This is a genomic window from Oceanicella sp. SM1341 (genome assembly GCF_003448965.1).
Taxonomy (GTDB): Bacteria; Pseudomonadota; Alphaproteobacteria; order Rhodobacterales; family Rhodobacteraceae; genus Paroceanicella.
On record NZ_QRGC01000013.1, the window covers coordinates 1 to 56,328 of the forward strand.

Annotated in this window: 49 protein-coding genes and 1 tRNA gene (1 of these 50 only partly in view); 28 read left to right on the top strand and 22 right to left on the bottom strand. The window is 71.5% G+C overall.

What is annotated here, in order from left to right; all coding sequences use genetic code 11:
• Positions 1-131: 131 nt before the first annotated feature.
• From D3P35_RS13100 to D3P35_RS13120, 5 genes are all read right to left on the bottom strand, one after another.
• Positions 132-2,054, bottom strand: coding sequence for a choice-of-anchor I family protein (locus tag D3P35_RS13100; RefSeq protein WP_118135189.1), 1,923 nt, complete (start codon positions 2,052-2,054; stop codon positions 132-134).
• 738 nt (positions 2,055-2,792) lie between these two features.
• Entirely contained in the window at positions 2,793-3,869 is a 1,077-nt protein-coding gene (locus tag D3P35_RS13105) for a 5-(carboxyamino)imidazole ribonucleotide synthase (RefSeq protein ID WP_118135190.1), read from the bottom strand.
• A gap of 31 nt (positions 3,870-3,900) precedes the next feature.
• Positions 3,901-4,407 (bottom strand): 5-(carboxyamino)imidazole ribonucleotide mutase, encoded by a 507-nt coding sequence (gene purE, locus D3P35_RS13110; RefSeq protein ID WP_118135191.1) that lies wholly within the window; start codon positions 4,405-4,407, stop codon positions 3,901-3,903.
• Between the two features lie 176 nt (positions 4,408-4,583).
• Entirely contained in the window at positions 4,584-5,465 is an 882-nt protein-coding gene (locus tag D3P35_RS13115; protein WP_118135192.1) for a metalloregulator ArsR/SmtB family transcription factor, read from the bottom strand.
• Between the two features lie 221 nt (positions 5,466-5,686).
• Positions 5,687-5,908: a YdcH family protein gene (locus D3P35_RS13120; RefSeq protein ID WP_118135193.1), complete on the bottom strand. Its 222-nt coding sequence runs from the start codon at positions 5,906-5,908 to the stop codon at positions 5,687-5,689.
• Between the two features lie 110 nt (positions 5,909-6,018).
• Here D3P35_RS13120 and D3P35_RS13125 point away from each other — a divergent pair, with 110 nt between their 5' ends.
• From D3P35_RS13125 to D3P35_RS13135, 3 genes are all read left to right on the top strand, one after another.
• Positions 6,019-6,831: a S49 family peptidase gene (locus D3P35_RS13125; protein WP_232830498.1), complete on the top strand. Its 813-nt coding sequence runs from the start codon at positions 6,019-6,021 to the stop codon at positions 6,829-6,831.
• Between the two features lies 1 nt (position 6,832).
• Positions 6,833-7,015 (top strand): hypothetical protein, encoded by a 183-nt coding sequence (locus D3P35_RS13130; RefSeq protein WP_118135195.1) that lies wholly within the window; start codon positions 6,833-6,835, stop codon positions 7,013-7,015.
• A gap of 90 nt (positions 7,016-7,105) precedes the next feature.
• Positions 7,106-8,038, top strand: a complete 933-nt coding sequence (locus D3P35_RS13135) for a calcium/sodium antiporter (protein ID WP_198670613.1) — start codon at positions 7,106-7,108, stop codon at positions 8,036-8,038.
• A gap of 279 nt (positions 8,039-8,317) precedes the next feature.
• On the opposite strand, the gene D3P35_RS13140 is transcribed toward D3P35_RS13135, so the two are convergent.
• Positions 8,318-9,508, bottom strand: a complete 1,191-nt coding sequence (locus tag D3P35_RS13140; RefSeq protein ID WP_118135196.1) for a CaiB/BaiF CoA-transferase family protein — start codon at positions 9,506-9,508, stop codon at positions 8,318-8,320.
• Between the two features lie 210 nt (positions 9,509-9,718).
• Here D3P35_RS13140 and D3P35_RS13145 point away from each other — a divergent pair, with 210 nt between their 5' ends.
• The 5 genes from D3P35_RS13145 (at position 9,719) to moaE (ending at position 14,090) form a co-directional block, all read left to right on the top strand.
• A complete protein-coding gene (locus tag D3P35_RS13145) occupies positions 9,719-10,501 on the top strand; it encodes an SDR family oxidoreductase (RefSeq protein WP_118135197.1) in 783 nt (260 codons plus the stop codon).
• A 314-nt stretch (positions 10,502-10,815) separates the two neighbouring features.
• A complete protein-coding gene (gene uvrC / locus D3P35_RS13150; protein ID WP_118135198.1) occupies positions 10,816-12,720 on the top strand; it encodes an excinuclease ABC subunit UvrC in 1,905 nt (634 codons plus the stop codon).
• A gap of 91 nt (positions 12,721-12,811) precedes the next feature.
• Entirely contained in the window at positions 12,812-13,390 is a 579-nt protein-coding gene (gene pgsA, locus D3P35_RS13155; protein ID WP_232830499.1) for a CDP-diacylglycerol--glycerol-3-phosphate 3-phosphatidyltransferase, read from the top strand.
• On the top strand, positions 13,390-13,635 hold the full coding sequence (gene moaD / locus D3P35_RS13160; protein ID WP_118135199.1) for a molybdopterin converting factor subunit 1: 246 nt from the start codon (positions 13,390-13,392) through the stop codon (positions 13,633-13,635). Before pgsA ends, moaD begins: the two co-directional genes overlap by 1 nt.
• Positions 13,636-13,637: 2 nt before the next feature.
• Positions 13,638-14,090, top strand: coding sequence for a molybdopterin synthase catalytic subunit MoaE (moaE, locus tag D3P35_RS13165; RefSeq protein WP_118135200.1), 453 nt, complete (start codon positions 13,638-13,640; stop codon positions 14,088-14,090).
• 100 nt (positions 14,091-14,190) lie between these two features.
• Here the strand turns inward: moaE and D3P35_RS13170 are convergent, their stop codons facing one another.
• From D3P35_RS13170 to D3P35_RS13185, 4 genes are all read right to left on the bottom strand, one after another.
• On the bottom strand, positions 14,191-16,161 hold the full coding sequence (locus D3P35_RS13170; RefSeq protein WP_118135201.1) for a von Willebrand factor type A domain-containing protein: 1,971 nt from the start codon (positions 16,159-16,161) through the stop codon (positions 14,191-14,193).
• Positions 16,158-16,697, bottom strand: coding sequence for an RNA polymerase sigma factor (locus tag D3P35_RS13175; protein ID WP_118135202.1), 540 nt, complete (start codon positions 16,695-16,697; stop codon positions 16,158-16,160). The genes D3P35_RS13170 and D3P35_RS13175 overlap by 4 nt, the downstream gene beginning before the upstream one ends.
• Before the next feature lie 388 nt (positions 16,698-17,085).
• Complete coding sequence (locus D3P35_RS13180; protein ID WP_118135203.1) at positions 17,086-17,808, bottom strand: response regulator transcription factor; 723 nt, start codon at positions 17,806-17,808, stop codon at positions 17,086-17,088.
• On the bottom strand, positions 17,805-19,709 hold the full coding sequence (locus tag D3P35_RS13185) for a PAS-domain containing protein (RefSeq protein ID WP_255418357.1): 1,905 nt from the start codon (positions 19,707-19,709) through the stop codon (positions 17,805-17,807). Before D3P35_RS13185 ends, D3P35_RS13180 begins: the two co-directional genes overlap by 4 nt.
• Before the next feature lie 225 nt (positions 19,710-19,934).
• On the opposite strand from D3P35_RS13185, the gene D3P35_RS13190 reads away from it, so the two are divergent.
• The 9 genes from D3P35_RS13190 to D3P35_RS13230 all read left to right on the top strand — a co-directional run bounded on the left by D3P35_RS13190 (position 19,935) and on the right by D3P35_RS13230 (position 30,693).
• Positions 19,935-21,908, top strand: coding sequence for an AMP-binding protein (locus D3P35_RS13190; protein WP_370031244.1), 1,974 nt, complete (start codon positions 19,935-19,937; stop codon positions 21,906-21,908).
• Entirely contained in the window at positions 21,905-22,693 is a 789-nt protein-coding gene (locus D3P35_RS13195) for an ABC transporter ATP-binding protein (RefSeq protein ID WP_118135205.1), read from the top strand. Before D3P35_RS13190 ends, D3P35_RS13195 begins: the two co-directional genes overlap by 4 nt.
• Positions 22,694-22,852: 159 nt before the next feature.
• The gene (locus D3P35_RS13200) at positions 22,853-23,878 is read left to right on the top strand and encodes a branched-chain amino acid ABC transporter permease (protein WP_118135206.1); all 1,026 of its coding nucleotides are present in this window, start codon (positions 22,853-22,855) and stop codon (positions 23,876-23,878) included.
• Between the two features lie 3 nt (positions 23,879-23,881).
• On the top strand, positions 23,882-24,958 hold the full coding sequence (locus D3P35_RS13205) for a branched-chain amino acid ABC transporter permease (RefSeq protein WP_118135207.1): 1,077 nt from the start codon (positions 23,882-23,884) through the stop codon (positions 24,956-24,958).
• Between the two features lie 71 nt (positions 24,959-25,029).
• Positions 25,030-26,316 (top strand): ABC transporter substrate-binding protein, encoded by a 1,287-nt coding sequence (locus tag D3P35_RS13210; protein ID WP_118135208.1) that lies wholly within the window; start codon positions 25,030-25,032, stop codon positions 26,314-26,316.
• A gap of 57 nt (positions 26,317-26,373) precedes the next feature.
• Positions 26,374-27,219, top strand: coding sequence for an ABC transporter ATP-binding protein (locus D3P35_RS13215; RefSeq protein WP_118135209.1), 846 nt, complete (start codon positions 26,374-26,376; stop codon positions 27,217-27,219).
• A gap of 19 nt (positions 27,220-27,238) precedes the next feature.
• Positions 27,239-28,462 carry a phenylacetate--CoA ligase family protein gene (locus D3P35_RS13220; RefSeq protein WP_118135210.1) on the top strand — a complete coding sequence of 408 codons (1,224 nt, stop codon included), beginning with the start codon at positions 27,239-27,241 and terminating at the stop codon, positions 28,460-28,462.
• A gap of 185 nt (positions 28,463-28,647) precedes the next feature.
• The gene (locus tag D3P35_RS13225; RefSeq protein WP_118135211.1) at positions 28,648-30,213 is read left to right on the top strand and encodes a peptidoglycan-binding protein; all 1,566 of its coding nucleotides are present in this window, start codon (positions 28,648-28,650) and stop codon (positions 30,211-30,213) included.
• Positions 30,214-30,390: 177 nt separating this feature from the next.
• Positions 30,391-30,693 carry a hypothetical protein gene (locus D3P35_RS13230; protein WP_157982141.1) on the top strand — a complete coding sequence of 101 codons (303 nt, stop codon included), beginning with the start codon at positions 30,391-30,393 and terminating at the stop codon, positions 30,691-30,693.
• 95 nt (positions 30,694-30,788) lie between these two features.
• Here D3P35_RS13230 and ykgO read toward each other — a convergent pair whose 3' ends face one another.
• A complete protein-coding gene (ykgO, locus tag D3P35_RS13235) occupies positions 30,789-30,914 on the bottom strand; it encodes a type B 50S ribosomal protein L36 (RefSeq protein WP_072746485.1) in 126 nt (41 codons plus the stop codon).
• A gap of 96 nt (positions 30,915-31,010) precedes the next feature.
• A tRNA-Val gene (locus tag D3P35_RS13240) sits at positions 31,011-31,085 on the bottom strand.
• 151 nt (positions 31,086-31,236) lie between these two features.
• Between D3P35_RS13240 and D3P35_RS13245 the strand changes: the two genes are divergently transcribed.
• The 3 genes from D3P35_RS13245 (at position 31,237) to D3P35_RS13255 (ending at position 33,282) form a co-directional block, all read left to right on the top strand.
• Positions 31,237-32,097 carry an N-formylglutamate amidohydrolase gene (locus D3P35_RS13245; protein ID WP_118135213.1) on the top strand — a complete coding sequence of 287 codons (861 nt, stop codon included), beginning with the start codon at positions 31,237-31,239 and terminating at the stop codon, positions 32,095-32,097.
• A 61-nt stretch (positions 32,098-32,158) separates the two neighbouring features.
• On the top strand, positions 32,159-32,596 hold the full coding sequence (locus D3P35_RS13250) for an antitoxin Xre/MbcA/ParS toxin-binding domain-containing protein (RefSeq protein WP_118135214.1): 438 nt from the start codon (positions 32,159-32,161) through the stop codon (positions 32,594-32,596).
• Positions 32,593-33,282, top strand: a complete 690-nt coding sequence (locus D3P35_RS13255) for an RES family NAD+ phosphorylase (RefSeq protein WP_198670614.1) — start codon at positions 32,593-32,595, stop codon at positions 33,280-33,282. Before D3P35_RS13250 ends, D3P35_RS13255 begins: the two co-directional genes overlap by 4 nt.
• Positions 33,283-33,636: 354 nt before the next feature.
• Here the strand turns inward: D3P35_RS13255 and D3P35_RS13260 are convergent, their stop codons facing one another.
• From D3P35_RS13260 to D3P35_RS13270, 3 genes are all read right to left on the bottom strand, one after another.
• Positions 33,637-34,887, bottom strand: a complete 1,251-nt coding sequence (locus tag D3P35_RS13260) for a DNA polymerase IV (RefSeq protein ID WP_118135215.1) — start codon at positions 34,885-34,887, stop codon at positions 33,637-33,639.
• 63 nt (positions 34,888-34,950) lie between these two features.
• Positions 34,951-36,813 (bottom strand): ABC transporter ATP-binding protein, encoded by a 1,863-nt coding sequence (locus D3P35_RS13265; protein ID WP_232830501.1) that lies wholly within the window; start codon positions 36,811-36,813, stop codon positions 34,951-34,953.
• Between the two features lie 148 nt (positions 36,814-36,961).
• Complete coding sequence (locus tag D3P35_RS13270) at positions 36,962-38,818, bottom strand: ABC transporter ATP-binding protein (RefSeq protein WP_118135217.1); 1,857 nt, start codon at positions 38,816-38,818, stop codon at positions 36,962-36,964.
• A gap of 376 nt (positions 38,819-39,194) precedes the next feature.
• Here D3P35_RS13270 and hemF point away from each other — a divergent pair, with 376 nt between their 5' ends.
• Positions 39,195-40,085 carry an oxygen-dependent coproporphyrinogen oxidase gene (hemF, locus tag D3P35_RS13275; protein ID WP_118135218.1) on the top strand — a complete coding sequence of 297 codons (891 nt, stop codon included), beginning with the start codon at positions 39,195-39,197 and terminating at the stop codon, positions 40,083-40,085.
• A gap of 241 nt (positions 40,086-40,326) precedes the next feature.
• Here hemF and D3P35_RS13280 read toward each other — a convergent pair whose 3' ends face one another.
• From D3P35_RS13280 to D3P35_RS13305, 6 genes are all read right to left on the bottom strand, one after another.
• Positions 40,327-40,611, bottom strand: coding sequence for a 4a-hydroxytetrahydrobiopterin dehydratase (locus D3P35_RS13280; protein WP_118135219.1), 285 nt, complete (start codon positions 40,609-40,611; stop codon positions 40,327-40,329).
• Positions 40,604-41,794, bottom strand: a complete 1,191-nt coding sequence (locus D3P35_RS13285) for a GNAT family N-acetyltransferase (RefSeq protein ID WP_118135220.1) — start codon at positions 41,792-41,794, stop codon at positions 40,604-40,606. The genes D3P35_RS13280 and D3P35_RS13285 overlap by 8 nt, the downstream gene beginning before the upstream one ends.
• Positions 41,795-41,797: 3 nt before the next feature.
• On the bottom strand, positions 41,798-42,586 hold the full coding sequence (locus D3P35_RS13290; protein WP_118135221.1) for a glycerophosphodiester phosphodiesterase family protein: 789 nt from the start codon (positions 42,584-42,586) through the stop codon (positions 41,798-41,800).
• A gap of 144 nt (positions 42,587-42,730) precedes the next feature.
• Positions 42,731-43,192 carry a RidA family protein gene (locus tag D3P35_RS13295; protein ID WP_118135222.1) on the bottom strand — a complete coding sequence of 154 codons (462 nt, stop codon included), beginning with the start codon at positions 43,190-43,192 and terminating at the stop codon, positions 42,731-42,733.
• A gap of 90 nt (positions 43,193-43,282) precedes the next feature.
• On the bottom strand, positions 43,283-44,728 hold the full coding sequence (locus D3P35_RS13300; protein ID WP_232830502.1) for an HlyD family type I secretion periplasmic adaptor subunit: 1,446 nt from the start codon (positions 44,726-44,728) through the stop codon (positions 43,283-43,285).
• Positions 44,725-46,491 carry a type I secretion system permease/ATPase gene (locus D3P35_RS13305; RefSeq protein WP_118135223.1) on the bottom strand — a complete coding sequence of 589 codons (1,767 nt, stop codon included), beginning with the start codon at positions 46,489-46,491 and terminating at the stop codon, positions 44,725-44,727. Before D3P35_RS13305 ends, D3P35_RS13300 begins: the two co-directional genes overlap by 4 nt.
• A gap of 329 nt (positions 46,492-46,820) precedes the next feature.
• Between D3P35_RS13305 and D3P35_RS13310 the strand changes: the two genes are divergently transcribed.
• Together D3P35_RS13310 and D3P35_RS13315 are read left to right on the top strand one after the other, a co-directional pair.
• Positions 46,821-47,585 (top strand): VacJ family lipoprotein, encoded by a 765-nt coding sequence (locus D3P35_RS13310; protein ID WP_118135224.1) that lies wholly within the window; start codon positions 46,821-46,823, stop codon positions 47,583-47,585.
• Between the two features lie 43 nt (positions 47,586-47,628).
• Complete coding sequence (locus D3P35_RS13315) at positions 47,629-48,261, top strand: phospholipid-binding protein MlaC (protein WP_157982142.1); 633 nt, start codon at positions 47,629-47,631, stop codon at positions 48,259-48,261.
• Between the two features lie 47 nt (positions 48,262-48,308).
• Here the strand turns inward: D3P35_RS13315 and D3P35_RS13320 are convergent, their stop codons facing one another.
• Positions 48,309-49,493, bottom strand: coding sequence for a TIGR03862 family flavoprotein (locus D3P35_RS13320; RefSeq protein ID WP_118135226.1), 1,185 nt, complete (start codon positions 49,491-49,493; stop codon positions 48,309-48,311).
• A gap of 166 nt (positions 49,494-49,659) precedes the next feature.
• Between D3P35_RS13320 and D3P35_RS13325 the strand changes: the two genes are divergently transcribed.
• The 5 genes from D3P35_RS13325 to D3P35_RS13345 form a co-directional block, all read left to right on the top strand.
• Entirely contained in the window at positions 49,660-51,237 is a 1,578-nt protein-coding gene (locus D3P35_RS13325) for a DUF2125 domain-containing protein (RefSeq protein WP_118135227.1), read from the top strand.
• Entirely contained in the window at positions 51,234-52,496 is a 1,263-nt protein-coding gene (locus tag D3P35_RS13330) for a glycerate kinase (protein ID WP_118135228.1), read from the top strand. Before D3P35_RS13325 ends, D3P35_RS13330 begins: the two co-directional genes overlap by 4 nt.
• A gap of 129 nt (positions 52,497-52,625) precedes the next feature.
• The gene (locus D3P35_RS13335; RefSeq protein WP_198670615.1) at positions 52,626-54,053 is read left to right on the top strand and encodes a cytochrome P450; all 1,428 of its coding nucleotides are present in this window, start codon (positions 52,626-52,628) and stop codon (positions 54,051-54,053) included.
• Complete coding sequence (locus D3P35_RS13340) at positions 54,050-55,057, top strand: lysophospholipid acyltransferase family protein (RefSeq protein ID WP_118135229.1); 1,008 nt, start codon at positions 54,050-54,052, stop codon at positions 55,055-55,057. Before D3P35_RS13335 ends, D3P35_RS13340 begins: the two co-directional genes overlap by 4 nt.
• Before the next feature lie 170 nt (positions 55,058-55,227).
• On the top strand, positions 55,228-56,328 hold the 5' portion of the coding sequence (locus tag D3P35_RS13345; protein WP_118135230.1) for an FAD-binding oxidoreductase. It continues 141 nt past the right edge of the window; 1,101 of the gene's 1,242 nt are visible here — the first part of the coding sequence; it begins with the start codon at positions 55,228-55,230; its stop codon lies beyond the right edge, outside the window.

Consider the following 56,328-nt stretch of genomic DNA (forward strand, 5'->3'; position numbering starts at 1 on the left):
CTGCAGCTCGAGCCGCCGCTGCGCGCCGCGCTGGAGGCGCGTGCCGCCGCCGCGGGCCTGGGCCCGGAGGCGGCGGCGCTGGCGCTTGCGGCGCGCGGGCTGGAGCCGCGCGCCGGGGCCGGGGAGGCCGATCAGAACAGGAAGTGATCCTCGGTGAGCTCGAAGCCCGCCGCGTGGTTCACCACGATCCTGTCGCCCTCCTCGCCGTAGCGGACCACGGTGCGCTCCTCTGTGCGCTCGCGGATGGTGAGATCGTCGAAGGCAAGGCCGGTGGCCGAGAGGTCGAGCCTGTCCTCGCCCTCGAACTTCCAGATCTTGTCGAGCCCGTCGCCCTGCATGAAGGCGAAGGTGTCCGCGCCCTCGCCGCCGCGCATGCGGTCGTCGCCGGTGCCGCCGATCAGCAGGTCGTCGCCGCCGTTGCCGCGCAGGATGTCGTCGCCCGCGCCGCCGGTGAGGGTGTTGTCCTGCCAGTTGCCGCGCAGCACGTCGTCGACCAGCGAGCCGGTCATCGTGCCCGCGTCGCGCCCGATCCGCCCGTCGACGCCCGAGGCGAGGTCGATGAGCGTGGTGGTGCCCGACACTTCGTAGGCGATGGCGAGCTGCGCCGAGCCGCTCACGCTCTGCGCGGCCGGGATGAACTTTATCACCTCGGGCGAGATGTCGCCCGCCACCGCGCTCTCGATGTAGGCGGCGAAGGCGGGGGCGGCGGGGTCGTCGATGTTGACCACCATGATGCCGCTGTCGCGCTCCAGCCCGATGAAGGCGAAGCGGTGGCCGTCGACCTCGCCCACGGCGATGGCCTCGGGCTCCGGGCCCTTGGCGTCGGAGCGGTTGTCGTCGACGGTGCCGGGGTCGCCGTTGGGGAAGTCGTCGTTGTTGAAGGCGTTGGGCACGCGCAGGCGGGCGATCACGGTCTCGAACATGTCGCCGGAGTCGAACACCTCCGTGCCGTCGGCGGCGAAGATGCTGAAGGAGCGCGAGCCGTAGGAATAGAGCGCGTCGTAATCGCCGTCGCCATCCGTGTCGCCGTCGATGGTCGAGACGGAGAGCCGGCCGATGCCCTCGTCGGTCTGCAGGGCGTCGGCATCGGGGAAGGCGGTCTCGTCGAGGTCGAGGTCCTCGATGCGCGCGTTCTCGCCCCGGTCGTCGCCCTCGTTGGCGGTGATGTAGTAGGTCTGGCCGCCGTCCTCGAAGCTGGCGATGGCATCGGCCATGCGCAGGCCGTGGACCGGGTGGGGGGCGATGTCGATGGCGTCGTCCTTGTCGGATGCGTCGAAGCCGTTGCCCTCCAGAGAATGGTCCGTGGTGCCGAGGCTGCGGATGTCGGACCAGCTGCGGCTCTCCAGGTCGAACACCGCGACCGCGTTCGCCTCCTGCAGCGTCACGAAGAGCTGTGTGCCATCGGGCGAGACGGCGATGTATTCCGGTTCGAGGTCGCCGGAGGCCGAGGCGCCGGGGAAGATGCGGATGCCCGCCTCGCGCAGTGCGTCCTCCATGCCGTCGAAGCCCGAGAAGTCATAGGTTGCGGCGGTGGGGGTGGCGCCGAGGTCGACCACGGTGATCGAGCCCTTCGCGGGGGTGGCGTAATCCTCGGTGAAATCGCCGTCCTCGTCGGTGCGGGTCTCGGCCTCGTTGGCGACGTAGACCTGGGTGCCGTCGGCGGAGAAGGTCACCATGTCGGGGTGGTTGCCGGTCTCGACCAGCACCGGGGCGGCGGCGGGGTCTGCCGCGTCGAACAGGGCGAGCAGGCCGGCCCGCGCCTCGATGGTGCCGCCGGTCTCGATGTCGGTGGTGTCGATGGCCACGGCGATGGTGCCATGGCTCACGGCGACCGAGTTCACGCCCGTGTAGTTCGCGACGCCGGTGAGGTCGATGGAGCGCTCCAGCGTCATGGTGGCGGCGTCGATCACGTCGATGCGGCCGGCGGCACCGTTGTTCACGTAGAGCAGACCGTCCTCGTAGGCCACCACCTCGGAACCGGCTTCGCCGAAGCCGCTCGCATAGGTGCCGGCGCGGGTGATGCCGCTGGCGGCGGCGCTGTCGTTGTAGGCCATGTGGTGTGTCTCCCCATTCTCGGTGCGCAAGCGCGGTCGGCCCCTGCCTTAGGCAAGGCGCCTGACGGCGCGGCGACAGTGGTGTGACGGAATGATGACGGGATGCCGCTGGAGCGCCCCCGTGCGCGCGTCGCCCGGGCGGCAGGGGAGGTGCCGGGACTGCTGCTCCGGCGGGCCGGCGCGCGGGGGCGCAAGGCGCTGCCGGCGGGGTGGCCTGCGGTGGCGAGGCCGGGGGAGCCGGAGGCGGAGCCCTCCCGCCCTGCGTCGACCCGCCCTGCGGGCGCGTCTCCTGCGGTTTGGGCCGGGCCGCGCTGTCGCGCGGCGGGCGGGCGGAGAAGGGCGCGGTGGGGCTTCGGTGTCGGCGGTGGCGGGCCCCGCGGGAGCGGTGAGCGCTCCGGGAGGGTTCCGGGGCCCGGGAGGCGGCCGCGAAAGGCGCGCCCGGTCCGGTCGCGTCCTCGCCGGGACGCGCGGCGGCCGGGGCCGGGACACCGGGTGCGCAGCACCCGGCCGGGCCCAAAGCGCAGGACACCGACAGGTGGCCGGAGCACGGGAGGGCTCCGTCGCTGTCGCCCGCGCCTCGGCCGGGGGCGAGTGCGGAGGCGGGGGCGGATGTCTGGTCCCGGAGGGGGCGCCGGTGGCCGGTGGCCCCCGGCCGGCCGGGAGCCGCGAGTCGCGGACCGCGGCAGGCGGAAGGCGATTTCGGGGTGCTCCACCTGCCGGAGGGGCGCCCCGCGGGGGTCAGCTCTTCGGGGAGATGCGGGTGAAATGGCCCATCTTGCGGCCCGCGCGGGCCTCGGCCTTGCCGTAGAGGTGCAGGCCGGTGCCGGGCTCGGCGGCGTAGCGGGCCCAGTCGCCGGCCTCGTCGCCGATCAGGTTGGTCATCACCGCGTCGGAGTGCCGCGCGCCGTCGCCCAGCGGCCAGCCGGCCACGGCGCGGATGTGCTGGGCGAACTGGTCGATCACGCAGGCCTCGATGGTCCAGTGGCCCGAATTGTGCACCCGCGGCGCGATCTCGTTCACGATCAGCCCGGAGGAGGGGGTGACGAACAGCTCCACCCCCATCACGCCCACGTAGTCGAGCGCGTTGAGGATGCGGCCGGCGAGCAGCACCGCGTCGGTGGTGCGGGCGTGGCCGAGGGTGGCGGGCAGGGTGGTGGTGTGCAGGATGCCGTCGCGGTGCACGTTCTCGCCGGGGTCGTAGCAGGTGACCGCGCCGTCGAGCGCGCGGGCGCCGATCACCGAGATCTCGCGCTCGAAGGCGACGAAGCCTTCGAGGATGCCCGGCTCGCCGGCCAGCGCCTCGAAGGCGGCCGGGGCCTCCTCGGGCGCCATGATGCGCACCTGGCCCTTGCCGTCATAGCCCATGCGGCGGGTCTTGAGGATGGCGGGGGTGCCGAGCTCGGCCAGTGCGGCCTCCAGGTCCTCCAGCGTGTCGACCGCGCGGTAGGGCGCGGTGGCGAGGCCGAGGCCGGAGAGGAAATCCTTCTCCGTCAGCCGGTCCTGCGACATCTCGAGCGCGCGGGCGCCGGGGCGCACCGGGCGCAGGGCCTCCAGCACGGCCACGGCCTCGAGCGGGATGTTCTCGAACTCGAAGGTCACCACGTCGACGCTCTCGGCGAAGAGGCGCAGGGCCTCCGCGTCGTCGTAGGAGGCGGTGGTGACGGCATGGGCCACGTCGCCGGCCGGCGGGTTGGCCAGGGGGTCGTAGATGTGGCAGCGCAGGCCCAGCCGGGCCGCGGCGATGGAGAGCATGCGGCCGAGCTGCCCGCCGCCGAGGATGCCGATGGTTGCGCCGGGGTGCAGGGCTTGGGTCACGTCAAGGGTCTCCGCTGGAAGGGGGATGCGCTCAGGCCTTGGGGGCCGGGGCCTCGTCGACCGGGGCCTCGGCCACGGCCTCGGACTGGGCGGCGCGCCAGGCGTCGAGCTTCCCGGCCAGGGCCGCGTCGGTGGTGGCGAGCTGGGCGAGGGCGAAGAGCGCGGCGTTCGCGGCCCCCGCAGCGCCGATGGCGAGGGTGCCCACCGGCACGCCCTTGGGCATCTGCACGATGGACAGCAGGCTGTCGAGCCCGGAGAGCGCGCGGGACTGCACGGGCACGCCGAGCACCGGAATGCGGGTCTTGGCGGCGAGCATGCCGGGCAGGTGGGCCGCCCCGCCGGCGCCGGCGATGATGGCGCGCAGGCCGCGCTCCGCCGCCGTCTCCGCATAGGCGAACAGCCGGTCGGGCGTGCGGTGGGCCGAGACGATGCGCACCTCGTGCGCCACGCCGAACTCCTCCAGCAGCACCGCCGCGTTGCGCATGGTTTCCCAGTCGGACTGGCTGCCCATCACGATACCGACGAGGGGAGAGGCCATGCGATGCTCCTTCGTGTGCCTGAGGTGGCGCACCATATGGCGGTGCCGCGGAGGGTTCAAGCACCCAGGGCCTACCGGCAGGGCAGAGCGGGGCAGGGCAGAGCGGGGCAGGGCGCACCGGCAGAGCGGGGCAGGGCAGGGCGCGAGCGGCGGCAGGGCCCCGGGGCCGGGCGGGCTCAGGCCTCGCGCTGCGCGCCGGCACCGGCCTCGGTGCCGGCGGCGGAGCCGAGATGCCCCGCAAGCGCGCCCAGCAGCCGCGCCCAGCCCTCCTGCAGGCGGGCCGCGCGCTCGGGCTGGCCCATCTCCAGCGCGTGGGTCACCACGATCACGCAGCCGCCCGCCTCGGGGTAGAGCTCGATCTGCACGCGCTCGGCCTCGTCGCCCTCCGGCCCGTCGGCATAGGTGAAATCGAGGAACTCGCCGCGCGAGAGCTCGAGGAACGTGCCGCGACGGTAATGGCTGCCGGACGGTCCGCCGCGCATGAGGCGGAAATGCCCGCCCGGGCGGGGGTCGATCTCCACGAACCGCTCCGTGTCCGCGCCGGGGGCGAGGTCGTAGGCATCGAACACCCAGGCGGGAGCGGTCTCCGCGTCGACCAGCGCGGCGAAGACGGCGCGCGGCGAATGCGGCAGCATGCGCGCCGCTGTGATGCGTTCCTGTGCGGCCACGGGGCTTCCTCTGTGACGTTCGGGCCGGCCCCGGGCGCTGCGGGGCGCGGCGGGGATGCGCGCTGCCTCGGCCGGCGGCCTGGCGATGTTGTCGGGTCCGGCGGGGGCGGCCGGTTCACCCTCGGCCGCGCTCGCGAGCCAGGCCAGGGCCGGCCCCGCGGCGCCCGGCACCGCGTGGCAGACATGGGTGCGCCCGCGCACCTCGCGCCGGATCAGCCCGGCGGTCTCGAGAACCTTGACATGCTTGGAGACCGCCGCGAGCGTCATCGAGAAGGGCTGGGCCAGGTCTCCGATCCGGGCCGGCTGGCGCGACACGCGCAGCAGGATCGCGCGTCGCGTGGGGTCCGCGAGCGCACCGAATATCGTGTCTAGGGTCCTGTCTCCGGGCATGAGGCGGATATGTCTCGCGGGCGCGGGAAGTCAACGGGACGCCGCTCCCGGCCCGCCGCCCGCCGATCACGCGCGCTCACTGCCACGTGTGCGCATTGCCGCGTGTGCGCATTGCCGCGCGTGGGGCGTGCCGCCGGCCGCGTTCGCGCGGGCCGCTGCTCCGGGGGAGCTGCCCGGGTCTGCCGGAGAGCGGGCGGGCGCGGCGCGGGCATGCGGGCGGATCAGGCGATGATGTCGGGCGTCAGCACGTCCTCGATGCGCGAGATCTCGTCCTTCAGGCTGAGCTTGCGCTTCTTGAGCCTGCGGATGGTGAGCATGTCGGCGCGGGCCTCCATGTCGAGCGCGGCGATCGCCTGGTCGAGGTCGCGGTGCTCGCGGCGAAGCATGTCGAGCCGGATGCGAAGGATGTCCTCGCGGCTCATCTGTGGAGGTGTGCTGTTCATCTCACCGTTCGGGAGGGTTGGGCCGACAGCGCCAACATATCGCACTCGGGCGCGCTCCGAAAGGGCCGGGCCTGCTTGAAGGCACGGATTCCACGGGCTAGATATCTGCGATGAAACTCGCTTCCCGACTTCGAGAGATGTTCCCCCGGCGCCCGACGGTGGCGGTGATCCGGCTCTACGGGGCGATCGGCGTGTCCGGCCGCTTCGGCGCCGCCCTCTCCGACCACGCGCTGGCCTCCACCATCGAGCGGGCGTTTCGCCGCGGCAAGCCGGTGGCGGTGGCGCTGGCGATCAACTCGCCCGGCGGTTCGCCCACGCAATCCGCCCTCATCGCGGCGCGCATCCGGCGGCTGGCGGCGGAGAAGAACCTGCCGGTCTTCGCCTTCTGCGAGGACGTGGCGGCCTCGGGCGGCTACTGGCTTGCCACCGCGGCGGACGAGATCTGGGCCGACGACAACTCGGTGATCGGCTCGATCGGGGTGATCTCGGCCGGCTTCGGCCTGCAGGATCTCATCGCCCGCCACGGGGTGGAACGCCGGGTGCACACCGCGGGGCAGAGCAAGTCGATGCTCGACCCGTTCCGCCCCGAGAAGCCCGAGGACGTGGCCCGGCTCACCCGGGTGCTGGAGCGCATCCACGCCAATTTCCGCGCGCAGGTCTCCTCGCGGCGCGGCGGCAGGCTGCCGGAGGGCGAGGACCTGTTCACCGGCGACATCTGGATCGGCGCCGAGGCGCAGGAGAAGGGGCTGATCGACGGTGTCGGCCATCTCGTGCCGGTGATGAAGGCGAAATACGGCCCGAAGACCCGCTTCCAGGTCTGCGTGCCGAAACGCTCGCTCTTCCAGCGCATCGGCGCGCCGGGCGCGGCCAGCGTGGTCGACGCCATCGAGGACCGCGGCCTCTGGGCCCGGTTCGGGCTCTGACATGCTGGCGAAGATCGCCCTCATCCTGCTCGTGGTGCTCGCGGTCATCGCCTTCGCCGGGAAATGGGCGGAGAAGCTGCTGCCGCGGCGCAAGGGGCCGGAGGTTCGCGCCGCGCACAAGTGCCCGCGCTGCGGTGCCTGGCAGGTGGAGGGACAGCCCTGCATCTGCGAAGAAAAATCCTGACGGCCCCTTTCACGGGCTGGGTGCCACGCATACATGGAGCAGCCGACTGCCCCTGTGCGGGGGCCTGAAATAAGCGGAGCTGCCGTACATATGGATATCGTCTGGGTCCTCGCCGGCCTCGTCCTTCTCGTGGTCGGGGGTGACGTTCTTGTCAAAGGTGCAGTCGGGCTCAGCCTGAAACTCGGTATCCCGGCGCTCATCGTCTCGCTCACGATCGTTGCCTTCGGCACCTCGGCCCCGGAGCTTCTCATCTCGGTGAAATCGGCGCTCGAGGGCCTGCCGGGCCTCGCGATCGGCAATGTCGTGGGCTCCAACATCGCCAACGTGCTGCTGGTGCTGGGCATCCCCGCGCTGATCGCCCCCATCGCCACGCGCGACTGCGAGAGCGGGCGCTCCTTCGTCATCATGATGGCGGTGATGGTGCTGTTCACCGTGCTGTGCTTCCTCGCGCCGCTGGTGTGGTGGCACGGGCTGGTGCTGCTGGGCGTGCTCGCGCTGGTGATCGGCGAGAACATGTGGTCGGCGAAGAAATCGCGCGACGCGGACATGGCGGAGGAACTCGACGAGGTCGACCCCCACCTGCCGGGCTGGAAGCTGGGGCTGCTGATCGTGGCGGGCATCGTGGCCCTGCCCATCGGGGCGAGCCTGCTCATCGAGGGCGCGAAGGGCATCGCCACCGCCGCCGGCATCTCGGACGCGGCCATCGGGCTCACCCTCGTCGCCGTGGGCACCTCGCTGCCCGAGCTCGCCACCTCGGTGATGGCCGCCATCCGCCGACAGGCGGACGTGGCGATGGGCAACGTGATCGGCTCCAACATCTTCAACATCGGCGCCATCATGGGGGTCACCAGCTTCTTCGGGCCGGTGGCGGTCGACCAGTCCTTCCTCGACTACGACCTCTGGGTGATGCTGGCCGTGGGCCTGCTGCTCGCGCCCTTCATCTGCAAGATCCCGGTGCTGGGGCGCGTCTCCGGCGCTCTCTTCGTGCTGCTCTATGCCGGATACACCTGGACGGTGCTCTGAGCCGCGCTCGCGCGGCGACCCGGGTTCTGCGGCCGCGCTCGCGCGGCGACACAAAACCCCCCGCCGCGCCCGGGCGGCGACCCGAATCCCCCCGCCGCGCTTGCGCGGTGTCTCGCCTCCGCCAGCCGCGAGTGCTCGGCCGCCTCTGGTCCCGCGGGGCCTGCCTGCGCGGTGCATCTCGCCTTCCCGGCCGGGTGTGCGGGCCGGCGCCCGGCCCCCCGACCGCGCTTGCCGGGGAGCCGATCCCGTCGCGGGCCGGTGGCGCCCTCCGCCCGGGGGTCAGACCGGCGCGGCGAAGGCGGCGCCGGCGGTGAGCAGCGCCTCGATCTCCTCGCCCGAGTAGCCGCTCTCGGCCAGCACCGCGCGGGTGTCCTGGCCGAAGACCGGCGGGCGGCGCGCGCCGGGCTCGGCCGGGGTGCGCGACATGCGGATCGGGTTGCCCAGGGTGCGGAACCCGTCGATCTCCACCACCATGTCGCGGTGCTTCGTGTGCGGGTGGTCGAGCACGCCGGGCACGTCCATCACCGGGCCGGCCGGCACGCCGGCGCCCATCAGCGCCTTCGCCAGCTCCTCGCCGTCCCATTCCGCCATGCGCGGGCGCAGCAGGGCGGCGAGCTCGGCCCGCAGCCCGTTGCGCTTCGGCCCGGTCTCGAAACGCGGGTCGGTGGCAAGCTCCGGGCAGCCCAGCACGTCGCACAGCCGGCGGTACTGGCCGTCGTTCGCCGCGGCCACGAAGATGTCCACCGTGCGGGTGGGGAAGGTCTCGTAGGGCGAGATGTTGGGATGCGCGTTGCCCACCGGGCGCGGCACGGCGCCGCCCATCATGTAGTTCGCGCCGTAGGGGAACAGGATGGAGACCGCCGCATCGTAGAGCGTCATGTCGAGGAACTGGCCGCGGCCGGAGACATCGCGCTCGCGCAGCGCCATCAGGATGCCGATGGCCGAGGACATGCCCACCGAGATGTCGACCAGCGGGATGCCGAGCCGCGTGGGCTCGCCGCTTTCCGGCCCGTTCACGCTCATCAGCCCGGCCTGCGCCTGCACCACCGCGTCGTAGCCCGGCAGGCCGCCCAGCGGGCCGTCGGCGCCGAAGCCGGTCACCCGGCATTGCACCAGGCGGGGGAATTCCTCCTGCAGCGCGTCGGGCCCGAGCCCCCAGGCCTCCATGCTGCCGGCCTTGAAATTGTCGATCACCACGTCGGCGCGGGCCAGCAGCCGGCGCAGCACGGCGCGGCCCTCCTCGCGGCGCAGGTCGAGGGCGATGCCGCGCTTGTTGCGGTTCACGCCCATGAAATAGGAGGCGGCGCCGGAGGCGGGGTCGAAGGGCGGACCCCAGTGCCGCGTGTCGTCGCCCTGCGGCGGCTCCACCTTGATCACCTCGGCGCCGTGGTCGGCCAGCCACTGGGTGCAGAACGGCCCGGCGAGAATCCGGGTGAGATCGATGACGCGAAGTCCGGTGAGCGCTGGCATGTCTGGTGGTCTCCTCCCATATTCCACCATGTCTAGAGGAGAGGCGGAATCCGGGCAACGGGCGCGGCGGCGCGCTCACGCAGGCGTGGGGCGCGCGTGCCGCCGGGGCAGGCTGGCCTGCCGCCGGAGCCGCCGCTAGTATCGCGCCGCGCCGCCGGGCCGCCCGCAAGGGGCGGGCAGCGGCAGGACGGGCAGGGGAAGGAATTGCACATGACACCAGGGATCGCCCTGATCACCGGCGCGGGAAAGCGGGTGGGCCGCGCGATGGCGCTGCATCTCGCCGGCCGCGGCTGGGACATCGCGGTACACTACATGAACTCGGCGGAGGAGGCGGAGGACGTGGCCGCGCAGGCGCGCGCCCTCGGCGTGCGCGCGGAGGTCTTCGGCGCCGACCTCACCGATGCCGCGCAGACCGACGCGCTGGTGCCGCGGGTGACAGCGAAGCTCGGCCAGGTGACCCTGCTGGTGAACAACGCCTCCATATTCGAATACGATACGGTCGCGAGCGCCACGCGCGAGGGCTGGCACCGCCACGCGAGCTCGAATCTCGAGGCGCCATTCTTCCTCACCCAGGCGGTCGCGGCGCAGGCGCCGGAGGCCGGGCGCGACGAAAACGGCGAGCCGGTGGCTCGCACGCTGGTTGTAAACCTGCTCGATCAGCGGATCCGCAAGCTCACCCCGGAATTCATGACCTATACCCTCGCGAAGATGGGGCTCTGGGCCTTCACCCGCACCGCGGCCCAGGGGCTCGCGCCGGGCATCCGGGTAATGGGCATCGGGCCGGGCCCCACCCTGCAGGGCGGCCGCCAGTCGGCGGAGCATTTTGCCGCACAGCGCGCCGCCACCCCCCTCGGTCGCGGCACCTCGCCGGCCGAGATCTGCGGCGCGCTGGACTTCATCATTGCCTCGCCGGGGCTCACGGGACAGGTGATCTGCCTCGATGGCGGGCAACATCTGGCCTGGGCGACACCGGATGTGCTCGGGGTGGAGTGAGCGGGTGAGGGAAGGGGCACGCACCGTTCCGGCCGGCCCGGAGCCGGCGAGTTTTCCACTTGACGGGGTAGCGTCACGAACCCGTTATGATTCTGTTAGGAAGGTCAGCATTTTACGGCGATGGAGAAAATTTGCGTTTTGCGTCAATGACTTGAAAAGTTGCCCAAATATTAATCAGGCCGGAGAAACAGGTGTGTTTTCAAAGGGATTGCAGAGTTCCGGCGAATTGCGCACAGACTTATCCACAGGAATCGTGGATTCTATTCCTGTTGCTTTCGGGGGGCGGACAAGGCAGGGCAGGGGCGGGAATCGCAATGACTGACCAGCACCGCGACGAGACGGCCCCGGGCTTCGAGGAAGCCGCCCCCCGGGAGGGGGCCACGGGGCACGACGTCATCCACGGATACCTCCGCACGCTGCCCGATAGGCCCGGCGTCTACCGCATGCTCGACGCGAAGGGCGAGGTGCTCTACGTGGGCAAGGCGCGCAGCCTGAAGAAGCGCGTGTCGTCCTACGCGCGGCCCACCGGGCATTCGGGGCGCATCATGCGGATGATCTCGGCCACCGCCTCGATGATGTTCCTGACCACGCAGACCGAGACCGAAGCGCTGCTGCTGGAGCAGAATCTCATCAAGCAGCTGAAGCCGCGGTACAACGTGCTGTTGCGGGACGACAAGAGCTTCCCGAACATCCTGGTGCGCACCGACCACGCCTTTCCGCAGATCTCCAAGCACCGGGGAATGCGCCGCGCGAAGGGGAACTATTACGGACCGTTCGCCTCCGCCGGCTCGGTGAACCGCACGCTGAACCAGCTGCAGAAGGCCTTCCTGCTGCGCACCTGCACCGATGCCAGCTTCGAGAGCCGCACCCGGCCCTGCCTGCTCTACCAGATCAAGCGCTGCTCCGGCCCCTGCGTGGGGCTGGTGGACGAGACGCAGTACGCGGCCCTGGTGCGCGACGCGGAGGATTTCCTCGCCGGGCGCTCGAGCAAGGTGCAGACCGAGCTCGCCGGCCAGATGCAGGCGGCGAGTGCGGCGATGGAATTCGAGCGCGCCGCCGCCCTGCGCGACCGGATCCGCGCCCTCACGCAGGTGCAGTCTGCCCAGGGCATCAACCCCCAGGGCGTGAGCGAGGCCGACGTGGTCGCCCTCCACCAGGAGGGGGGGCAGGCCTGCGTTCAGGTGTTCTTCATCCGCGCCAATCAGAACTGGGGCAACCGGGCCTATTTCCCGCGTGCCGGCGGCGGGGCGGAGGGGCCCGAGATCATGGAGGCCTTCCTTACGCAGTTCTATGCCAACAAGACCCCGGCGCGGATGATCCTGCTCTCCGAGCCGGTGGACAACCCCGACCTGGTGAGCGCGGCGCTGAGCGAGGCCCGGGGGCGCAAGGTGACCATCGGCGTGCCCGAGCGCGGCGAGAAGCGCCTGCTGGTGGAGAACGCCCTGCGCAACGCGCGCGAGGAGCTCGCCCGCCGCACGGCGGAAAGTGCGAGCCAGGCGCGGCTGCTCGAGGGGCTGGCCGAGGCCTTCGGGCTCGACAGCACGCCCGAGCGCGTCGAGGTCTACGACAACAGCCACATCATGGGCACCAACGCGGTGGGCGCGATGATCGTGGCCGGGCCCGAGGGCTTCGAGAAATCCCGCTACCGCAAGTTCAACATCCGCTCGAAGGAACTCACCCCGGGCGACGATTTCGGCATGATGAAGGAAGTGCTGGAGCGCCGCTTCGCCCGGCTGATGAAGGAGGACCCGGACCGCCAGAGCGGCATATGGCCCGACCTCGTCATCATCGACGGCGGCGCGGGGCAGGTGAAGGCCGCCCTCTCGGCGCTGGAGGAGATCGGGGTGGAGGACGTGGCGCTGGTGGGTGTCGCCAAGGGTGTCGACCGCGACGCGGGCAAGGAGGAATTCCACCTGCCGGGCAAGCCCGCCTTCGCGCTGCCCTTCCGCTCGCCGGTGCTCTACTTCCTGCAGCGGCTGCGCGACGAGGCGCACCGTTTCGCCATCGGCACCCACCGGGCGAAGCGCGCCAAGGCGGTGAGCGCCACGCCGCTCGACGAGATCGCGGGTGTGGGGGCGGCGCGCAAGCGGGCGCTGCTGGCGCATTTCGGCTCGGCCAAGGCGGTGTCGCGCGCGGGGCTGCAGGATCTCAAGGCGGTGGACGGCGTGTCCGACGCGCTGGCCGAGAGCATCTATGCGCACTTTCACGGCGACGGATGACGCGCTAGGTAGGGGCAACGGTCCGGGCTCGGACCCCCGGAGCCCCGGGGGCCGCTCGCCCGGCCCGGTCCGGCTGCGCCGGACGGAACGGATGGAGAAGGCAGTGCACTGGACGGTTCCGAACCTGCTCACCCTGGGGCGCGTGCTCGCCGCCCCGCTGGTGGCGATGTCCTTCGTGGTGTTCGACAGGCCCACGGCAGACCGGGTGGCGCTGGTGCTGTTCGTGCTCGCCTCGCTGACGGATTTCCTCGACGGCTGGCTGGCCCGGCGCTGGAACCAGGTGAGCGACCTCGGCCGCATGCTCGACCCCGTGGCCGACAAGGCGATGGTGGTGATTGCGCTCGCGACCCTCATCGGGCTCACCGGGCTCGACTGGCTGGTGCTGCTGCCTGCGGTGTTCATCCTGCTGCGGGAGGTGCTGGTCTCGGGCCTGAGGGAGTTCCTCGGCGCGGTGAAGCTGCACGTCACACCGCTCGCCAAGTGGAAGACGGCGGTGCAGATGTGCGCCATCGCGCTGCTGTTCCTGGCCGGGGGGCTCACCGGCGCCTTCGCCGACACGCTCTACGGCATCGGGATCGTCGGCCTCTGGCTGGCCTCGGTGCTGACCGTGGCGACGGGGATCGACTATTTCGCGAGGGCCATGGGCTACCTGGCCGGAAAGGGAGCGTGATGCGGGTTCTGTATTTCGCCTGGGTGCGCGAGCGCATCGGGCTGCCGCGCGAGGAGGTGGAGACCTCGGCGCAGACGGTGGCCGAGCTGGTGGCCGAGCTGCGCGGGCGCGAGGAGCGCTACGCCCTCGCCTTCTCCGACCTCTCGGCGCTGCGCGTGGCGGTGGACCAGGAGGTGGTCGGTTTCGACGCCTCCCTCACCGCCGCCCGCGAGGTGGCCTTCTTCCCGCCGATGACCGGGGGCTGAGCATGTCCGTGCGCGTGCAGGAAGACGATTTCGACATCGGCGCGGAGATCGACGCGCTCTGCGAAGGCCGCGTGGACATCGGCGCCGTGGTGAGCTTCACCGGGCTGGTGCGCGACATGGGCGGGGGGGCGCAGCTCTCCTCCATGGCGCTGGAGCATTACCCGGGCATGACCGAGCGGGCGCTGGAGACGATCGAGGCCGAGGCGCGGGCGCGCTGGCCGCTGCAGGGCGTCACCATCATCCACCGCTACGGCGAGCTGGCGCCGGGCGCACGCATCGTGCTGGTGCTCACCGCCTCGCCGCACCGCGCGGCGGCCTTCGAGGCGGCGGAATTCCTGATGGACTACCTCAAGACCCGCGCACCCTTCTGGAAGAAGGAAACCACCGAGCACGGCGGCCACTGGGTCGACGCGCGCGAGGCCGACGATCTCGCCGAGGAGCGCTGGCGCCAGTAGACCGGGCGGGGGGCGACGGCCGTCGGGCGCGCCGGGCGGTGGCGCGCGCCACGCCCCCGTGCTGCTTGCGGTCCGCAACTGCCCCGGCCCGGGGCCGGCCTCACTGCGGCGCGCCGGAAAGCGCCGCGGCGGTGTCGATCAGGGCGGCAAGGTCGGCGCGCCGGCCGCTGGGGTCGGGGCCGGCGGCGGCGCGGGCCAGGGCGGCTGCCTCGGCGAAGCCCCAGGCGCCGAGGTCGTGCCTGCCTTCCAGCAGCAGGCCGAAGCCCGCGACGGCGGCGGCGAAACGGGTCTCGCGCAGCGCGATCGCGTCGCCGCTCCCGGCCGCGGCCGGCACATCCAGGCTCATGAGCCGGCTCTCGCTCTCGCCGGCGGGGCTGTAGCGCAGGCGCACCATCGCGACATCGCCGGCACCCGCATCCGCCCCCGCGCCCCTGCCGGACCCCGCGGTGGCGGGGGTGATCTCGTAGAGCGCCGTCACCGTGTGCCCGGGGTCGACGGAGACGCCGCCGCCCGCCTGTTCCAGCAGGCCCGAGCCGCGGGAATCGCTGCCGCGCCCGTCGCCGCCGAGATAGCGGTAGCGCGCCACGGTGGCGGGGTTGAACTCGACCTGCACCCGGGCATCGCGCGCCGCCGTGACACCGTCGGCAAGCGAGCTCGCGAGGGCGCGGCGCGCCGCGGCGGGACTGTCGACCAGCGCCACCACGCCCTCGCCCGCCGCGGCGTCGGGCAGGGGCGTGTCGCCCAGCCCGAGCAGCGAGACCGGGATGCCGCGCGCGCTCTGCGGCAGGCGGGGCAGGGCCACGTCGCTGGCCAGGATCACCCGTGCCTCGGTGCCGGGGTGGTCGGCCCGCAGCCGGTCGGCAAGTGCGAGCCCGGCGGAGAGGCCTTCCTGGGCCGAGGGGCCGGGCCGCGGCTCGGCCAGGGTGGCGAGAACGCGGCCGCGCTCCGCCGCCGAGACCGCGGGCAGCAGGGTTTCGCCGGAAGGCCCGAGCACCGCCACACTGTCCTGTGCGCCCAGGCCGCGCATCGCCTCGTCGAGCCCGGCGCGCAGCAGGGCGAGATCCTCCTCCGAGCCGAGGTCGGCCACCAGCACCAGCACCAGCGGCGGGCGGCCGGGCAGGGGCACGGCGGTGCCGCGGATGCCGATGCGCAACAGGCGCGTCTCCGGGTTCCACGGGGTCGGGATCATGCTCGCCGACAGGCGCAGCGGCGCCTCCGCGTCGGGGCCCGGGGCGGGCCAGTCATAGGCGAAGGCGTTCACCAGCGCCTCGGCCGGCACGGCACCGGGGGCGGGGAAGACACCGCGCGCCAGCGTGTCGCGCAGCCGCGAGAGCGCGCCGTCCTGCGGGGCGAGGGTGAAGCCGGACACCCGGCGCTCGGCCGTCTGGCGCTGGCCCGAGCCCGGCGGCAGCGGGGCGAGCGGGGCCGGCGGCGCCGAGGGGGCGCCGGCCAGCGGCAGGGCGGATTTCTGCCGGGGCGTGAGGGTGCTGTCACCGCCGCTGAGCGCGAGGCGCATCTCCGCGGGCACCTCGGGCGGCGGCAGGATGGGCGCCACGCAGATCACCACCACCGCGGCGAGCGCCGCACCGATGAGGAAGGCGGGCGACCGCCGGCCACGCGGCCAGGACAGCCGCCGCCGGGCCGAGGCGAGCCGGCCATGGCGCACGGGCGGCGGCACCTCGCCCCCGCGCCCCGGAGCCACGGCCCGGGCACGCGCGCCGCGCCGCCGGCCGGCGGCGCCTTCCGCGGTGCCTGCCTGGTCGGCGGGGTCCGGAGCCGCCGCGCCGCCGGAGCCCGCCGCGCGCCGCGATGGCGACGGATCGGGCAGGGCGGCCTCGCCCCGCTGCGCGCCCGAGGCCTGCCGGTCGGACGCGGGGGCGCGGGCCGGGTCTCCGCCGCTCTGCGCCTCCGCCGCGGCGGCCGGGGGCCGGGCACCGCTGTCGGGCGCGATGCCGGAAAGGGCCTCGGCGATGGCGCGGGCCCGGCGTCCGGGCTCCGGAGCGGGCGGGGCCGCGGCGAGGGCGGCGCGCAGGCGGGCCAGCGGATCTGCCGGCGGGTCGGGACGGGTCACGCTGTCTCCTCCTCGCGGGCCAGGTCGCGCAGCAGCCGGCGGACCTCGGACAGGCGCCAGCTCACCGTGCCCTCGGACAGGCCGAGGGCGGCGGCGGCCTCGGCATGGGTCATGTCCTCGCCCAGCACCAGCGCCACGGTTTCGCGCAGGGCGGGGCTGAGCGCGGACATCGCGGCCTCCAGCCAGCGGGCTTCCTCGGCACGGCCTTCGGCCTCGGCGCGGGCGAGATGCTCGGCCTCTCCCCAGCCCGCCGAGGCCTTTGCCCGGGTGGCGGCGCGGCGCATGTGGTCGCGCGCCGCGTTGAGCACGACGCGGTGCAGCCAGGTGGTGAAACGCGCCTCGGCCCGGTAGCCGACCAGCCGCCGGGGCAGGGCGAGACAGATCTCCTGCACGAGGTCCTCCGCATCCGCGCGATTGCCGAGGATGCGGTAGCCCAGCCGGAACATGCGGTCGTAGTGCCGCTCCAGCAGCGCGCCGAGGGCGGCTGCATCCCCCTCTCGGGCGGCGGTGGCAAGCGTGTCGTCGTCCGGGTCCATACGCATCCTGACAGTTAGGACGCGGCCGGACGGCCCATCCTTGGCAAGCGCCCGGAAGAATCTGCCCCTCTGGCGCGGGCCGGGCACCCGCGGGGGCTGAGCACGCCCGGCGGGCGCGCCGCCAGGCTGTGCGCGCCGGATGCGCGCGAGGCCGAAGCCCGCGCCCGGGCGCCCGCGGACGAGCCGGCCAGACCGGAACCCGCTCGCGGCACGGGCCGGCGCCGGCCGCCCGGCGGGCCGCATTGCCGGGCGCCTGCCCGGCGGGCCGAAATGCCGGGCGCCTGCCCGGCGGGCCGCGTTGCCGGAGCCTTGCCCGGCGGCCCGCTATGCGTGGTGGCGGACAGGCCGTCCGCAATGCGGGGTGGCGGACAGATAGTCCGCCCGGCGCTCAACTCCAGTCGACGTCGCCGATGAAGATGTAGCCCGCGCCGTATATCGTCTTGATGAATGCGGGGTTGCGCGGGTCTTCGCGCAGCTTCACCCGCAGGCGGCTGATGCGCACGTCCATCGCCCGGTCGAAGCCGGAGCCCGCCCCGCCGCCGAGCCGGTCCTGCATCTGCTCGCGGCTCAGCAGCCGGTTGGGCTGCTCGAGGAACAGGCGCAGCAGGGCGCCCTCGGCGCGCGAGAGCGGGGCCTCCTCGCCGTCCGGGGCGGTGAGCACGTGGCGGTCGAAATCGGCCCGCCAGCCCGCGAAGCCGGCGCGCGCCTGCGGCGGGCCGGCCCGGGCGCGGCCGCGACGCAGCAACACCCGCACGCGGGTCACCACCTCCGCCGGGTCGAAGGGCTTGGTGATGTAGTCGTCCGCCCCGAGCTCGAGCCCGGTGATGCGGTCCTGCACCCGGGCGCGGCCGGAGACGATGATGATCGCCGCCCCGGTCTCGCGCGCGAGGCGCCAGACGAGCGCGAGCCCGTCCTGGTCGGGCAGGCCGAGGTCGACGAGGCAGACATCGGGGGTCATCCGCCGCAGGCCGGTCTCGAACTCCGCCACCCGGCCGAAGGCGGCGGTGCGGAAGCCCGCCTCCTCCAGCGCCGAGGCGAGCAGCACCCGGATCTCCGGCTCGTCGTCGAGCAGGGCGATCAGGGGGGCACAGGAGGCGGCCGGCGCGCTCATGGCAGGCTCGCGAGGCAGGCGGCGAGCTCGGCCCGCGCGAAGGGCTTGGGCAGCAGCGGTGCGCGGGCCGCGGCCTCCTGCCGGCGCGGGTCGTCCGGCGGCAGGCCGGTCATCAGCACGAGGCGCGGGCCGCCGGGGGGCAGGGTGCGGGCGAGGTCGAGCCCGGTGAGGCCGGGGCCCAGCACGAGGTCGGAGAGCACGAGGCCGATGCCCTCGACCGAGGCGAGCAGGCGGGCGGCCTCCTCGCCGGTGCCGGCCTCGATCACGCTGTGGCCGAGGGCGACGAGATCCTCGCGCAGCCCGTCGCGGATGTCGGGGTCGTCCTCGGCGAGCAGCACGAGACCGGGGGGCAGGGCGGCGGGCCGGCGGGCGGGCAGCGAGACCGACACCCGCGCCCCGCCGCCGGGCGCGTTGCCCAGCCGCAGCCGGCCGCCGGAGGCCCGGGCGAAGTCATACACCATCGCGAGGCCGAGGCCCGAGCCCGGCGCGCCGCGCTTGGTGGTGAAGAAGGGCTGGGTGGCGCGGGTGAGCGCCTCCTCGGAAAAGCCCGGCCCGCTGTCCTCCACCGTGATCTCCAGCCGCTCGGGGGTGAGGCGGGCGGCGAGGGTGATGCGCCCGGGGCGGCCGGCCAGCGCGTCGCGCGCGTTGAGGATGAGGTTGAGCACCGCGTCCTGCAGGAAGCCCGCGTCGACCAGCACCTGCTCGCCCGGTGTCGCGTCGAGCGTGAGGGTGACGTCATCGGGCAGCGAGGGGCGGGCGAGCGGCAGGAGGCCGGCGAGCAGCACCGCGGGGTCGGTCACCCTCGGGGCGAGGCTGCGCGCGCCGGAGATGCTGCCCAGCCGCTCGATCAGCGCGCCGCCGCGCTCGGCCGCGGCACGGGTCGCGGCCACCGCCTCGCGCGCCTTCGGCGGCAGCTCCATCCCCTCCAGCCGCGATTGCAGGCCGAGGATGACGGTGAGGATGTTGGAGAAATCATGCGCGAGGCCGGAGGTGAGCTGGGCGGCAAGCTCGCGCTTCGCGGCATGGGTGAGGGCCTGGCGGGCGCGGGCCTCCTCGGTCACGTCGACCGAGAGGATGTAGACGCCCTGCACCCGGCCCTCCTCATCGAGATCGGGGGTGAAGGCGGCGCGCAGCCAGCGCGGCCCGTCGGAGAGCGAGAACTGGAAGGCGCGGCTCTCACCCGCGAGGGCGCGGTGCAGCTCGGGGCGGATGATGTTGTAGGCCTCCGGCCCCAGCGCCTCCGAGATGCTGCGCCCCACCACCGGCCCCTTCGCGGAGGGGATCACCAGCGGCAGCTGGTCGTTCGACCAGGTGTAGGTCTCCGTGCGGTCGAGATGGGCGATATGCGCCGGGGTCATCCGGGTGATGAGGCGGATGCGCGCCTCGCTCTCGGCCAGGGCCGCCTTGGCCTCGCGCAGGTCGGCGATGGTGGTGGCAAGCTCGCGGTTGGCGCGGGCGAGGTCTTCCGAGTGGCTCAGCAGCTTCTCGGAGAGGGTCTCGGAGCGGGCGCGCAGCAGGCGCTCCTGGGCGCGGATGGCGGTGATGTCGGTGTAGACGGTCACCCAGCCGCCGGGCTCCAGCGGGTGGCCCTCGATGGAGATCACCTGGCCGTTGGGCCGGTCGCGCTCGAAGTAATGCGGCTCGAAGCGGCGGGCCTTCTCCACCCTGAGCGCCACCAGCGCCTCCACGTCGCCGGGCCCGTATTCGCCGCGCTCGGTCATGCAGCGGATGATCGCCTCGAAGGAGGCGCCGGGCCGGGTGAGCTCGGGCGGCAGGGCGAACATCTCGCGAAAGCGGCTGTTGGCCAGCCGCAGGTTCAGCTCCGCGTCGAACACGGATATCGCCTGCTGGATGAGGTTGAGCGCCCCGCGCAGCAGCCGGTCGTCGCCCCGGCCGGGCAGGGATGGCGGCGCTGGTCCGATGACATGTCCTCCCGTCGTTTTTCCGCCAGTCTGGCGGGGCCGCGGGCCGCGGGCAAGGGGGCGCCGTTACAATTGGTTACATTCGCGACATACTGCGGACGGATTCCGGGGCTTCACTCGGGATTGCCGGAGACAGGGGCCACCAGATGCCCCGCCCGGTACAGCGACGGCCGCAGCAAGACGGCCGCAAGGGAGGAGACGCCATTGACCACCGCCGCCCATGCCGGGGACGGCCCGGACACGCTCGCGAAGCTGCTGGCGCACAATGCCGCCGTGCACGGCGACCGCCCGGCCTACCGCGAGAAGGAATTCGGCATCTGGCAGACCGACACCTGGGCCGGGAGCGCGGAGAAGGTGCGCGCCCTCGGCCTGGGCCTGCTGGCGACGGGGCTGCGGCGCCACGCCCATGTGGCGATCATCGGCTCGAACCGCCCCGACCTCTACCGCGCCATGGTGGCGGTGCAATGCGCCGGCGGCATCCCTGTGCCGCTCTACCAGGATGCGGTGGCCGAGGAGATGGCCTATGTGCTGGGCCATTGCGGCGCCGAGCTCGCCATCGTCGAGGACCAGGAGCAGGTCGACAAGCTGCTCTCGATCTCCGACCAGACCCCGGCGCTGCAGGGCATCCTCTACCTCGACCCCCGCGGCCTGCGCAAATACGACCATTCCCGCCTGCGCGCCTTCCACGAGGTGGAGGAGCTCGGCCGGCAGCATGCCGCCGAGCATGCCGCGGTGCTCGACGCGATCATCTCCGGCACCACCGGGCGCGACACCTGCGTGATGCTCTACACCTCCGGCACCACCGGCAAGCCCAAGGGCGTGGTGCTGAGCCATGACAACATCATCCGCACCGCCCGCGCCTCGGCCGAGTTCGACCATCTCGGCCCGCGGGACTCGGTGCTCGCCTACCTGCCGATGGCCTGGGTGGGGGATTTCATCTTCTCCATGGGCCAGGCCTATTGCACCGGTTTCTGCGTGTGCTGCCCGGAGAGTGCCGAGACCATGCAGGCCGACATGCGCGAGATCGGGCCGAGCTATTTCTTCGCCCCGCCGCGCTTCTTCGAGGGGCTGCTCACCTCGGTCACCATCCGCATGGAAGACGCGGGCGCGCTGAAGAAGCGGCTCTTCCGCCACTACATGGCGGTGGCGCGGCGCGTGGGCCCGGCGCTGCTCGACGGCAGGCCGGTGTCCCTCGCCGACAGGCTGCGCTACCGGCTGGGCGCGCTCCTCGTCTACGAGCCGCTGAAGAACGCGCTGGGCCTGAGCCGGGTGCGGGTGGGCTACACGGCGGGCGAGGCGATCGGGCCGGAGATCTTCGATTTCTACCGCGCGCTCGGGATCAATCTCAAGCAGCTCTACGGCCAGACCGAGGCGAGCGTGTTCATCACCCAGCAGCCCGACGGCGAGGTGCACGCCGACACGGTGGGCGTGCCCAGCCCCGGCGTGGAGCTGCGCATCGGCGAGAACGGCGAGGTGTATTACCGCTCGCCCGGCACCTTCGTGGAGTATTACCACAACCCGCAGAGCACCGCCGACACCAAGGACGCGCACGGCTGGGTGGCCACGGGCGACGCCGGCTTCATCGAGCCGGAGACCGGCCATCTGCGCATCATCGACCGGGCGAAGGACGTGGGCAAGATGGCCGAGGGCAGCCTCTTCGCGCCCAAGTACGTCGAGAACAAGCTCAAGTTCTTCCCCGACATCCTCGAGGCGGTGGTGTTCGGCAACGGCCGGGCGGAGTGCACCGCCTTCCTCAACATCGACCTCGGCGCGGTGGGCAACTGGGCGGAGCGCAACAACATCGCCTATGCCTCCTACCAGGAGCTCGCCGGCCACCCCCGCGTGCTCGAGACGCTGGCCGCCCACGTGGCCGAGGTGAACCGCTCGCTCGCCGCCGACCCGATGCTTTCCGCCTGCCAGGTGCACCGCTTCCTCGTGCTGCACAAGGAGCTCGACGCCGATGACGGTGAGCTCACCCGCACCCGCAAGGTGCGCCGCCGCATCATCGAGGAGCGCTATGCCGTGCTGATCGAGGGGCTCTATTCCGGCGCGCACCGGGTGTTCGTGGAGACCGCCGTCACCTACGAGGACGGCCGGCAGGGCACCATCTCCGCCACGCTGGAGATCCGCGAGGCGAAGACCTTTCCGGTTGCCTCTCCGGGGAGGGCGGCGGCATGAGGGACACGGCGACCGTGGAGCCGATGCTCGACATCCGCAACATCACCCTGCGCTTCGGCGGGGTGGTGGCGATCCGCGACATTTCCTTCGACATCCGCCAGGGCGAGATCCGCGCCATCATCGGGCCGAACGGGGCCGGCAAGTCCTCGATGCTCAACGTCATCAACGGCTTCTACCACCCGCAGGAGGGCGAAATCTGGTTTCGCGGCAAGCGCCGCGGCCCGATGCGCCCGCACGAGATCGCCCGCCAGGGCCTCGCGCGCACCTTCCAGAACATCGCGCTCTTCAAGGGCATGACCACGCTCGACAACATCATGACCGGGCGGATGACCCGCATGAGGAGCTCGATGCTCGAGCAGGCGCTGTGGTGGGGCCGGGCCGAGCGCGAGGAGAACGCCCACCGCGAGAAGGTGGAGCGCATCATCGACTTCCTCGAGATCCAGTCGATCCGCAAGACCCCGGTGGGCCGGCTGCCCTACGGGCTCCAGAAGCGGGTGGAGCTGGGCCGCGCGCTTGCCGCCGAGCCGGAGCTCTTGCTGCTCGACGAGCCGATGGCCGGCATGAACGTGGAGGAGAAGGAGGACATGTCGCGCTTCATCCTTGACGTGAACGACGAGTTCGGCACCACCATCGCGCTGATCGAGCACGACATGGGCGTGGTGATGGACATCTCCGACCGCGTGGTGGTGCTCGACTACGGCCGCAAGATCGGCGACGGCACCCCCGACGAGGTGCGCAACAACCCCGACGTGATCGACGCCTACCTGGGAGTGAGCCATGACTGAGCCCCTCCACGCAACCCGCCCCGCGCACCGGCGCCCCGGCCGGAGCGCAGCGCAGAGCCGGGGCCTCCCGGCCGCGACCGGGCGGCACGCCGGGCCCGCGAGGCCCCGGATTGCCGCTGCCGCGGCCTCCGGGGCAGGTCGGCGCGGGAGGGCGGGCGCATGAGCATCGAGGCGCTGAACCTCATCGAGGTGCTGATCAACGGGCTGATGGCCGGGGTGATGTATGCGCTCGTGGCGCTGGGCTTCGTGCTCATCTTCAAGTCCTCCGGCATCTTCAACTACGCGCAGGGCGTGATGGCGCTCTTCGCCGCGATGACGCTGGTGGGGCTGCAGACCGGGCAGGTGCCCTTCGCCCACCTGCTCAACGCGATCACCGGCATGCATGTCACCCATTTCGGCTGGAACATGCCCTCGGGCCTCGCCATCCTGCTCACGCTGGGGGTGATGGTGGGGCTCGCCTTCCTGGTGGAGCGGCTCGTGCTCAAGCACCTGGTGAACCAGGAGCCGATCATCCTGTTCATGGCCACCATCGGCCTTGCCTTCTTCCTCGAGGGTTTCGGCGACCTGATGTGGACCGCCGAGATCAAGCAGCTCGACGTGGGCCTGCCCGGCGGCCTCTCGGAGTGGTTCGAGGGCGCCTCCATGGCGCTGGCCGACCCCGAGGCGGGCTACTGGGGCATGTATGTCGACAAGCTCGACGTGACCGCGGCGGTGGTCGCCGCCCTGCTGGTGATCTCGCTCACGCTCTTCAGCCAGTACACCCGCGCCGGCCGCGCCCTGCGCGCGGTGGCGGACGACCACCAGGCCGCGCTCTCGGTGGGCATCTCGCTGCGCTTCATCTGGGTGATGGTCTGGTCGATCGCGGGGCTGGTGGCGCTGGTGGCCGGCATCATGTGGGGCTCCAAGACCGGGGTGCAGACCTCGCTCTCGCTCATCGCGCTCAAGGCGCTGCCGGTGCTGATGCTGGGCGGTTTCACCTCGATCCCCGGCGCCATCGTGGGCGGGCTGATCATCGGGGCGGGGGAGAAACTGTTCGAGTACTTCGTCACCTCCGACGCCTTCCACGGCCTCACCGGCTTCAACATCGACGCCACCGAGAACTGGTTCGCCTACGTGCTGGCGCTGCTCTTCCTCGTGTTCCGGCCGCAGGGCCTGTTCGGCGACCGCATCATCGAGAGGGTCTGAGAGATGTTCTACCGCGAGGCCGGCGACTTCAAGACGAGCTATTCCGACGACGGCCAGACCTTCCCCATCGCCTTCGACCGCTGGCGCTACTACGCGGTGATGGCGGTGGCCTTCCTGGTCATCCCGTTCCTCATCAACGACTACTGGGAAAAGTCGATCCTGATGCCCTTCCTCGTGTGGTCCACGGTGGCGATCGGGCTCAACATCCTCACCGGCTACTGCGGCCAGCTCAGCCTGGGCACCGGCGGCTTCATGGCGGTGGGGGCCTATGCCTCCTACAAGCTGATGACCGCCTTTCCCGAGCTCAACATCTTCTTCGTGGTGCTGCTCTCGGGGGGGATCACCGCGCTTGTCGGCGTGCTCTTCGGCCTGCCCTCGATGCGCATCAAGGGCTTCTACCTCGCGGTGGCGACGCTGGCGGCGCAGTTCTTCCTGGTCTGGCTCTTCAACAAGGTGCCGTGGTTCTACAACTACTCCGCCTCCGGCCAGATCACCGCGCCCGAGCGCTCGGTGTTCGGCATCCTGGTGACCGGGCCCAACGCGGCACCCTGGGCCACCTATCTCTTCGCCCTCGTCATCCTCACCGGCCTCGCCTGGGTGGCGCGAAACCTCACCCGCGGCCGGGTGGGTCGCTCGTGGATGGCGATCCGCGACATGGACATCGCCGCCGAGATCATCGGGGTGAACCCGCTCGCGACCAAGCTCTCGGCCTTCGCGGTCTCCTCCTTCTACATCGGGGTGGGGGGGGCGCTGTTCTTCTCCGTCTACCTCGGCGCGGCGGAAGTGGGCGAGGCCTTCGGCATCGACAAGTCCTTCCTCGTGCTCTTCATGATCATCATCGGCGGGCTGGGCTCGATCTTCGGCAGCTTCGCCGGGGCGGCCTTCATGGTGCTGTTGCCGGTGCTGCTGAAGAACGTGCTGGTGGGCGGCCTCGGCTGGCCCACCGATCTCGCCGCCCACCTGCAGATGCTCATCGTGGGCGGGCTCATCGTGCTCTTCCTCATCCTCGAGCCGCACGGGCTCGCCCAGCTCTGGCGCATCGCCAAGGAGAAGCTGCGCCTCTGGCCCTTCCCGCACTGACCGCATTCCAAGCCTGCGCACCCGGGGTCAACCCGGGGCGCGACACCAATTTTCCTGGGAGGAAACCCGTCATGAAACTGAAACTCGCGCTGCTTGCCGCCTCGATGCTCACCGCCGCCGGCCCGGCCGCGGCCGACCTCACCTTCCCGATGCTGAGCTACCGCACCGGGGCCTATGCCAACAACGGCATCCCCTTCGCCGACGGCTACCACGACTACCTCACCCTGGTGAACGAGCGTGACGGCGGCATCGGCGGCGAGAAGATCCGCATCACCGAATGCGAGACCGCCTACAACACCGAGAAGGGCGTGGAGTGCTACGAGAGCACCAAGGGCGAGGGCGCGCTGATCTACCAGCCGCTCTCCACCGGCATCACCTACCAGATCATCCCCAAGGCGACGGCCGACGGCATCGCCATCCATTCCATGGGCTACGGGCGCACCTCGGCGGCGGACGGCAAGGTGTTCAAGTGGGTGTTCAACTACCCCGGCACCTACTGGGACGCGGCCTCGGTGATGGTCAAGCACATCATCGACGTGGAGGGCGGCGATGTCTCGGGCAAGACCATCGCGCTGCTCTACCACAACTCCGCCTACGGCAAGGAGCCGATCCGCACGCTCGAGGAGCTCTCCAAGAAGCACGGGTTCAAGCTGCAGCTCCTCGCGGTCGACCACCCCGGGCTGGAGCAGAAGTCGCAATGGCTGGAAATCCGCCGCTCGCGCCCCGACTACGTGCTGATGTGGGGCTGGGGCGCGATGAACCCCACCGCCATCCAGGAGGCGGCCAACGTGCGCTACCCGATGGACCATTTCATCGGCGTCTGGTGGTCGGGCTCGGAGAATGACGTGAAACAGGCCGGAGACCGGGCCGACGGCTACAAGGCCGTCACCTTCCACGGCGTGGGCGACGATTACCCGATCTACGACGACCTCAAGACCCATGTCACCGACAAGGGCCTCGCGGCAGGGGCGGGCGACCAGCTCGGCACCGTGCTCTACAACCGCGGCATGTACGCGGCGATGCTGGCGGTGGAGGCGGCGAAGACCGCGCAGGAGATCCACGGCACCGCCGCCATCGACGCCGCGATGATGCGCGACGGCATGGAGGCGCTGGAGATCACCGAGGAGAAGATGGCCGCGCTGGGCCTGCCGGGCTTCGGCCCCGCGTTCTCGGTGAGCTGCGCCGACCACGGCGGCCCGGGCATCGGCATGATCCAGCAATGGGACGCGAAGGCCGGCGAATACACCATCATCACCGACCAGATCGAGCCCGACCGCGAGGTGATCGGCCCGTTGATCGAGGAGGATGCCTCCGCCTTCGCCGCCGAGGCCGGCATCGAGCCGCGCGCCTGCGAGTGAGCCTTCCGCGCCGCCCCCGCCCGGGGCGGCGCCCGTCCTGCCCCGGGGGGAGAGCCGATGCCAGATCCGATCACAGACACGCCACACGCGCCCGAGCCCGCCACGGCCGAGGCCCTGCTCGAGGTCAACAACATCGAGGTGATCTACAACCATGTCATCCTGGTGCTGAAGGGGGTGAGCCTGAAGGTGCCAAGGGGCGGCATCACCGCGCTGCTGGGCGGCAACGGCGCGGGCAAGACCACCACGCTCAAGGCGATCTCGAACCTGCTGCGCTCCGAGCGCGGCGAGGTGACCAAGGGCACCATCCGCCACCGCGGCGAGCGGGTGCAGGACCTCGGCCCGGCCGATCTCGTGCGCCGCGGCATCGTGCAGGTGATGGAGGGGCGGCACTGTTTCGAGCATCTCACGGTGGAGGAAAACCTGCTCACCGGCGCCTACACCCGCAAGGACAGGGAGATTTCCGCCGACCTGGAGAAGGTCTACGCCTATTTCCCCCGCCTGCGCGAGCGGCGGCGCTCGCAGGCCGGCTACACCTCGGGCGGCGAGCAGCAGATGTGCGCCATCGGCCGGGCGATGATGGCCCGGCCCGAGACCATCCTGCTCGACGAGCCCTCCATGGGCCTCGCGCCGCAGCTGGTGGAGGAGATCTTCGGCATCGTGAAATCGCTCAACGAGCAGGAGGGCGTGAGCTTCCTGCTGGCCGAGCAGAACACCAACGTGGCGCTGCGCTACGCCCATTACGGCTACATCCTCGAATCGGGCCGCGTGGTGATGGACGGGCCGGCCGCGCATCTGCGCGAGAACCCGGACGTGAAGGAATTCTACCTCGGCATGTCCGACAAGGGCCGCAAGAGCTTCCGCGACGTGCGCAGCTACCGCCGCCGCAAGCGCTGGCTGAGCTGACCCCCCGAAGGAGCCGCAGATGACCCATTTCGACAGTCTCGAAACCCGGCCGCGGGCGCAGCGCGAGGCCGAGCAGCTCGCCGCGCTGAACCGCATCCTCGCCGATCCGCCGGCGCCCGCACTTGCCGCGCGGCTGGAGGGGCAGGCGCCGCTCACGAGCCTCGCCGACCTCGCCCGCCTGCCGGTGCTGCGCAAGGCCGAGCTCGCCGGGCTGCAGGCCGGCCACCCGCCCTTCGGCGGCTTCACCGGCCCGGGGCCCGGCGGCTTCCGGCATGTCTTCCAGTCACCCGGCCCGATCTACGAGCCCGGCGGCGGCGCGGCGGACTGGTGGCGCATGGGCCGCTTCCTGCATGCCTGCGGCATCGGGCGGGGCGACGTGGTGCAGAACTGCTTCTCCTACCATCTCACCCCGGCGGGGATGATCTTCGAGAGCGGGGCCGCCGCGGTGGGGGCCGCGGTGCTGCCCGCCGGCACCGGCCAGACCGACCTGCAGGTGCGCGCCGCGCATGACATCGGGGTCACCGCCTGGGCCGGCACGCCCGATTACCTCAAGGTGCTGCTCGACCGGGCGGAGGAGCTGGGCCTGCGCCTCGCCATCACCCGCGCCGCGGTGGGGGGCGGGGCGCTCTTCCCCGCCCTGCGCGCCGAATACGCCGACCGGGGCATCACCTGCCGGCAGTGCTACGCCACCGCCGACCTCGGCAACATCGCCTACGAGAGCCCGGCCATGGAGGGGATGATCGTCGACGAGGGGGTGATCGTGGAGATCGTGCGCCCCGGCACCGGCACCCCGGTGACCGAGGGCGAGGTGGGCGAGGTGGTGGTGACCACGCTCAACGCCGACTACCCGCTCATCCGCTTCGCCACCGGCGACCTCTCCGCCGTGCTGCCGGGCGAGAGCCCCTGCGGGCGCACCAACACGCGCATCCGCGGCTGGATGGGCCGGGCCGACCAGACCACCAAGATCAAGGGCATGTTCGTGCGCCCCGAGCAGGTGGCCGAGCTGGTGGCCCGCCATGCCGAGATCCTCCGCGCCCGGGTGGTGGCGGGCCGCGAGGGCGCGCAGGACACGATGACCGTGCGCGTCGAGACCTCCGCCGGCGCCGGCTCTCCCGGGCTCGCAGACCGCATCGCCGAGAGCGTGCAGGCGGTGCTGAAACTGCGCGGCGCGGTGGAATTCATCGCCCCCGGCGGCCTGCCCAACGACGGCAAGGTGATCGAGGACACCCGCAGCTACGACTGACCGCGGACGCCGGGGCGGCGCACCCGTCCACCCCCGGCGCCTTCACGATTTTGTCAGCCGTCCGATTGACGGGTTCGCGGCCCCAATGCGTTGAACGCCCGTGTGCGCGGCACATCGGGGGTGCGATTGCCCCCGCTTCATCCCGCGGCGCGCACGGATGCGTAACGAAAAGAAAGGGGACAGACATGAAGAGCTTCCGTCTCGGCGTGGTGGCCTTCGCCACGACCCTGCTCGCCGGCAGCCCTATGCTGGCCGACGACCTCGCCCTGGTGATCGGCAATTCCGACTACGCGCATGGCAAGAAGCTGCCCGAGGCCGCCAACGAGGCGGCGAACCGGGTGGCGATGACCCTCGATGCCGCGGGCTACGAGGTGTTCACCGGCACCGACCTCACCTCGCAGGACATGTTCGACATCCTCAGCGAATTCAACGACCGGCTGCCCGAGGCAGACCGCATCGTGATCTACTATTCCGGCAACCCGGTCTCGGCGCTGCGCTCCACCTGGCTCACGCCGGTGGACATGCAGGCCGTCTCGCCGGTGCTGGCCGATTTCACCGGCCCCTCGCTCGACCTGCTGCTGGGCATGGCCGCCAACAGCCGCGGCAACTCGGTGGTGATGATCGCCGCCGGCGAGGACGGGTTCGAGGAGCCCGGCTTCGGCCTGAAGAACGGCATGGGTCCGCCGGCCGTGCCCAAGGGCGTGCTCTACCTGCAGGGCGACGCGGCGAATTTCGGCAAGGTGATGACCGATACCATCCTGCGCCCGGCGCTCTCCGCCACCGAGGCGGCGAAGCGGCTCGAGGGCCGCGTGGAAGTGGTGGGCGACGTGCCGGACGTGGTCTTCGGCCCGAAGAACCAGGCCCAGCTCGACGCCGCCATCGAGGCCGCCTCCGCCGCGGCGGCCCCCGCGTCGGACGACAGCGCCGCCACGGGGCGCGAGCAGCGCGATGCCGAGGCCGAGGAGGCGATGAACCTCAGCCGGGCCGAGCGCCTGCGCATCCAGGAGGCGCTCACGGTGCTCGACTTCGAGCCCAAGGGCATCGACGGCGCCTTCGGCCCCAACACCCGGGCGGCCATCTCGCGCTTCCAAGACGACCAGGAGCTGCCGGCCACCGGCTACCTGCGCGAGGGCCAGACCGAGCGGCTCTACAACCTCGCGGACAAGCGCGCGCGTGAGCTCGACGCGGCCGCGCGCAAGGCCGAGGCCGAGGCCCGCCGCGCCGACAACAGCTTCTGGCAGGAGCGTGCCGCGGGCGGCGACGAGCAGGGCCTGCGCGCCTACCTGCGCCGCTACCCCGACGGCGTGCATGCCGAGGACGCGATGCGCCGGCTCGACCAGATCGAGGAGAACCGCCTCGGCTCGGTATCCCAGCAGGAACGGCAGGCCTGGCAGGCCGCCCGGCGCACCGACACGCCGGCCGCCTACCGCGAGTACCTGCGCAGCTACCCCGACAGCCAGTTCGCCAATGCCGCGAACACGCGCATGGAGACGCTGCTCGGCGGCGCTGACGTGGCCAACCAGCGCGACCAGCTCGCCGCGCGCGAGGAGGCGCTGCGCCTGAGCCGCGACAGCCTGCAATCGGTCGAGCAGCGGCTCGACAACCTCGGCTTCCCGCCGGGCCGCATCGACGGCACGGTCGACGGCGAGACCCGCATCGCCCTGCGCCGCTTCCAGCGCTCGCGCGGGCTGGAGGTGACCGGCTTCCTCGACGACCCGACCCTGCGCCAGCTCGTGGCCGCCAGCGGCTGACCCTGCGACGGGCAGGGGGCTGCGCCGCTCCCTGCCTTTCCCTTGCGTTCGTGATCGAGCCCCCTCCCGGCCCCGGGAGGGGGCTCAGGCGTGCCGGCGGGTATCTTGCCTCAAAGAATCGTTTGTGTACGAATGATATTCGCGTAGCCTTGCAGCACCACATGCAGGGAGGTGCACATGCAGCGGGACAGAACGATGCCGAGGGTGATCGACACCTATGTCAACAAGACGAACCGGGTGATCGTGGTGTGGGTGGAATGCAACTGTGACCGCTATGTCCTGAACCCGGGGGACAAGATGCAGATCAGCCACATCCCCTGGGAAGGCGGCTGGGGGGGCGAGCTCGTCTTCCACGACGATGGCGATCTGCAACTCTTCATCGATGACTCGTGCGCCTCGGTCACCGTGAACGGCACGCACGTGGGCCCCTACGAGCAATGGGCCCCGGGAGACGAGGGCTACCCCGGCCTGCCGGAGTGAGCGGGCCGCAGCCGGGGCGCACATACGAAAAAGGCCGCATCCGGAGATGCGGCCTTTTTCCTCGAACCGTTCGCGGGGCTGGCCCGCGAGCCGTTTCAGCCCTGACGGGCCTTGAAACGACGCTGGGTCTTGTTGATCACATAGACCCGGCCCTTACGGCGCACGACGCGGCAATCGCGGTGGCGCGCTTTCAGGGAGCGAAGCGAGTTTTTGACCTTCATGGCCTCTCTCCTTTTCTCTCCTCGGCGACCAGGCTTGCCTGCGCCTTCGGTGAATTCCACACATCCCCTTGCGGGGCTCCCCCTCGGGTGGGGGAATGGTGGGCGTAGCTGGGATTGAACCAGCGACCCCTACGATGTCAACGTAGTGCTCTCCCGCTGAGCTATACGCCCGAAAGTTCGGGCGGCGTCCGGTTCTGAACCGCTCCGCCGCCCGGTGACGCGGTGTATAAAAGGAGTCGGCGGGGCGTTCAAGGGCTTTTGCAATAGTGTCGCAATATGGCATATTCGGCCCCCGACGCGCAGGAGGAGGGAAGTTCGGCTCATGCGTCAAGAGGCCTTCATTCTGCACGAGCCGGAACGGCTCACGTCCTGCGCCGTCTTCTCCTCGCCGCACAGCGGGCGGCACTATCCCGACAGTTTCACCCGGCGCGCCCGGCTCACGCCGCTGCAGCTGCGCCTGTCCGAGGATGCCTACGTGGACCGGCTCTATGCCGACGCGCCGGGGCAGGGGGCGCCGCTGCTCTGCGCGGTGATGCCGCGGGCCTGGCTCGACCTCAACCGCGGCCCGACCGAGATGGACCCCGCCCTGGTGCAGGGCGTGCGCAGCGCGGGGCTGAACCCGCGGGTGGCCGCCGGCCTCGGCGTGGTGCCGCGCGTGGTGGCCGAGGGCATGCCGATCTACACCGGCAAGATCACCGCCGCCGATGCCCAGGCAAGGGTGGCCGACTTTCACCTGCCCTACCACGACACGCTGGCGGGGCTGATCGAGACGGCGCGCCGGCGCTTCGGCATCGCGGTGCTGTTCGACTGCCATTCCATGCCCTCCGACGCGCTGCGCAGCTTTGCCGGCGTGCGCTCGCGCCGCCCCGAGATCGTGCTGGGCGACCGCTACGGCGCCTCCGCCGCCCCCTGGGTGACCGATGCCACCCAGGAGGCCTTCGAGGCCGCGGGCTTCCAGGTGGCGCGCAACACGCCCTTCGCGGGCGGCTACATCACCCAGCGCCACGGCCGGCCGCAGCGCGGCCTGCACGCGGTGCAGATCGAGATCGACCGCGGCCTCTACCTCGACGAGATCGCCATCGCCCCGGGCGAGGGCTACCCGGAGACCCTCACGCGCATGCAGGGCGTGGTGGCGGCGCTGGCCCGCATCGGGCTCGCGGAGGCCCGGGTGGCGGCGGAATAGGGCGCAAGCTTGAATTTCTCCGAAATCGGAGTATATATCCTCCAGAGATGGAGGACGCGATATGGCCTTTCCCCTTGTCCACCCGGCAACCAACCATGAGCCTGCGCCGCTCGTCGACCTCGGCGACGCGCAGGAGCGCGCCCGGCTGAGCGATGGCGCGGTGCGCGCCTTCCTCAACATCATGGAGCGCTGGGGCGTGCGCGACGAGGATGCCCGCCGCCTGCTGGGCGGACTGTCGAACGGCGCCTTCTACACGCTCAAGAAGGGCGGGGGCCGGGCGCTCGACGAGGACCGGCTGCGCCGCATCTCCTACCTCGTGGGCATCTTCAAGGCGCTCAACATCCTGCATGGCGAGGCGCTGGCCGACCGCTGGATGAGCCTGCCGAACCGCAACCGCATCTTCGCCGGGGCCACGCCGCTCGACTACCTGCTGCGCGGCGGACTGCCGGCCTTCGCCACCCTGCGCCGGCTGCTCGACGCGCGCCGGGGCGGCGCGTGAGCCTGCCGCCCGTCACCGCGCTGCGCCAGCTCGACACCACACGGCTGATCCCCTCGAAATACAGCGAGGGCGGCGACAGCGTGCTCACCCGCATCGCCGATGACGACACCCACCTGCAGGAGATCTTCGCCCTCGACGGCGCCACCAACGACCGGCTGGAGGCGGAGGCGAACCTCGCCCCGGGCATCGGCATCGGCGAGCTGGTGTTCGGCATCCCGCATTACCGCATCGTGAACGCCGCCTTCTGCCACCCCAGCCCGCTGGGCAGCCGCTTCAACGGGCCGGAGCGCGGCGCCTGGTATGCGGGCTTCGAGGCGGAAACCTCGCTCGCCGAGATCATCTGGCACCGCACCGTGGCGCTGGCCGAGATCGATGTCTTCGAGGACGAGGTGACCTACGACGCCTGGGCAGCCGATTTCGGCGCCACCTTCCACGACCTGCGCGGGGCGGGAGACTTTGCCGATTGCCTGGACCCGCAGAGCTACCGCGCCTCGCAGCGCCTCGCCGAGCGGCTGCTGGCCGAGGGTTCGGCCGGCATCGTCTATCCCAGCGTGCGCGCGCAGGGGGGCACCTGCCTCGCCTGCTTCCGCCCGGCGCTGGTGAGCAACCTGCGCAAGGGGCCGCGCTATCGCCTCACCTGGGCCGGCGCGCCGGAACCCCACGTCAGCACCGAAGAAACCAGTTGATCGCGCGGGGGCAACGCGCCACGCTCCCTCTCCCGGACGCAAAAAAAAGGCCGCGCAGAGCGCGGCCCAAGTCTAGGGAGGAAACGCCCACGAAGGGCGGCGGTGCGAACACCGCTGAGACCCACTGTATTTCGCGCCGCAGCATATGCAACAGGAATGTTGTCGTATCCGGCGGAGCCTTGCGCGGGCCCTGCGCAAAAATTTCCATAACTCACGGAAAAGGCACGGAAAAACTTTTCGTATATCTCGAATTGTTTTTTTAAGCCCCCGAATAAATGGCGCGTGATCCGTTTGTGAACTGCTGAAAATTCAGGCGAAATGAGTTAATGCGCGCGCATGAAATTGGCAGCGCTGTCAGCGCAGGGCGCGGCCCTTCAGAATCACGCCGTCGCCGAATCGCGCGCGGATGGCGTCGGCGGCGCGTTCGACCTTCGCGGCGCGGGCGCTGTCGGGGCGCAGCAGGTCGTCGGCGCGGTCGGCCTCCGCCCCGGGCACCAGGCCGGAGATGCCGACACCGATGAGCCGGAAGGGCGCATGCTCCATCTCGCGGGCCAGCAGCGGGGCGGCGGCGGCATAGATGCGGCCGGCGAGCTGGGTGGGGTCGTCGAGCGTGAGCCGCCGGGTGATGGTGCGGAAATCGGCGCGCTTGAGCTTCAGGGTCACCGTGCGGCCGCCGAGCTCCTTGGCCTTGGCGCGGTCCGAGGTCTTGCCGGCGAGGCGCCAGAGATGGCCGTCGAGGATCTCCGGGTCGCGCTCGTCGCGCTCGAAGGTGGTCTCGGAGGAGATGCTCTTCACCGCCTCGTGGGGAGTGACGCGCCGGCGGTCCTCGCCATGGGCGAGCTGCCACAGGCGCAGGCCGCCCTGGCCGTGGCGGCGCATCATGCTCTCCATGCCCTGGCGGCGGATGTCGGCCACGCTGCGGATGCCCTCGCGCTCCAGCGTGGCGGCGAAGGCGGGGCCCACGCCCCAGATGGCGCGCACCGGCAGGGGCGCGAGGCGGGCGAGCGTCTCGGCCCGGCCCACCACCGAGAAGCCGCGCGGCTTGTCGAAATCGGAGGCGAGCTTGGCGAGGAACTTGTTGTGCGACAGGCCCACCGAGGCCGAGAGGCCCAGCTCGCGCTCGATGCGGATGAGCAGCCGGGCCATCATCTCGGCCGGGCTCGCGCGGTGCAGCGCCTCGGTGCCCGAGAGGTCGAGGAAGGCCTCGTCGAGCGAGAGCGGCTGCACGAGGGGGGTGAGCTCGTCCATCATCGCGCGGATCTGCCGCGAGATCTCGGCGTAGTAGGAGATGCGGGGGCGGATCACCACCGCGTCGGGGCAGAGGTCGAGCGCCTTGAACATCGGCATGGCCGAGCGCACGCCGCGGATGCGCGCCACGTAGCAGGCGGTGGAGACCACGCCGCGCTTGCCGCCGCCGATGATCACCGGCTTGTCGGCAAGCTCCGGCGCGTCGCGCTTTTCCACCGAGGCGTAGAAGGCGTCGCAGTCGAGATGCGCGATGGAGAGGGTGAACAGCTCGTCATGCGCCGTGCGCCGCGGGCTGCCGCAGGCGGGGCAGCGCGGGCCGGTCGTGCGGGAGCCACAGTCGAGGCAGAGGGCGGGCATGGGTCCGGGTCACCTTGGGGGGCTGGGGGCCGATCATACCGCCGGCCCCGGGGCGCGGAAAGCCTATTCGGCGGCCGCGTCCGCCCCCTCCATGCCGATGAACCCGCCGGACTGCCGGGCCCAGAACCCGGCGTAGAGCCCGCCGCGCTCCAGCAGTTCCGCGTGGCTGCCCTGCTCGGCGATGCGCCCGTCATCGAGCACCACGATGCGGTCCATGTGCGCGATGGTCGAGAGCCGGTGCGCGATGGCGATCACGGTGCGGCCCTCCATCAGCCCCTCGAGGGCGGATTGCACCGAGGCCTCGGTCTCGGAATCGAGCGCCGAGGTGGCCTCGTCGAGCACCAGCACCGGGGCGTCCTTGAGGATGGCGCGGGCCAGCGCGATGCGCTGGCGTTGGCCGCCGGAGAGCTTGACCCCGCGCTCGCCGAGGAAGGCGTCGTAGCCGGCGCGGCCGGAGGGGTCGCGCAGGTCGTGGATGAAATCGTCGGCATCGGCTAGGCGGGCGGCCCGGCGCGCGGCCTCGGGGCCGGCTTCGGGGTCGCCGTAGAGGATGTTGTCGAGGGCGGAGCGGTTGAACATCGAGGTGTCCTGCCGGACCATGGCGATCTGCCGGCGCAGCCCGTCCTGGGTGAGGGTGGCGATGTCCTGCCCGTCGAGCGTGATGCGGCCCTCCTCGATCTCGTAGAGCCGCAGCATCAGGGCGAGGGCGGTGGACTTGCCGGCGCCGGAGCGGCCGACCAGCGCAACCTTCTCGCCCGGGGCGATGGCGAGGGAGAAATCCTCGAGGCCGCCGCCGCCCTCCGAAGTGTGGCGGCCGTAGCGGAAGGTGACGTGCTCGAAGGAAACCGCGCCGCGGGCGCGGCCGGGGTCGGTGGCGCCGGGGCGGTCGGTGATGGTGTGGGCGGGGGTGAGGGTGCGGATACCGTCCTCGATCTCGCCGATGTTGGAGAAGATCTCCATCGCGGTGAAGGAGATCCAGCCCGACATCTGCGCGAGCCGGGTGGAGATCATCCCGGCCACGGCGATATCGCCCGCGCTGGCGGCGCCCGCGCTCCACAGCCACAGCACCGTGCCCACCAGCATCACCGGCAGCAGGCCCGAGAGGAACATCAGAAACAGCCGGAAGGTGCCCGCCAGCCGCCCGAAGGCGAGCGCGGTGCGGCGGAACTCGGTGACGGCGCGGCTCGCCGCCTCCTCCTCGCGCGTGGAATGGGCGAAGAGCTTCACCGTGGCCATGTTGGAGAGCGTGTCGACCACCTGGCCGCTGAGGGCCGCCCGGGCCGCGGCCCGCGCCTTCGCGCGCACCCGGATGCGCGGCAGGAACCAGCGGATGAGCAGCGCATAGGCCGCCATCCACACCAGCAGCACCGCGGCGAGGCCCCAGCCGATGCCGCCCATCATCGCCACCGCCCCCACCACGCTGGCGAGGCCGAAGACGAGGGCGTTGCAGGTCTCGTTCACCACCGAGGTGGCGGCGTTCGCGGTCTGCATCTGCTTCTGGGCGAGGCGGCCGGCGAAGTCATTGTCGAAGAAGGTGAGGGACTGGCCCAGCGTGTGCCGGTGCAGGCGGATGAGCACCATCGGCAGCAGCCCCGGCCCGATGGCGAGCGAGGAGAACAGCGCCCCGAGCGACACCAGCGCCGGGCGCAGCAGCGCGAAGAACAGCGCCGCACCCACCACCAGCCAAAGGTGCTCGGTGAAGAAGGCCTGCGGCCCCGCGGCGGCCGCCCGGTCGATCACCGCGCCGATGACAAAGGCCGCCGCCACCTCGGCCACGCCGGTGAGCAGCGAGACGAAGGCGGCGACGCCGATCACCGGCAGCGCCCCTTTCAGGGCCCAGATCGCGAAGGCGCCGAAGCCGCGCGGCGGCGGGCCGTCGGCGGGGGCGAGCGGGTCGAACAGGGTTTCGAAGAAACGGAAGAACACGGTCGGCATACTCCGGGGCGGCCCCCGGGTGCATCCGGTCTGCCCGCCATTGGCCGACCACCCGGACAGGGCCGCGGGCCGGCGAAGGGAAGGAGGGCCGTCCGCGCCCCGGGGCGGGGGCGGGCGGCCCTTGGAGACAGATAGCGCCTCACTCGGCGGCGTCGACACCCGCCGCGGGTTCGAGCCCGATGAAGCCGCCGGACTGCCGGGCCCAGAAACCGGCGTAGAGCCCGCCCCGGGACAGCAGCTCGGCATGGCTGCCCTGTTCGGCGATGTGCCCGCCGTCCATCACCACGATCCGGTCCATCTGGGCGATGGTGGAGAGACGGTGGGCGATGGCGATCACCGTCTTGCCCTCCATCACGCGGTAGAGCGTGTCCTGGATCGCGGCCTCGACCTCGGAGTCGAGCGCGGAGGTGGCCTCGTCGAGCACCAGGACGGGAGCATCCTTCAGGATCACGCGCGCCAATGCAATTCTCTGGCGCTGGCCGCCGGAGAGCTTCACGCCGCGCTCGCCCACCTGCACGTCGTAGCCGGTGCGGCCGTGCGGGTCGCGCAGGGAGGTGATGAATTCATGCGCCTCCGCCCGTTGCGCCGCGGCGATCACCTCCTCCATGCGGGCCTCGGGCCGGCCGTAGAGGATGTTGTCGCGCACCGAGCGGTGCAGGAGCGAGCTGTCCTGGGTGACCATGCCGATCTGGCGGCGCAGGCTGTCCTGGGTCACCGCGTCGATCGGCTGGCCGTCGATGAGGATGCGCCCGCCCTCCACGTCATGGAAGCGCATGAGCAGGTTCACCAGCGTGGACTTGCCCGCCCCCGAGCGGCCGACGAGGCCGATCTTCTCGCCCGGTGCGATGGTGAGGGACACCCGGTCGAGCCCGCCGCGGCCCTTGCCGTAATGGTGGCTCACCGCGTCGAAGCGGATCTCGCCGCGGCTCACGGCGAGGGCCGGGGCGGCGGGCGCATCGGTCACGCCATGCGGCACCTTCAGGCTGTCGAGCGATTCGCGGATCACGCCGGCATGCTCGAACAGCCGGATGGTCACCCACATGATCCAGCCGGTCATGCCGTTGAGCCGCAGGGTGAGGGCGGAGGCCGCCGCCACCTCGCCCACGGTCACGGTGCCGAGCTGCCAGAGCCAGATGCCCGGCCCCACCACGCCCACGATGAGCAGGCCGTTGAGCAGCTGCAGCCCCAGCGACATCGTGGTCATCAGCCGCATGAAACGCAGGAAGCGCAGCCGCAGGCGCTTCATGGCGGAGAGGGCGTAGGCCTCCTCCCGCGCGCCATGGGCGAAGAGCTTCACCGTGTCCATGTTGGTGTAGGCGTCCACCACCCGGCCGGTGACCGCCGAGCGCCCGCGCGACAGCCGCTCCGAGGCCTCGCCCACCCGCGGCGCCACCCGGCGCACGAAGGCGATGTAGAGCACCACCCAGACCGCGAGCGGCAGGGCGAGGCGCCAGTCGATGCCGCTGAGGATCATCAGCGCGCCGAGCACATAGGCGGTGGCATACCAGATGCCCTCCATCGCCATGAAGGAGGCATCCTCCACCGCCGGGCCGATCTGCATCACCCGGTTGGCGAGCCGGCCGGCGAAATCGTTCTGGAAGAAGCTCACCGACTGGCCGAGCAGGTGCTTGTGCGCCCGCCAGCGCGCCTCGGCCTGCAGGTTTCCCGCCAGCGTCTGGTTCAGCAGCGCCATGTTGAGGGTGTGCATTATCGGGCGCAGGAACAGGATGAACAGCGCCGCCAGCAGCACCTCGAGCCCGTGCAGCGACCAGAAGGCATCGGGGCCCGCATCCGACATCAGGTCGAAGATGCGGCCGGAGTAGAAGATCAGCCCCGTCTCCATGAAGGCGACCACGAGCCCGGTGCAGGCCATCACCGCGAGCAGCTTGCGGTAGCCGCGCAGGTGGGTCCACAGGAACGGCCAGAGCCGCCCGGGGGGCGTGCGCTCGGGGTAGGGCGCGAAGGGATCGATCAGGTTTTCGAAGAACCGGAACATGGAAAGGCCTCGATGGAACTGCGTGCCCCGGAGGCGGACGGCAGGCGGATGACGGACGAGGCCTGCGGGCCGGATGCGGGACGGGACGTCGGAAATTGCCTGGAAGCAGGCCCGGCGCGCGGCCCGGTGCGGGCGGCGGGACGCCGGGGGCGACAGATGAAACGGGCCGGCGCGCGGGCGCTGGCCGGGCTCTCATCGATATGTCGGTGCGATCCGTGGCTGCATGAATGGCCTCCCTTGCAGGCGGTCAGGCCCGTTTCGATGCCCGATTCGGCCCCGCGTGTCCAGAGTTTTGTCGACAGTTCCGGCCGGGGGCCAAGTTCTGCTGGCGTCGGGCGGCGGATGCTGCATAACGGCGGCAAACGTGGAGGGCATGATGACCGACGAGTTCACCGACCGCAAAACCCGCGCCGCCGGCTGGTTCGAGAGCCTGCGCGACCGGATCACCGCCGCCTTCGAGGCGCTGGAGGACGCGCAGGACAGCGGGCCGCACGCCGGCCTCGCGCCCGGGCGCTTCACGCTGCGCGAGACGAAGCGCGACAGCGAGGACGGCTCGGACGCGGGCGGCGGCGTGATGGCGGTGATGCGCGAGGGCCGGCTGTTCGAGAAGGTGGGGGTGAACATCTCCACCGTGCACGGCAGCCTCGGCCAGGCGGCGCAGCGCAGCCTCTCGGCGCGCGGCGTGCCGGGGCTGGAGGAGGACCCGCGCTTCTGGGCCTCGGGCATCAGCCTGGTGGCGCACATGCGCTCGCCACGCTGCCCGGCGGTGCACATGAACACCCGGATGTTCTGGACGCCGGGCGCCTGGTGGTTTGGCGGCGGGGCCGACCTCAACCCGATGGTGGAAGTGCCCGAGGACACCGCCTTCTTCCACGACCGGCTGCGCGAGGCCTGCGAGGCGCATGACGCGGGCTATTACCCGCGGTTCAAGGCCTGGGCGGACGAGTATTTCATGATCCGGCACTGGAAGGAGGCCCGCGGCGTGGGCGGGATCTTCTACGACGATCTGTGCACGGGGGACTGGGAGGCGGATTTTGCCTTCACCCAGGACGTGGGCCGGGCCTTCCTCGCCGCCTTCCTGCCGCTCACCGAGAAGCACATGCACGAGAGCTGGACCGAGGCGGAACGGGAGTGGCAGCTGGTGCGCCGCGGGCGCTACGCCGAGTTCAACCTGGTCTATGACCGGGGCACGAAATTCGGGCTGGAGACCGGGCACAACCCCGAGGCGGTGCTGATGTCGCTGCCGCCGGTGGCGAAATGGCCCTGAGGCACCGGCCCGCTGCCATGCGGAGCGCTGGCGCGCATTCCTCCTGAGCTCCGGCTGGCGCCTGCGCATGTGCGGCGGCGGGCGCCGCCGCACGGGGGCGAAGGGGGCGCCGCCCGGGCTTGCAGGGGCGGTAGACCGCCGCGCTCCGGTGTGCGCAGGGCGACAGGGTACCGCCCGGGCCGCGCGGGGCGGCAGCTCGCCGCCTGAGCCGAGAAGGGCGGTGGAGGTCGCCCGCAGCGCGTCAGAGACTGTCCATCTTCTGGGCGAGGCGGATGTCGAGATCGGTCAGCCCGTCGGCGTCATGGGTGGAGAGGGTGACCTCCACGGTCTTGTAGACGTTGCTCCACTCCGGGTGGTGGTTGAGCTTTTCCGCCCAGAGCGCCACGCGGGTCATCCAGCCGAAGGCCTGGACGAAATTGTCGAACTCGAAGGTCTTCGTGATGGCGTCGCGGCCCTCGACCTCGTTCCAGCCCTTCTCCAGCAGCGGGGCGAGGGCGGTTTCGCGATTGGTGAGTTTCTCAGGCATCGCCCTGTTGTCCTTTCCGGAATGGTCCGTATTCGGTGAGCACCTCGATCTCGTGGTCGATCGCGTCGCGCTCCGCCTCGAGATATTGCTCGACGGCGTGGCGGAACGAGGGGTTGGAGATCCAGTGCATGGAATGGGTGGTGACCGGCATGTAGCCGCGCGCCAGCTTGTGGTCGCCCTGCGCGCCGGCCTCGACCCGGGCGAGGCCGTGCGCGATGGCGAAGTCGATGGCGCGGTAGTAGCACAGCTCGAAATGCAGGCAGGGGATTTCCTCGGTGCAGCCCCAGTAGCGGCCGTAGAGCGTGTTGCGGCCGAGGAAGTTGAGCGCGCCGGCCACCGGCTCGCCGTCGCGGCTGGCGAGGAAGAGCAGGGCATCGTCGCGCAGCCGCTCCTGCACCAGGTCGAAGAAGGCGCGGGTGAGGTAGGGGCGGCCCCATTTCCGGCTGCCGGTGTCCTGGTAGAAGGTCCAGAACGCGTCCCAGTGCTCGGGGCGCAGGGCGTCGCCGGTCAGGATCTCCACCTCGCCGCCGAAGGCATCGGCGGTGGTGCGCTCCTTGCGGATCTGCTTGCGCTTGCGCGAGGAGAGCTCGGCGAGGAAGGCGGTGAAGTCGGCGTAGCCGCGGTTTTCCCAGTGGAACTGCTGCGAGCTGCGCGCGAGCAGGCCCTGGGCGGCGCCGGCCTCGAGCTCGTCCTCGGTGCAGAAGGTGACATGCATCGAGGAGAGGCCGTTGGAATCGCACAGTTGCTTGGCGCCCTGCAGCAGGGCGGCGCGGGCGATCTCCTCCGTCGGCCCCGGCAGGGCGAGCAGGCGGCGGCCGGTGGCGGGGGTGAAGGGCACGGCGGATTGCAGCTTGGGGTAATACTCGCCCCCCGCCTGCTCGAAGGCATGCGCCCAGTTGTGGTCGAAGATGTACTCGCCCTGGCTGTGGCTCTTGGCATAGAGCGGCATCACCCCGATCACCCGGCCCGCGTGGCGGGCGACGAGATGGCGCGGCTGCCAGCCGGAGCGGCGGCCCACCGAGCCGCTGTCCTCGAGCGCCGCGAGGAAGCGGTGCGTGGTGAAGGGGTCGGCCGGGCGACCGCCGGCCAGGGCCTCGGGGCAGGCGCAGGCGTCCCACTCGGCTGCCGGGATCTCCGACAGGCCGGTGAGCACCGTGACCTCGATGTTCGTGGAGCCGTCCATTGCCTATGACTTGGGTGCCGGGGCGGCGAGGTCAATGGCCGCGGCGTAGGATTCGAAGGTGATGTTTGCTGCAATGCGGCGGGCGGCCTTTTCCTCGGCGCGCGAGCGGATGGTCCAGCACAGGATCGGCACGCCGCGGGACTGCAGCCGGGCCACCGGGGGCGTGTCGAGGGCGGCGTGGTGGTGCGAGATGAAGCACGCCCCGACCCGGTCGAAATCGGCGATCGCGGTGAGGTCGTCGCAGCGCGCCCGGTCGGTGCCCGGCCAGTCCTGCGGGGTGAAGCGGCAGGTGGTGAGGCCGCGGGGGCGCGACGGCGCTGCCTCGGCGAGGGCGGCGACGGCATGGGGATTGAAGGACATGAGCGCCACCGGGCCCTGGTAGGCGCCGAGCAGGGCGGCGGCCCGGGCCTCGAGCGCGCCGGTGTCGGGGCCGAGGCAGCCGGTCTGATCCTTGATCTCGACCAGCAGCGGCACCCGGCCGGCGACCAGCGAGAGGATCTCGGCGAAGCGCGGGATGGTCTCGCTGCTGTCGGTGAGCGGGATGCGGGTGAGCTCGGCGGTGCTGCGCTGCGTCACGGGCCCTGCCTCGGGGGTGAGGCGGTCGAGCGTGTCGTCGTGGAAGACCATCGCCTCGCCGTCGGCGGAGAGCTGCAGATCGATCTCGATGCCGTAGCCGGCGGCGATGGCGGCGGAGACGGCGGCGCGGGAATTCTCGATGCGGTGGCGGCTGCGGTCGTGCAGGGCGCGGTGGGCGATGGGACGGGTCAGGAAACTGTCCGGAAGATCGGCCATTCGGAGGCTCCGGGAGTGGGGGAGGGGCCGGGGAGCCGCCGCGGCGGGCGGTGGCTCCGCGTGCTGTTCTGCGTGGGACGGGCGCGGCCAGGGCGCCGGGGCGGCCCGGGAGCGGGGCTCCCGGGCGGGGGCAGGATGCCCCGGTCAGGCGATTCGGAACACCCCCTCCACCTCGACCGCGACGCCGAGGGGCAGCGAGGCGCAGCCCACCGCGGCGCGGGCATGGCGGCCACGGTCGCCGAAGACCTCGACCATCAGGTCGGAGGCGCCGTTGATCACCGCCGGATGGTCGGTGAAACCGGGGGTGGCGTTCACGAAGCCGGTGAGCTTGACCACCTGCACGAGGCGGGAGAGATCGCCGCCGCAGGCCGCGCGGAGCTGGGCGATGAGCGCCAGCGCGCAGGCCTTCGCCGCCTCCTGGCCCTCGGCCACGCTCACCGTGTCACCCAGAGTGCCGGTGATGAGCCCGTCGTCGTTGCGGGAGATCTGGCCGGAGATGTAGACCATGCCGCCGGCCACCACGTAGGGCACGTAGTTTGCCGCCGGGGCGGGGGCTTCGGGCAGGGTGATGCCGAGCTCGGCGAGCCGCGCTTCGAATGTGCTCATGGATTTGGGTCCTCGTCCGTATAGCGGTGCGCCGGCCCCGCTGCCGGGGCCGGGCCCGGAGGGGCGGCGCCCCCCCGTGCGGACGGGAGCTTACTCCTCCCGGAAGGCCTTGTTGAAGTAATCCATGATCGGCTTGGTGAAATAGCTCAGCGCGCTGCGCTCTCCGGTCTGGATATAGGCCTCCACCGGCATGCCGGGGATGAGCTCGCGCCCCGAGAGCTTCTCGATCTCGCCCTCGTCGGGGCGGATGCGGGCCTCGTAGTAGGAATAGCCGCGCTGCTCGTCGGTGAAGGAATCGGCCGAGACCTGCAGCACGGTGCCGGTGATCTCCGGCGTCTCGCGCATGTTGAAGGCGGAGAAGCGCAGGATGGCCTGCTGGCCGACATGCACCTCGTCGATGTGGATGGTCTCGATGCGCGAGGCGATCACCAGCCCGCCATCGGTGGGGATGATGTACATGATCGGGTCGGCGGCGCGGATCACCGAGTGCAGCGCGTGCACGGTGTTGCCGTAGACGATGCCGTCGAGCGGGGCGCGCACCTCGAGCCGGGAGAGCTTCTCGAGCGAGGAGAGCCGGCGCTCGCGCAGCTCCACCTCGCGGTACTCGAGGTCGCGCATCTGGGTGATCGCATCCTCGCGCGCGGCGTCCTCCACCCGCAGCACCTCGATCTCGATCTCGGCGATGCGGCCCTTGGCCTGGGCGATGGTGGTGATCAGCTCGCCCACCTCGCCCTTCAGCCGCGCCTCCTCGCGCTGCAGCGCGAGCACGCGGCTGGCCTGGGTGAGACCCTTCTGCTGCAGGGTGATCTGGTCCTGCAGCTCCTTCTGGATGAGGGAGAGCTGGATCTTCAGCGCCTCGAGCTGGGCCTCGCCCCCGGTCACCTGCTGGCCGGTCTGGGCCTTGCGCTCCTGCAGGGCGGAGATCTGCTTCTCACGCGTGTCGCGCCGGGCCTCGAACAGCGCCTGCTGGCCGTCCATCAGCTTCTGCACGTCGGGGCGGGCGGCGGCGAGCTCGATCAGCTCGTCCGACCAGGTGATGGTCTGCGCCTCGTCGCGCTCGGCGGCGAGCCGACCGGTGCGGGCCCAGATCTCGAAGAGCTGACCCTCGACGATGTTGAGCTCGGAGCGCAGCAGCGTGTCGTCGAGCCGCAGCAGCACCTGACCTGCCTCCACCCGGGCGCCGTCGCGCACCAGGATCTCGCCGACCACGCCGCCGTCCGGATGCTGGACGACCTGGCGCTCGGCCTCCACCTGCAGCGCGCCGGAGGCGATCACCGCGCCGGAGATCGAGGCCATCGCGCCCCAGACCCCGAAGCCGAACACCAGCACGAAGAGCGCGACGAGGCCGATGGCGAGCGGGCGCGCCGCACTCCAGCTCCGGGCGGGCGGGCGCGGGGCGGGGCGCTGCGGCGCGCGCGGCGGCATGCGCGTGCCGCCGCCACCGCCGCCACCGGGGGTGGGGGCGGTGCCGAGGGGCTGGGCCGGCGCCTGGCCGGGCTTGCGGGGGGCGGGGGGAATGGGCGTGGGCTCGCTCATGACGTCTGCTCCGCTCCGACGGGCTTGGGCCGCGAATCGGCGCCGATGGCGCCCGCGACCTGGTTGAAGTTGCGCAGGTGCTCGCGCAGCACCTCGTCGCGCGGGCCGAAGGCCTTGCGCATGCCGCCGTCGAGCAGCAGCAGCGTGTCGCACATGGCGATGGCGGCGGGCCGGTGGGCCATGATGATCACGGCGCGGCCCTCGTTCTTCATGGTCTGGATTGCGCGGTTCAGCGCGTCCGACCCCACCGAGTCGAGGTTGGAGTTCGGCTCGTCGAGGATGAGGATCACCGGGTCGCCGTAGAGCGCGCGGGCGAGGCCGAGGCGCTGGCGCTGGCCGCCCGAGAGCCGCGAGCCGCCCGAGGCGATGCGGGTGTCATAGCCTTCCGGCAGCTTGAGGATCATCTCGTGGGCGCCGGCCTTGCGCGCTGCCTCCACCACCTTCTGCGGATCGGGGGTGAGGGAGAGGCGGGCGATGTTTTCCGCCACCGTGGCGTCGAACAGCGCCACGTCCTGGGGCAGGTAGCCGATGTGCTGGCCGAGCGCCTCGTTCGAATAATGCTCCAGCGCGGCACCGTCGAGCCGCACGGTGCCAGAGGCAGGGCGCCAGATGCCGGTGATCACGCGCGCGAGGGTGGACTTGCCCGAGCCCGAGGGCCCGATCACGCCCATCGCCTGGCCGGGCTCGATGCGGAAGGAGACCATGCGCAGGGTCGCCACCTTCTCGCCGGGCGGCACCACGGTGATCTGCTCGCCGGACATCAGCGCGCGGGGGCGGGGCAACTCGGTGCGCTCCGGCTCCTCGGGGGTCTTTTCCAGCAGGTCGGCGAGCTGGCTCCAGCCCTGGCGGGCGCGCTGGATCACCGACCATTGCGCGATCGACTGCTCGATGGGCGCGAGCGCCCGGCCGAGCAGGATCGACCCCGCGATCATCATGCCGCCCGACATCTCGCCCTGCAGCACCAGGAAGGCGCCGAGCCCGAGCATGAGCGACTGCATGAAGTAGCGGAAGGCCTTGGAAATGTTGGAGATCGTGCCCGAGGTGTCGGAGGCGGCGATGGTGGCTTCCAGCGAGGCGTCGCGCCGGTCCTTCCAGCGCTGCAGCCCGGCCTCGCGCATGCCCATGCCGTGGACGAGCTCGCTCTCGCGGCGCAGGTTCTCGGCGAAGGCCTCGCTCTCGGCCGAGGCGGCGTTGGCGGCCATCAGCGGCTTGCGCGACAGGTACTGGTTGAGGAAGGTGAGCGAGACGATGATCACCCCGCCGAGCAGTGCCGCCACGCCCAGCACCCAGTGGAACAGGAACAGCATGGCGATGAACACCGGGGTCCAGGGAATGTCGAAGGCCGCGAAGGGCGCCGGCGAGGACATCAGCCGCTGCACCGCCTCGAGGTCGCGCAGCCCGCTCGCCGGCTTGGTGCGCTCGTTGGGCGAGATGGAGCGGCGCAACACCGCCTCGAACACCCGCCGGTCGAGCCGGGTCTGGAACTTCGCGCCGATGCGCGCCAGCACCCGGGCCCGCGCATAGTCGAGCGCGGCGGAGAGGGCGTAGAGCATCACGATGAGCACGGTGAGGGCCATCAGCGTGGCCTCGGAGCGGCTGGTGAGCACGCGGTCATAGACCTGGAGCATGTACAGCGGCCCGGTGAGCATCAGCAGGTTCACGAAGAAGCTGAACACGCCGATGGCGATGAAAAGCCGCTTGCTGCCGGACAGGGCGTCCCTCAGCTCGGCCCGCCCGTCCTTGAATTTCCTGACCGTCGCCACGCGTATGCCTCCCCTCGAAATACATCAACCAGTCTGCGGTGGCCGTGCGAGGTGCACGCTTGCGCTGCCTGGGTGGCGCTATATCACGCGCCCTCACTATCTCAAATCACCTGTCGGGCTCGTATGACGAATGTCACACTCCACCGGTTAACCGTCCGCCAATATGCCACTTCCATGCTCGGAATGCGGAGGAAAATCTTCCCGCCCCTGCCGTCCTCGTCCGCGGAGATAAAAAACACGTGCGACAGCGCAACTATTTTGACGCCACCGCCTGCTTGTCCTATGGTTCCCCACGATCGAGGCCGGAGCGGCCCTAACCGAGGCTCAAGATGAAGAATTTGTTTTGTTTTTTGCGGGCGCGAACGCCTTGTTTCGCGGCTGTTGCCACGATTGTTCTGGCTGGCTGCGCCGACACGGAGGCGACTCAGCAGGCGGGGCTGATCGCCGACCCCTACGAATCGACGAATCGCGACATCCACGAATTCAACAAGGGGATGGATCGCTACATCCTGCGCCCGGTTTCCCAGGCCTACGAGACGGTGACCCCCGACCTGGTGCGATTCCTGGTGGCGAACGAGGCCAACCACCTGCAGCTGCCGGTGGACGCGGCCAACCATCTCATGCAGGGCGACATCGAGGCGGCGGGCATCGCCGCCGGCCGTTTCGGCTTCAACACGGTCTTCGGCGCCGCCGGCTTCCTCGACCCCGCGACGGAGTTCGGCCTGCCGGCAGACCCGACCGATTTCGGCGAGACGCTCTACACCTGGGGCGTGGGCGAGGGCGTGTATCACGAGCTGCCCTTCATCGGCCCGCGCACCACGCGTGACGCGGTGGGCTGGGGCGTGGACTGGCTCATCGACCCGTCGATCCTGGTGGACAGCACGGCCTTCACCTACGCGGCCCTCGGCCTCTACGGCGCGCACACGCTCGACCGCCGGGTTCAGAACGCCGAGCTGCTCGATTCACTTCTATATGAAAGCGAGGACTCTTACCTCACGCTCAAAACGTCCTATGTCCAGCTCCGGCGCCGGCAGCTGGCGGGCGATTCGGGAACGGGTGACGATGCCCTCCCCGACATCTTCGCCGACGATTGAGCGCGGCGGGCGCCGTGACATCACAGCAATGGAAAGGGTTTCCATGACCGACCTCCCGCAGATCGCCCCGCTGTCCCGTCGCGGACTGCTCGGCGGCGCGCTCGCCCTCGGTCTCGTGACCGTGCTGGGCGCTGGCCGGCCGGCCCTGGCAAAGGTCACCGAGGACCAGGCGCGCGACCTGGTCGAGACGGTGGTGGGCAAGCTGCTCGACATCGCCAACTCCACCAACGACGTGGGCCGGCAGGCCTCCGAGTTCCGCGCCATGCTCGCGCAGTACATGGCGGTGGACGCGGTGGCCCGCTCCACCCTCGGCCCGCGCTGGCGCGAGCTGAACGCCGAGCAGCAGGCCGCCTACCAGGACGCGTTCCAGGACTATGTGGCGCGCAAGTATGCCCCGCGCTTCAACGAGTTCTCCCAGACGCGCATGGAGATCGTCCGCACCCAGGACTACGGCGACCGCGGCGTGATCGTCACCAGCCAGGCCACGCTCTCGAACGGCGAGAAGGCGATGGTCGACTGGGGCGTGACCGACCGGGGCGGCAGCCTGCAGCTCTCCAACATCGTGGTGGAGGGCATCTCCCTCGTCACCTCCGAGCGCGAGATGATCGGCAGCATGCTCGAGAAGCGCGGCAACGATGTCGACCGGCTGATCTCGGACATGAAGTCCGGCGCGTAAGCCACTGAAAACCCCCGGAGCGGCTTGCCGCTTCGGGGCTCTCCCGCTCAGGCCCGCCGCGCCGCTTCCTCGCCTGCGAGGCCGCCCGTGGCCAGGCAGGCGGTGAGCAGGTAGCCCCCGGTGGGCGCCTCCCAGTCCAGCATCTCCCCCGCACAGAACACGCCCGGATGCGCCCGCAGCATCAGGGTTTCGTCGAGCGCCTCCCAGCGCACACCCCCCGCCGAGGAGATCGCCTCGGCGATGGGCCGCGGCCGCTCGAGGCGCAGCGGCAGGGCGCGGATGCGCGCGGCGAGCGCGCGCGGCGCCTCCGGCAGCGGCCCCGCCTCGCGCAGCAGCGCGAGGGCGACGGGCGAGAGGCCGGTCGCCTTGCGCAGGTGGTTCGACAGGCTCGCCTTGCCGCGCGGCCGGGCGAGGGCGGCGGCCAGCGCCTCCGTCTCGCGGTCGGGGGCGAGGTCGAGGGTGAGGGTCACGCCGTCGGGCCCGCAGGCGTCGCGCAGGGCGGCGGAGAGGGCGTAGACCGCGCTGCCCTCGATGCCGGTGCGGCTCACCACGAACTCGCCGCGGATCCGCGTCTCGCCGAAGCTCAGCGCCACCGGCTTCACCGGCGCGCCGAAATGCCGCTCCATGTGGGGGCTCCAGGCCACGTCGAAGCCCATGTTGGCCGGGCGGAAGGCGCGCACGGGCACGCCCGCTTCCTGCAGCGCCGGCACCCAGCCGGCGTCCGAGCCCAGCCGCGGCCAGCTCGCGCCGCCGAAGGCCAGCACCGAGACGCGGGGGCGGATCCGCGTGCCGTCGGCGAACACATGCGCCCCGTCCTCGAGCCCGCACCAGCGCATCCGGCTGCGCAGCTCCACGCCGGAGGCGGCGAGCCGGGCGAGCCAGGCGCGCAGCAGCGGGCTCGCCTTCATCGCCACCGGGTAGACCCGGCGGCTGGAGCCGGTGAACATCTCCTGGCCCAGCCCCTCGGCCCAAGCACGCACCTCGGCGGGGCCGAAGGCGGCGAGGGCGCGCCCGAGCGCCTCCGCCCCGGGCGCGCCGGCGCCGCAGCGCGCGGCAAAGCTCCCCGCGTCCTCCTCGCGCGTGAGGTTGAGCCCGGATTTGCCGGCCATCAGCAGCTTGCGCGCGGGCGAGGGATTGGCCTCGGCCACCAGCACGCGCAGCCCCGCGGCGGCCAGCCGTTCGGCGGCCATCAGCCCGGCCGGGCCGGCGCCTGCCACGAGCGCGTCGGTCATCTGGTCCTCTCTCCCGATCACGGGCGTTCACGGATGCAGGGGGGCGGGGCGCCGGGGCCCGTCGCGGGCAAGGGCCGGATTGCCCCCGGCGCGGCACCTGTGTAACAAATTCCCCCGGCGTGACCAGAGGGCGCGCGCCGCGACGAAAGGCTGGAAAGGATCCCATATGAGCAGTGACAACGACCCCGCCGGCGGCCAGAGCGGCTCCTCCGAGGGCGGGATCGGCCTCAACAAGGTGATCATCGGCTTCCTCGTCGTGCTCGGGGTGGGCACCGCCGCCTGGGCGGGCGGCTGGTTCTACTTCCGCGGCAACGTGCGCGACATGCTCGACGCCGAGGAAGAGCGCATCGCCACCGCCGGCGGCACCGTGACCTACGAGAGCCGCATCATCGGCGGCTTCCCGCTGTCCTACGAGGTGGAATACGCCAAGCCGGTGATCTCGCTGCCCGGCGGCGAGGTGGAGATCACCGCGCCCTGGATGCGCGGCACCGCCACCGCCTTCGACACCGGCGCGGTCGAGCTCGCCTTCCCCGAGGAGATGACCATTTCCGTCACCCCCGCGGGCGCGAGCGACGCGATCGACTTCGCCGTCACCTCCACGGGGCTGACCTCCGTGGCGCGCCTCGCGACCGACGGCGGCACCGAGCACACCATCACAGCCTCCTCGCTGGAGATCGCCCAGCAGACCCCGGCGGAGATCCGCGACGGGCTGATGCAGGCCGAGGATTTCCAGCTCGACGCCTCCGTCTCCGCCGACCAGACCAACGTGAGTGGCAAGATCGCCGCGTCCACGATGAACATCGCCTACGCGGTCGAGCCGGGCCTGATGGCCGAGCTGGTGCCCGGGCAGAGCAGCGCCGGCGCCGGCAGCTCGCAGACCCGCTCCAGCACCGAGGCCTTCAAGGCCGATTTCGCCGTCGACATGCCTGAGGAGGAGACGCTGGCCAGCTTCATGCGCGGCTCCAGCAGCCTGTCGCTGAGCGTGTCGATGGACAGCTCCGTGAGCGAGGGCACCTCCGCCACGCTGCTCGGCCCGGTGGGCTTCAACGTCGAGGCCGGCCCCTCCGCCTCGCTCTACTCGGTCGAGGACGGGGTGGCCGAGGTCAACGGCCGCGTCTCCGACTTCACCTACGACCTCGACTTCAGCGAGACGAATTTCGGCACCGAGAGCGCCGGGTTCACCGGCAAGGGCATCGAGGCGCGCATCGCCGTGCCGCTGGCGATGCGGGAGGAGGCGCAGGAATTCTCCATCGGCCTGCAGTTCTCCGACCTCGAGCTCGACGACGCGCTGTGGCAGATGATCGACCCCGACGACGTGCTGCCGCGCGACCCCGCCGAGCTCGCCTTCGACCTCTCCGGCATGGGCCGCTGGACCCAGGAGCCCGCCACCTTCGCCGCCACCCCGCCGGAGCCGGGCAGCACGCCGCTGCAGCTCGAGACGCTGTCTCTCGGCATGTTCGACCTGAAGCTCGCGGGCGCTGCCCTCTCGGCCAAGGGTTCGGCCACCATGGATTATTCCCAGCCCTCGCCCTTCCCGGAGGGTTCGGTCGCGGTCACCCTCACCGGGTTCGACGACCTCACCGGCCGGCTGGGCGAGATCGGGCTGCTCTCGCCGCAGGAGCTGGCGCTGGTGCGCGGCCTCGCCTCGGCCTACACCCAGCCGGGTACCGAGCCGGACACGCTGGAATCGAGCATCGAGATGCGCGGCGGGGCCGTGCTCATCAACGGGCTGCCGCTGCAATGAGCGCCGAGACCGATTTCCTGCGCCGCCTCTTCGATGCGGCGGTCGACGCCGCGCGCCCGGCGCGCATCGTGGCCGATCACCTGCCCGCAGCCCCCGCAGGCCGGGTGGTGGTGATCGGCGCCGGCAAGGCCTCCGCCGCGATGGCGGCCGAGCTGGAGCGCCGCTGGCCGGGCCCGCTGGAGGGGCTGGTCATCACCCGCTACGGCCACGAGGAGCCCTGCGCGCGCATCGAGATCGCCTCCGCCTCGCACCCGGTGCCGGACGAGGCCGGGGCGGCGGCGGCGGCGCGCACGCTGGAGCTGGTCTCCGGCCTCACCGAGGACGACCTGGTGATCGCGCTGATCTCCGGCGGCGGCTCGGCGCTGATGCCGCTGCCCGCCCCGGGCCTCACGCTCGCCGACAAGCAGGCGGTGAACCGCGCGCTGCTCGCCTCCGGCGCCTCGATCGACGAGATGAACTGCCTGCGCCGGCATCTCTCGGCCATCAAGGGCGGCCGGCTTGCCGCCGCCGCCTTCCCGGCCCGGATGGTGACGCTGATGATCTCCGACGTGCCGGGGGACGACCCGATCAACATCGCCTCCGGCCCCACGGTGGCCGACCCGACCACGCTCGCCGATGCCCGCGCCATCGTGGCGAAATACGGGCTGGAGCTGGCGCCGCAGGTGGCCGCGGCGCTGGAGGATCCCGCGAACGAGAGCGTGAAGCCCGGAGACCCGCGCCTCGCCCGGGCCGAGGCGCATGTGGTGGCCGCCCCCATGGCCTCGCTCGAGGCCGCGGCGGAGCTCGCCCGGGCGGAAGGCTACCTGCCCGAGATCCTCGGGGACGATCTCGAGGGCGAGGCCCGCGAGATGGGCCGCGCCATGGCCCGCCAGGCGCTGGCGCTGAAGGCCGCGGGCCGCGCGGGCCTGCTGATCTCCGGCGGCGAGACCACGGTGACCCTGCCCAAGGACGGCCGCGAGATCGGCGCCGGCGGGCGCAACGTCGACTTCCTGCTCGGCCTCGCCGAGGTGCTCGACGGCGCGCCGGGCATCCACGCGCTGGCGGCCGACACCGACGGTGTCGACGGCGCCACCGAAGTGGCCGGCGCGGTGATCGGGCCCGACACCGTGGCGCGCGCCGCCGCGGCGGGCTACCCGCTCGCCCGCGCGCTGGAGCGCTTCGACGGCCACGGCTATTTCGAGGCCGCCGGCGCCCAGGTGGTCACCGGCCCGACACGCACCAACGTGAACGATTTCCGCGCCATCCTGATCGCGCCCTGAGGGGCTCGCCACCCGCGTCGCGCCCTCCCCGGGGGTGCGGCGCATGCGCCGCAGCATGAGCGGCTGGACGCCGGGCCGCCGCCTGGACTAGGCTGGCCCCGCACCCCCCATCGAAAGGCGCGCGCGACAGTGCAACTGAGCGACGAATTCCTTGCGGCCATCGACGCCGAGGGCGGGCGGTTCACCCCCCCGCATCCGCCCCGGCGCACGGCGCCGATCCCGTTCTGGAAGATCATGAAGCTCTACCGCGAGAACATCATCGCGGTGTTCTCGGAAAACGACTTCCGCCGCCCGATCATCCATGACCGCTACCTCGCACTCGACGTGTTCACCGTGAACGACCCCGCGCTGGTGCAGGAGACCTTCCAGACCAAGCACGAGATCTTCCAGCGCAAGACCCCGCAGATGCGCCACGCGCTGGCGCCGCTGCTGGGCGACGGGCTGTTCGTGTCCGATTCCGAGACATGGAAGCGCCGCCGCGGCGCGGTGGGGCCGATCATCCACACCTCGAAGGTGCGCTCCTTCTCGCCGCTGATGTGCGAGACGGCGGTGGAATGGCGCGAGCACTGGCGGGAGATGGGCGACGGCGCGCAGGTGAACGTTCTGGCCGAGATGGCCGAGCTCACCGCCGAGATCATCTCGCGCACGGTCTTCGGCCGCCGGCTGGGGCGCGAGCATACCGGCGAGATCGTCGCCGGGTTCGCCGAGTACCAGAAGCACATCGACCAGATGGACCTGCCCTCCGTGCTCGGCCTGCCGGACTGGTTTCCCCGCCCGCGCGGCCTGAAGGTGGGCCGCGCCCTGCGCCGGGTGCACGGGGTGATCGACGACATCGTCACCCGCTTCGAGCAGGGCAGGGGCGACGCGGAGGCGGTGATCGGCCAACTCTTCGCCGCGCGCGAGGAGGGCGCCGACGGGCTCGACCGCGAGGCGATCCGCAACGAGGCGATCGTGATCTTCATGGCCGGGCACGAGACCACGGCCAACACCCTCGCCTGGGCCTGGTACCTGATCTCGCAGAGCGGCCGGGTGCGCGACAAGCTGCATGCCGAGCTCGCCGAGGTGCTGCAGGGCCGCGCGCCGGAGATCGACGACGTGCGCCGCCTCACCTACACCCGCGCGATCATCGAGGAGACCCTGCGCCTCTACCCGCCGGTGCCCATCCTCGGCCGCCAGGCGCTGGCCGACGGCGACATCAACGGCACGCAGGTCAAGCGCGGCGCGGTGGTGATGGTCTCGCCCTTCATGCTGCACCGCAAGCCCGACCTGTGGAGCCGCCCGGACGAGTTCATCCCCGAGCGTTTCGACGACAGGCTCACCCAGCGGCCGTCGAAGTATTCCTACATCCCCTTCGCCATCGGGCCGCGCATCTGCCCCGGGCTCACCTTCGGGCTCACCGAGGCGATCCTCTGCCTCGCCACGCTGGCGCAGGATTTCGAGCTGGAGCTGGAGCCGGGCCACGAGGTGCGCACCCAGTGCCGGCTCACCCTGCGCCCGGGCGACACGCTGCCCATGCGCCTGCACCGCCGGGCGGCCGCAGCGGAGGCCCCGGCATGAAGCTCGAGGATGTGCCCTTCGAGGAGACCGCGCCGCCCCCGGTGCCGGTGCCCGGCCTCGCCGCCTTCCGCGCCGGCGGGGCGGAGCGCAAGGCTTTCTTCCGCTACCACCTGAGTGATCGGTTCTTCGGCCTGCTGCAGTTCGCCGGCTTCCACGCGCTCTCCGTGCTGCCGCCCAAGGCCGCGGCGGCGATCGGCGCGCCGATGGGCCGGCTCGTCGCCCGGCTCGACTGGAACCGCCCCTACGTGGAGTTCATGCGCCGCGGCATCATCCGCATCCGCCCCGAGCTGAAGGGCGACCGCGAGGGGCAGGACAGGGTGCTGCGCGCCTGGTTCCGCAATGCCGGCATCGTGCACGCCCAGTTCGCCTGCACCCACAGCCTGGTGACGCCCGAGCGCCTCACCGTGCACAACCGCGAGATCGTGGAGGAGGCGAAGGCCACCGGCAAGCCGGTGTTCATCGTGCTCGTGCATCTGGGCAACTGGGAGGCGGTGGGCGTGGGCATGCGCGCGGTGAAGCTGGGCGAGGGCTTCGGCATCTACGAGCCCCAGCCCAACCGCTACCAGAACCGGCTGATCTACCGGCTGCGCAAGCGCCACAACCTCTATGCCTTCCCGCCCACGCGCAAGCTGCCGGTGCTGCTGGGCAAGCTCGCCTGCGAGGGCGGGGTGAACGCGGCGCTGTTCCTCGACGAGGTGCGCGACGGCCAGTCCACCTTCCCCTATTTCGGCCGGCCGGTGCAGGCCTCCTCGAACATGCGCTTCGTGCTCAAGCTCGCCGCCCGGGCCGAGGCGCGGCTGGTGCCCTGCCATTTCGTGCGCGAGGGGGTGGACCGCAACAGCATCCGCGCGCTCGCCCATCTGCCCCCGCCGCCGCCGCGCGCGACCACCGAAGAGATGGAGGAGACGGCCCGCGCCCTCTCAGCCATCTTCGAGCCCGCCGTGCGCGAGCATCTGGAACAGTGGTACATGCTCAAGGACATGCGCCTGCCGCCGCAGGACTGAGGGCCACAGGATCGGGCGCCGCAGGATTGGGCGCCGCAGGACTGAGGGCCACAGGACCGGGCACCGCAGGACTGAGCACCGCAGGACCGGGCCCGGGCGGCGGCCGATTGACAATCCGCCGCTTTGGCGGGAGCGTGCGGGCCTTGGCATCGGGGAACGGGGAGAGGCGCATGTGCGCGAAGGCGGTGGTGGTGGGCGCCGGGATCACCGGGGTCGCGGCGGCGCTGTGGCTCCGGCGCGAGGGCTGGGAGGTCACGCTGGTCGAGCGCGGGGGCCCGGGCGGGCGCGGGCAGGCCTCCTTCGGCAATGCCGGGCTGCTGGCCGCCGCCTCTGTCGTGCCGGTGTCGATGCCGGGGCTGATCTGGCGCGCGCCGAAGATGCTGCTCGACCCCGATGCACCGCTCTTCCTGCGCTGGCGCTACCTGCCGCGGCTCATGCCCTGGCTGGTGCCCTTCCTGCGCAACGGTTCGGCGGAGAAGGTGCAGCGCATCTCCGGCAGCATCGCCGCGCTCACCGGCGACACGGTGGAGCAGCACGAGGCACTCTCTGCCGGCACCGGGGCCGCGCGCTACATCCGGCGCGGCGACTACGGCTTCCTCTACCGTGACCGCGCCGCCTTCGAGGCCGATGGCGCCGGCTTCGCCCTCAAGCGCGCGCATGGTTTCCGCTGGGCCGAGCACGAGGCCGAGGCGCTGCGCGCCCGCGACCCGGAGCTGGCCGGGGCGGCGGCGGGTTTTCTCGCCGCCTTCCCCGACCATGGCTGGCTCACCGCGCCGGGGCCCTACGTGGCCGCGCTGGCCGAGGCGTTCACCGGCGCCGGCGGCGTGCTGCGCGAGGCCGAGGTGGTGGAGGTGCGCCCCGGGCTGGTGCGGCTCGCGGGCGGCGAGGAGATCGCGGCCGACAAGGTGGTGCTCACCGCCGGCATCTGGTCGCGCAGGCTCGCCGAGGGCCTGGGCCACCGCGTGCCGCTCGAGACCGAGCGCGGCTACCACCTGCTGCTGCGCAACCCCAGCCACATGCCGCCGCATCCCTGCATGGTGGCCGCCGGCTCCTTCGTGATGACGCCGATGGAGGCGGGGCTGCGGCTTGCCGGGGTGGTGGAGTTCGGCGGCACCGGGGCAGGGCCCTCGCAGGCGCCGGTCGAACTGCTGCGCCGCCAGGTGCGCAAGGTCTACCCGGGCCTGACATGGGAGGGGGAGGAGCCCTGGATGGGCTTCCGCCCCACCTTGCCCGACAGCCTGCCGATGCTGGGCGAGAGCCCGCGCGCCCCC

What these genes read in the sequence shown, in the direction of transcription:
- D3P35_RS13220 (WP_118135210.1), top strand. Translation starts at nt 27,239, where the DNA reads ATGACCCATTTCGACAGTCTCGAAACCCGGCCGCGGGCGCAGCGCGAG.
- moaD (WP_118135199.1), top strand. Translation starts at nt 13,390, where the DNA reads ATGCGGGTTCTGTATTTCGCCTGGGTGCGCGAGCGCATCGGGCTGCCG.
- D3P35_RS13310 (WP_118135224.1), top strand. Translation starts at nt 46,821, where the DNA reads ATGAAGAATTTGTTTTGTTTTTTGCGGGCGCGAACGCCTTGTTTCGCG.
- D3P35_RS13320 (WP_118135226.1), bottom strand. Translation starts at nt 49,493, where the DNA reads ATGACCGACGCGCTCGTGGCAGGCGCCGGCCCGGCCGGGCTGATGGCC.
- D3P35_RS13135 (WP_198670613.1), top strand. Translation starts at nt 7,106, where the DNA reads ATGGATATCGTCTGGGTCCTCGCCGGCCTCGTCCTTCTCGTGGTCGGG.
- D3P35_RS13295 (WP_118135222.1), bottom strand. Translation starts at nt 43,192, where the DNA reads ATGAGCACATTCGAAGCGCGGCTCGCCGAGCTCGGCATCACCCTGCCC.
- D3P35_RS13315 (WP_157982142.1), top strand. Translation starts at nt 47,629, where the DNA reads ATGACCGACCTCCCGCAGATCGCCCCGCTGTCCCGTCGCGGACTGCTC.
- D3P35_RS13195 (WP_118135205.1), top strand. Translation starts at nt 21,905, where the DNA reads ATGAGGGACACGGCGACCGTGGAGCCGATGCTCGACATCCGCAACATC.
- hemF (WP_118135218.1), top strand. Translation starts at nt 39,195, where the DNA reads ATGACCGACGAGTTCACCGACCGCAAAACCCGCGCCGCCGGCTGGTTC.
- D3P35_RS13120 (WP_118135193.1), bottom strand. Translation starts at nt 5,908, where the DNA reads ATGAACAGCACACCTCCACAGATGAGCCGCGAGGACATCCTTCGCATC.
- D3P35_RS13225 (WP_118135211.1), top strand. Translation starts at nt 28,648, where the DNA reads ATGAAGAGCTTCCGTCTCGGCGTGGTGGCCTTCGCCACGACCCTGCTC.
- D3P35_RS13210 (WP_118135208.1), top strand. Translation starts at nt 25,030, where the DNA reads ATGAAACTGAAACTCGCGCTGCTTGCCGCCTCGATGCTCACCGCCGCC.
- D3P35_RS13230 (WP_157982141.1), top strand. Translation starts at nt 30,391, where the DNA reads ATGCAGCGGGACAGAACGATGCCGAGGGTGATCGACACCTATGTCAAC.
- D3P35_RS13125 (WP_232830498.1), top strand. Translation starts at nt 6,019, where the DNA reads ATGAAACTCGCTTCCCGACTTCGAGAGATGTTCCCCCGGCGCCCGACG.
- D3P35_RS13200 (WP_118135206.1), top strand. Translation starts at nt 22,853, where the DNA reads ATGAGCATCGAGGCGCTGAACCTCATCGAGGTGCTGATCAACGGGCTG.
- D3P35_RS13325 (WP_118135227.1), top strand. Translation starts at nt 49,660, where the DNA reads ATGAGCAGTGACAACGACCCCGCCGGCGGCCAGAGCGGCTCCTCCGAG.
- D3P35_RS13180 (WP_118135203.1), bottom strand. Translation starts at nt 17,808, where the DNA reads ATGAGCGCGCCGGCCGCCTCCTGTGCCCCCCTGATCGCCCTGCTCGAC.
- ykgO (WP_072746485.1), bottom strand. Translation starts at nt 30,914, where the DNA reads ATGAAGGTCAAAAACTCGCTTCGCTCCCTGAAAGCGCGCCACCGCGAT.
- D3P35_RS13205 (WP_118135207.1), top strand. Translation starts at nt 23,882, where the DNA reads ATGTTCTACCGCGAGGCCGGCGACTTCAAGACGAGCTATTCCGACGAC.
- D3P35_RS13250 (WP_118135214.1), top strand. Translation starts at nt 32,159, where the DNA reads ATGGCCTTTCCCCTTGTCCACCCGGCAACCAACCATGAGCCTGCGCCG.
- D3P35_RS13130 (WP_118135195.1), top strand. Translation starts at nt 6,833, where the DNA reads ATGCTGGCGAAGATCGCCCTCATCCTGCTCGTGGTGCTCGCGGTCATC.
- D3P35_RS13115 (WP_118135192.1), bottom strand. Translation starts at nt 5,465, where the DNA reads ATGCCCGGAGACAGGACCCTAGACACGATATTCGGTGCGCTCGCGGAC.
- D3P35_RS13260 (WP_118135215.1), bottom strand. Translation starts at nt 34,887, where the DNA reads ATGCCCGCCCTCTGCCTCGACTGTGGCTCCCGCACGACCGGCCCGCGC.
- D3P35_RS13140 (WP_118135196.1), bottom strand. Translation starts at nt 9,508, where the DNA reads ATGCCAGCGCTCACCGGACTTCGCGTCATCGATCTCACCCGGATTCTC.
- D3P35_RS13245 (WP_118135213.1), top strand. Translation starts at nt 31,237, where the DNA reads ATGCGTCAAGAGGCCTTCATTCTGCACGAGCCGGAACGGCTCACGTCC.
- D3P35_RS13215 (WP_118135209.1), top strand. Translation starts at nt 26,374, where the DNA reads ATGCCAGATCCGATCACAGACACGCCACACGCGCCCGAGCCCGCCACG.
- D3P35_RS13330 (WP_118135228.1), top strand. Translation starts at nt 51,234, where the DNA reads ATGAGCGCCGAGACCGATTTCCTGCGCCGCCTCTTCGATGCGGCGGTC.
- D3P35_RS13290 (WP_118135221.1), bottom strand. Translation starts at nt 42,586, where the DNA reads ATGGCCGATCTTCCGGACAGTTTCCTGACCCGTCCCATCGCCCACCGC.
- D3P35_RS13175 (WP_118135202.1), bottom strand. Translation starts at nt 16,697, where the DNA reads ATGGACCCGGACGACGACACGCTTGCCACCGCCGCCCGAGAGGGGGAT.
- D3P35_RS13100 (WP_118135189.1), bottom strand. Translation starts at nt 2,054, where the DNA reads ATGGCCTACAACGACAGCGCCGCCGCCAGCGGCATCACCCGCGCCGGC.
- D3P35_RS13285 (WP_118135220.1), bottom strand. Translation starts at nt 41,794, where the DNA reads ATGGACGGCTCCACGAACATCGAGGTCACGGTGCTCACCGGCCTGTCG.
- D3P35_RS13270 (WP_118135217.1), bottom strand. Translation starts at nt 38,818, where the DNA reads ATGTTCCGGTTCTTCGAAAACCTGATCGATCCCTTCGCGCCCTACCCC.
- D3P35_RS13340 (WP_118135229.1), top strand. Translation starts at nt 54,050, where the DNA reads ATGAAGCTCGAGGATGTGCCCTTCGAGGAGACCGCGCCGCCCCCGGTG.
- moaE (WP_118135200.1), top strand. Translation starts at nt 13,638, where the DNA reads ATGTCCGTGCGCGTGCAGGAAGACGATTTCGACATCGGCGCGGAGATC.
- D3P35_RS13300 (WP_232830502.1), bottom strand. Translation starts at nt 44,728, where the DNA reads ATGAGCGAGCCCACGCCCATTCCCCCCGCCCCCCGCAAGCCCGGCCAG.
- D3P35_RS13145 (WP_118135197.1), top strand. Translation starts at nt 9,719, where the DNA reads ATGACACCAGGGATCGCCCTGATCACCGGCGCGGGAAAGCGGGTGGGC.
- pgsA (WP_232830499.1), top strand. Translation starts at nt 12,812, where the DNA reads ATGGAGAAGGCAGTGCACTGGACGGTTCCGAACCTGCTCACCCTGGGG.
- D3P35_RS13280 (WP_118135219.1), bottom strand. Translation starts at nt 40,611, where the DNA reads ATGCCTGAGAAACTCACCAATCGCGAAACCGCCCTCGCCCCGCTGCTG.
- uvrC (WP_118135198.1), top strand. Translation starts at nt 10,816, where the DNA reads ATGACTGACCAGCACCGCGACGAGACGGCCCCGGGCTTCGAGGAAGCC.
- purE (WP_118135191.1), bottom strand. Translation starts at nt 4,407, where the DNA reads ATGGCCTCTCCCCTCGTCGGTATCGTGATGGGCAGCCAGTCCGACTGG.